The 57,671-nt window shown below is 39.6% G+C and carries 51 protein-coding genes (2 of these 51 cut by a window edge); 33 read left to right on the forward strand and 18 right to left on the reverse strand.

Going from position 1 to position 57,671, the window contains the following annotated elements:
• Together AQ505_RS10665 and AQ505_RS10670 are read right to left on the reverse strand one after the other, a co-directional pair.
• Positions 1 to 5,679, reverse strand: the 5' portion of a protein-coding gene (locus AQ505_RS10665) for an MG2 domain-containing protein (protein ID WP_062548172.1). It extends 447 nt beyond the left edge of the window; the window shows 5,679 of its 6,126 coding nt (coding positions 1–5,679); it begins with the start codon at positions 5,677 to 5,679; its stop codon lies off the left edge, out of view.
• A 50-nt stretch (positions 5,680 to 5,729) separates the two neighbouring features.
• Entirely contained in the window at positions 5,730 to 6,494 is a 765-nt protein-coding gene (locus AQ505_RS10670; protein WP_062548173.1) for a response regulator transcription factor, read from the reverse strand.
• Positions 6,495 to 6,589: 95 nt separating this feature from the next.
• Here AQ505_RS10670 and AQ505_RS10675 point away from each other — a divergent pair, with 95 nt between their 5' ends.
• Entirely contained in the window at positions 6,590 to 7,243 is a 654-nt protein-coding gene (locus tag AQ505_RS10675; protein WP_062550962.1) for a DUF1349 domain-containing protein, read from the forward strand.
• Between the two features lie 90 nt (positions 7,244 to 7,333).
• Here the strand turns inward: AQ505_RS10675 and AQ505_RS10680 are convergent, their stop codons facing one another.
• Entirely contained in the window at positions 7,334 to 8,404 is a 1,071-nt protein-coding gene (locus tag AQ505_RS10680) for a serine hydrolase domain-containing protein (protein WP_062548174.1), read from the reverse strand.
• 402 nt (positions 8,405 to 8,806) lie between these two features.
• On the opposite strand from AQ505_RS10680, the gene AQ505_RS10685 reads away from it, so the two are divergent.
• From AQ505_RS10685 to AQ505_RS10710, 6 genes are all read left to right on the forward strand, one after another.
• A complete protein-coding gene (locus AQ505_RS10685) occupies positions 8,807 to 9,658 on the forward strand; it encodes a GLPGLI family protein (RefSeq protein ID WP_062548175.1) in 852 nt (283 codons plus the stop codon).
• On the forward strand, positions 9,655 to 12,297 hold the full coding sequence (locus AQ505_RS10690) for a hypothetical protein (protein WP_062548176.1): 2,643 nt from the start codon (positions 9,655 to 9,657) through the stop codon (positions 12,295 to 12,297). The genes AQ505_RS10685 and AQ505_RS10690 overlap by 4 nt, the downstream gene beginning before the upstream one ends.
• Before the next feature lie 39 nt (positions 12,298 to 12,336).
• On the forward strand, positions 12,337 to 12,726 hold the full coding sequence (locus AQ505_RS10695) for a BlaI/MecI/CopY family transcriptional regulator (RefSeq protein WP_197286351.1): 390 nt from the start codon (positions 12,337 to 12,339) through the stop codon (positions 12,724 to 12,726).
• 2 nt (positions 12,727 to 12,728) lie between these two features.
• On the forward strand, positions 12,729 to 14,054 hold the full coding sequence (locus AQ505_RS10700; RefSeq protein WP_062548177.1) for a M56 family metallopeptidase: 1,326 nt from the start codon (positions 12,729 to 12,731) through the stop codon (positions 14,052 to 14,054).
• Between the two features lie 29 nt (positions 14,055 to 14,083).
• On the forward strand, positions 14,084 to 14,545 hold the full coding sequence (locus tag AQ505_RS10705) for a GNAT family N-acetyltransferase (protein WP_231635070.1): 462 nt from the start codon (positions 14,084 to 14,086) through the stop codon (positions 14,543 to 14,545).
• A gap of 433 nt (positions 14,546 to 14,978) precedes the next feature.
• Positions 14,979 to 17,168, forward strand: coding sequence for a catalase (locus AQ505_RS10710; RefSeq protein WP_062548178.1), 2,190 nt, complete (start codon positions 14,979 to 14,981; stop codon positions 17,166 to 17,168).
• 64 nt (positions 17,169 to 17,232) lie between these two features.
• Here the strand turns inward: AQ505_RS10710 and AQ505_RS10715 are convergent, their stop codons facing one another.
• Together AQ505_RS10715 and AQ505_RS10720 are read right to left on the reverse strand one after the other, a co-directional pair.
• Complete coding sequence (locus AQ505_RS10715) at positions 17,233 to 17,709, reverse strand: ankyrin repeat domain-containing protein (protein WP_062550965.1); 477 nt, start codon at positions 17,707 to 17,709, stop codon at positions 17,233 to 17,235.
• Positions 17,710 to 17,833: 124 nt separating this feature from the next.
• On the reverse strand, positions 17,834 to 18,298 hold the full coding sequence (locus AQ505_RS10720; RefSeq protein WP_062548179.1) for a ferritin-like domain-containing protein: 465 nt from the start codon (positions 18,296 to 18,298) through the stop codon (positions 17,834 to 17,836).
• A gap of 216 nt (positions 18,299 to 18,514) precedes the next feature.
• Between AQ505_RS10720 and AQ505_RS10725 the strand changes: the two genes are divergently transcribed.
• Both AQ505_RS10725 and AQ505_RS10730 read left to right on the forward strand, forming a co-directional pair.
• The gene (locus AQ505_RS10725) at positions 18,515 to 19,474 is read left to right on the forward strand and encodes a YihY/virulence factor BrkB family protein (protein ID WP_062548180.1); all 960 of its coding nucleotides are present in this window, start codon (positions 18,515 to 18,517) and stop codon (positions 19,472 to 19,474) included.
• 176 nt (positions 19,475 to 19,650) lie between these two features.
• Positions 19,651 to 20,307, forward strand: coding sequence for a response regulator transcription factor (locus AQ505_RS10730; protein WP_062548181.1), 657 nt, complete (start codon positions 19,651 to 19,653; stop codon positions 20,305 to 20,307).
• A gap of 11 nt (positions 20,308 to 20,318) precedes the next feature.
• On the opposite strand, the gene AQ505_RS10735 is transcribed toward AQ505_RS10730, so the two are convergent.
• From AQ505_RS10735 to AQ505_RS10745, 3 genes are all read right to left on the reverse strand, one after another.
• Positions 20,319 to 20,546, reverse strand: a complete 228-nt coding sequence (locus tag AQ505_RS10735; RefSeq protein WP_062548182.1) for a hypothetical protein — start codon at positions 20,544 to 20,546, stop codon at positions 20,319 to 20,321.
• A 199-nt stretch (positions 20,547 to 20,745) separates the two neighbouring features.
• Entirely contained in the window at positions 20,746 to 21,174 is a 429-nt protein-coding gene (locus AQ505_RS10740) for a DUF1810 domain-containing protein (protein ID WP_062548183.1), read from the reverse strand.
• A gap of 95 nt (positions 21,175 to 21,269) precedes the next feature.
• Complete coding sequence (locus AQ505_RS10745) at positions 21,270 to 21,653, reverse strand: winged helix-turn-helix transcriptional regulator (protein WP_062548184.1); 384 nt, start codon at positions 21,651 to 21,653, stop codon at positions 21,270 to 21,272.
• A 94-nt stretch (positions 21,654 to 21,747) separates the two neighbouring features.
• Here AQ505_RS10745 and AQ505_RS10750 point away from each other — a divergent pair, with 94 nt between their 5' ends.
• Positions 21,748 to 22,488 (forward strand): SDR family NAD(P)-dependent oxidoreductase, encoded by a 741-nt coding sequence (locus AQ505_RS10750; protein ID WP_062548185.1) that lies wholly within the window; start codon positions 21,748 to 21,750, stop codon positions 22,486 to 22,488.
• Positions 22,489 to 22,529: 41 nt separating this feature from the next.
• On the opposite strand, the gene AQ505_RS10755 is transcribed toward AQ505_RS10750, so the two are convergent.
• Positions 22,530 to 22,853, reverse strand: a complete 324-nt coding sequence (locus tag AQ505_RS10755) for an isochorismate lyase (RefSeq protein ID WP_082461490.1) — start codon at positions 22,851 to 22,853, stop codon at positions 22,530 to 22,532.
• Between the two features lie 342 nt (positions 22,854 to 23,195).
• Between AQ505_RS10755 and AQ505_RS10760 the strand changes: the two genes are divergently transcribed.
• The 5 genes from AQ505_RS10760 to AQ505_RS10780 all read left to right on the forward strand — a co-directional run bounded on the left by AQ505_RS10760 (position 23,196) and on the right by AQ505_RS10780 (position 31,306).
• A complete protein-coding gene (locus tag AQ505_RS10760; protein WP_197286352.1) occupies positions 23,196 to 26,387 on the forward strand; it encodes a SusC/RagA family TonB-linked outer membrane protein in 3,192 nt (1,063 codons plus the stop codon).
• Between the two features lie 19 nt (positions 26,388 to 26,406).
• Positions 26,407 to 28,302: a RagB/SusD family nutrient uptake outer membrane protein gene (locus tag AQ505_RS10765; RefSeq protein ID WP_062550968.1), complete on the forward strand. Its 1,896-nt coding sequence runs from the start codon at positions 26,407 to 26,409 to the stop codon at positions 28,300 to 28,302.
• Positions 28,303 to 28,334: 32 nt separating this feature from the next.
• Entirely contained in the window at positions 28,335 to 29,519 is a 1,185-nt protein-coding gene (locus AQ505_RS10770) for a DUF5000 domain-containing lipoprotein (RefSeq protein ID WP_062548186.1), read from the forward strand.
• Positions 29,520 to 29,539: 20 nt separating this feature from the next.
• Positions 29,540 to 30,715: a DUF4998 domain-containing protein gene (locus AQ505_RS10775; protein WP_062548187.1), complete on the forward strand. Its 1,176-nt coding sequence runs from the start codon at positions 29,540 to 29,542 to the stop codon at positions 30,713 to 30,715.
• Positions 30,716 to 30,808: 93 nt separating this feature from the next.
• A complete protein-coding gene (locus AQ505_RS10780; RefSeq protein ID WP_062548188.1) occupies positions 30,809 to 31,306 on the forward strand; it encodes an FUSC family protein in 498 nt (165 codons plus the stop codon).
• 42 nt (positions 31,307 to 31,348) lie between these two features.
• On the opposite strand, the gene AQ505_RS10785 is transcribed toward AQ505_RS10780, so the two are convergent.
• Entirely contained in the window at positions 31,349 to 31,930 is a 582-nt protein-coding gene (locus tag AQ505_RS10785; protein ID WP_062548189.1) for a TIGR00730 family Rossman fold protein, read from the reverse strand.
• 232 nt (positions 31,931 to 32,162) lie between these two features.
• Here AQ505_RS10785 and AQ505_RS10790 point away from each other — a divergent pair, with 232 nt between their 5' ends.
• Positions 32,163 to 33,065: a DUF5996 family protein gene (locus AQ505_RS10790; protein ID WP_062548190.1), complete on the forward strand. Its 903-nt coding sequence runs from the start codon at positions 32,163 to 32,165 to the stop codon at positions 33,063 to 33,065.
• Here the strand turns inward: AQ505_RS10790 and AQ505_RS10795 are convergent.
• Positions 33,062 to 33,334: a UBP-type zinc finger domain-containing protein gene (locus AQ505_RS10795; RefSeq protein WP_062548191.1), complete on the reverse strand. Its 273-nt coding sequence runs from the start codon at positions 33,332 to 33,334 to the stop codon at positions 33,062 to 33,064. The two genes, AQ505_RS10790 and AQ505_RS10795, sit on opposite strands and share 4 nt — an antisense overlap.
• A gap of 233 nt (positions 33,335 to 33,567) precedes the next feature.
• Here AQ505_RS10795 and AQ505_RS10800 point away from each other — a divergent pair, with 233 nt between their 5' ends.
• The 3 genes from AQ505_RS10800 (at position 33,568) to AQ505_RS10810 (ending at position 36,354) form a co-directional block, all read left to right on the forward strand.
• The gene (locus AQ505_RS10800) at positions 33,568 to 33,951 is read left to right on the forward strand and encodes an SDR family oxidoreductase (protein WP_157262301.1); all 384 of its coding nucleotides are present in this window, start codon (positions 33,568 to 33,570) and stop codon (positions 33,949 to 33,951) included.
• A 149-nt stretch (positions 33,952 to 34,100) separates the two neighbouring features.
• Positions 34,101 to 35,633: an alpha/beta hydrolase-fold protein gene (locus AQ505_RS10805; RefSeq protein ID WP_062548192.1), complete on the forward strand. Its 1,533-nt coding sequence runs from the start codon at positions 34,101 to 34,103 to the stop codon at positions 35,631 to 35,633.
• 85 nt (positions 35,634 to 35,718) lie between these two features.
• Entirely contained in the window at positions 35,719 to 36,354 is a 636-nt protein-coding gene (locus tag AQ505_RS10810) for a DUF5710 domain-containing protein (protein ID WP_062548193.1), read from the forward strand.
• 32 nt (positions 36,355 to 36,386) lie between these two features.
• Here AQ505_RS10810 and AQ505_RS10815 read toward each other — a convergent pair whose 3' ends face one another.
• Positions 36,387 to 37,148, reverse strand: coding sequence for a DNA-formamidopyrimidine glycosylase family protein (locus AQ505_RS10815; protein ID WP_231635071.1), 762 nt, complete (start codon positions 37,146 to 37,148; stop codon positions 36,387 to 36,389).
• Positions 37,149 to 37,275: 127 nt separating this feature from the next.
• Here AQ505_RS10815 and AQ505_RS10820 point away from each other — a divergent pair, with 127 nt between their 5' ends.
• From AQ505_RS10820 to AQ505_RS10830, 3 genes are all read left to right on the forward strand, one after another.
• Positions 37,276 to 37,950 (forward strand): competence protein CoiA family protein, encoded by a 675-nt coding sequence (locus AQ505_RS10820; RefSeq protein ID WP_231635072.1) that lies wholly within the window; start codon positions 37,276 to 37,278, stop codon positions 37,948 to 37,950.
• Positions 37,951 to 38,023: 73 nt separating this feature from the next.
• The gene (locus tag AQ505_RS10825; protein WP_062548195.1) at positions 38,024 to 38,479 is read left to right on the forward strand and encodes a ferritin-like domain-containing protein; all 456 of its coding nucleotides are present in this window, start codon (positions 38,024 to 38,026) and stop codon (positions 38,477 to 38,479) included.
• Between the two features lie 35 nt (positions 38,480 to 38,514).
• Positions 38,515 to 39,201, forward strand: coding sequence for a type 1 glutamine amidotransferase domain-containing protein (locus AQ505_RS10830; RefSeq protein WP_062548196.1), 687 nt, complete (start codon positions 38,515 to 38,517; stop codon positions 39,199 to 39,201).
• A 138-nt stretch (positions 39,202 to 39,339) separates the two neighbouring features.
• Here the strand turns inward: AQ505_RS10830 and AQ505_RS10835 are convergent, their stop codons facing one another.
• Both AQ505_RS10835 and AQ505_RS10840 read right to left on the reverse strand, forming a co-directional pair.
• A complete protein-coding gene (locus AQ505_RS10835; protein ID WP_062548197.1) occupies positions 39,340 to 40,641 on the reverse strand; it encodes a paraquat-inducible protein A in 1,302 nt (433 codons plus the stop codon).
• A complete protein-coding gene (locus AQ505_RS10840; protein WP_082461492.1) occupies positions 40,628 to 41,947 on the reverse strand; it encodes a paraquat-inducible protein A in 1,320 nt (439 codons plus the stop codon). The genes AQ505_RS10835 and AQ505_RS10840 overlap by 14 nt, the downstream gene beginning before the upstream one ends.
• A gap of 271 nt (positions 41,948 to 42,218) precedes the next feature.
• Between AQ505_RS10840 and AQ505_RS10845 the strand changes: the two genes are divergently transcribed.
• A complete protein-coding gene (locus AQ505_RS10845) occupies positions 42,219 to 43,214 on the forward strand; it encodes a 2-hydroxyacid dehydrogenase (protein ID WP_062548198.1) in 996 nt (331 codons plus the stop codon).
• 54 nt (positions 43,215 to 43,268) lie between these two features.
• On the opposite strand, the gene AQ505_RS10850 is transcribed toward AQ505_RS10845, so the two are convergent.
• Positions 43,269 to 44,084, reverse strand: coding sequence for a siderophore-interacting protein (locus tag AQ505_RS10850; protein WP_062550971.1), 816 nt, complete (start codon positions 44,082 to 44,084; stop codon positions 43,269 to 43,271).
• A gap of 125 nt (positions 44,085 to 44,209) precedes the next feature.
• On the opposite strand from AQ505_RS10850, the gene AQ505_RS10855 reads away from it, so the two are divergent.
• The 4 genes from AQ505_RS10855 (at position 44,210) to AQ505_RS10870 (ending at position 46,896) form a co-directional block, all read left to right on the forward strand.
• Entirely contained in the window at positions 44,210 to 45,046 is an 837-nt protein-coding gene (locus AQ505_RS10855; protein WP_062548199.1) for an AraC family transcriptional regulator, read from the forward strand.
• 106 nt (positions 45,047 to 45,152) lie between these two features.
• Entirely contained in the window at positions 45,153 to 45,845 is a 693-nt protein-coding gene (locus tag AQ505_RS10860; RefSeq protein ID WP_062548200.1) for a helix-turn-helix transcriptional regulator, read from the forward strand.
• 92 nt (positions 45,846 to 45,937) lie between these two features.
• Complete coding sequence (locus AQ505_RS10865) at positions 45,938 to 46,330, forward strand: RidA family protein (protein WP_062548201.1); 393 nt, start codon at positions 45,938 to 45,940, stop codon at positions 46,328 to 46,330.
• A gap of 8 nt (positions 46,331 to 46,338) precedes the next feature.
• Entirely contained in the window at positions 46,339 to 46,896 is a 558-nt protein-coding gene (locus AQ505_RS10870; protein WP_062548202.1) for a YdeI/OmpD-associated family protein, read from the forward strand.
• Between the two features lie 13 nt (positions 46,897 to 46,909).
• Here AQ505_RS10870 and AQ505_RS10875 read toward each other — a convergent pair whose 3' ends face one another.
• Positions 46,910 to 48,022 carry an acyltransferase family protein gene (locus AQ505_RS10875; protein WP_062548203.1) on the reverse strand — a complete coding sequence of 371 codons (1,113 nt, stop codon included), beginning with the start codon at positions 48,020 to 48,022 and terminating at the stop codon, positions 46,910 to 46,912.
• 327 nt (positions 48,023 to 48,349) lie between these two features.
• On the opposite strand from AQ505_RS10875, the gene AQ505_RS10880 reads away from it, so the two are divergent.
• Positions 48,350 to 49,165, forward strand: a complete 816-nt coding sequence (locus tag AQ505_RS10880; RefSeq protein ID WP_062548204.1) for an SDR family NAD(P)-dependent oxidoreductase — start codon at positions 48,350 to 48,352, stop codon at positions 49,163 to 49,165.
• A gap of 77 nt (positions 49,166 to 49,242) precedes the next feature.
• A complete protein-coding gene (locus tag AQ505_RS10885; protein ID WP_062548205.1) occupies positions 49,243 to 50,139 on the forward strand; it encodes a helix-turn-helix domain-containing protein in 897 nt (298 codons plus the stop codon).
• Positions 50,140 to 50,149: 10 nt separating this feature from the next.
• On the opposite strand, the gene AQ505_RS10890 is transcribed toward AQ505_RS10885, so the two are convergent.
• Complete coding sequence (locus AQ505_RS10890; RefSeq protein ID WP_197286353.1) at positions 50,150 to 51,142, reverse strand: helix-turn-helix domain-containing protein; 993 nt, start codon at positions 51,140 to 51,142, stop codon at positions 50,150 to 50,152.
• Between the two features lie 404 nt (positions 51,143 to 51,546).
• On the opposite strand from AQ505_RS10890, the gene AQ505_RS10895 reads away from it, so the two are divergent.
• The 3 genes from AQ505_RS10895 (at position 51,547) to AQ505_RS10905 (ending at position 53,327) form a co-directional block, all read left to right on the forward strand.
• Positions 51,547 to 52,164 (forward strand): hypothetical protein, encoded by a 618-nt coding sequence (locus tag AQ505_RS10895; protein ID WP_062548207.1) that lies wholly within the window; start codon positions 51,547 to 51,549, stop codon positions 52,162 to 52,164.
• A gap of 420 nt (positions 52,165 to 52,584) precedes the next feature.
• Entirely contained in the window at positions 52,585 to 52,851 is a 267-nt protein-coding gene (locus AQ505_RS10900; protein WP_157262303.1) for a hypothetical protein, read from the forward strand.
• The gene (locus AQ505_RS10905; RefSeq protein WP_062548209.1) at positions 52,848 to 53,327 is read left to right on the forward strand and encodes a nucleotidyltransferase; all 480 of its coding nucleotides are present in this window, start codon (positions 52,848 to 52,850) and stop codon (positions 53,325 to 53,327) included. Before AQ505_RS10900 ends, AQ505_RS10905 begins: the two co-directional genes overlap by 4 nt.
• Positions 53,328 to 53,864: 537 nt before the next feature.
• On the opposite strand, the gene AQ505_RS10910 is transcribed toward AQ505_RS10905, so the two are convergent.
• The gene (locus AQ505_RS10910; protein ID WP_062548210.1) at positions 53,865 to 55,457 is read right to left on the reverse strand and encodes a DUF6119 family protein; all 1,593 of its coding nucleotides are present in this window, start codon (positions 55,455 to 55,457) and stop codon (positions 53,865 to 53,867) included.
• A 268-nt stretch (positions 55,458 to 55,725) separates the two neighbouring features.
• On the opposite strand from AQ505_RS10910, the gene AQ505_RS10915 reads away from it, so the two are divergent.
• Positions 55,726 to 57,671 carry the 5' portion of a DEAD/DEAH box helicase gene (locus AQ505_RS10915; protein ID WP_062548211.1) on the forward strand. Its footprint extends 205 nt past the window's final position, so the window shows 1,946 of its 2,151 coding nt (coding positions 1–1,946); the start codon lies at positions 55,726 to 55,728; the stop codon falls past the right edge of the window.

Consider the following 57,671-nt stretch of genomic DNA (forward strand, 5'->3'; position numbering starts at 1 on the left):
AGAAGCGCTAAAATAATACCAGGTTATACCACCTACAGCAGGGTGGTTTGCGGAGATCTGGATTGCTGGTGCATTTTTCGATAAGCTGATGAATTGCTTGCTTTTTCCGCTCATCATGTCGTTGGAAATACTGATGTTTTGATTTTCAACTTTAGCCCTCACCACATCGGCAGCTGCGCTGATGTTCAATTCCGGAGAGGCCTGAATCATATCAATTGCCGCAGCAGTACCAATGGTGCTTGTCCAGTTATAGTCCTGTCTGGCAGTCAGCATCCATTTAACCAGGCCATTGCTGACCGACTTATTCCCGGCAAAAGCTTCATAAAGCATGGCGATGGTTTCTTCTTTGGAATGGTTTAAATCCCCTCCATTTGAAAATTCTTTCCAGCGCAGTCCATGCTTTTCATCGCTGATGGCACGTTCCAGGAGGTATTTTCGCTGGGACTCAATTTTGGCAGAAAGCGGATCTTCTTTAGTGACATATTTTGAGGCGACCGTAATCCATAATGCCTGAGTGTATAGAGAAGCTTTGTCTATGTTTTCCAGCTGACTGCGGATTGATTCCTGAATTTTTTTGTAGACCAATGAATCAATTTTATATTGATCTTTCCAATATGACCTGGCATCAGCAGCATACAGGCGGGAATCCGCAGTGTTTTTTAGGAACTGGAGGTCAGCATAGGCGATCATTTTCTTTAGAAAGGCTTCTTGCTCCTGTGGTTTTGGAGCGATCCAACCTGCTTGCTCCAGCTTCGCAAATCCGCGGATCAGGTAATTGGAAATCCAGTGGTTACTAAGGCCACCCTCAAACCAGGGTACTCCGCCATCTTCGTTCTGCATTTTGTGTAATTTCTCTAAAAGGTCGAACATCTTTGGTTTGCTGGCTAGCGTGTCTAACGTCTGGTAAAGCTGTTTTTGCTGTTTTGAAGTATGGTTTGCCAGGTTCAGCCAAGGCATACTGGCTTCGGTCAGTTCGTCAGGAAGCAGAGAGGTGATACTGCTGTCTGCTGCTAATGCCTGATCTGCTTTAAGGAAAGATGCTGCAATTGCAGCATCAGATCTCATTAGCTTTCCTGCGGTTACATAAGCAAATAACTTGTTGAAAGTCTGTTCAGCGCAGTCGTACGGGTAATTTACCAGATAGGGCAGGGCATTGACGACTGCTGCTTGCGGTTTAGGATCAATGTAGATACCCAAGCCATATAATTCGGCATCAGCAGGAAAAACAGGCGCTTTTATGATGCTGTCTTTGGTAGAAAAGACCGTTGGTAATTGCTGGCGCACAAATATCTTTTTTGGGAGAATGGGCAGGGTATGCTCTTCGGCATCAGCGATTCCGGGGCCCGTGGCAGTGGTTACAATTTTTAAAGGGTTCAATTGACCTTCTGGTATTTTAAAACTGAAACCCTCACTGTCTGTTTGTTTTGCTGGCAGAAGGATTATTTTAGACGATTGTCCTTTTAACAGTAGCAAGGTCAGATCTTCACCTGTTACCGCATCTTCAATTTTGCAGCTCAGCTTCACATTCATGGCGATACTATCTAAATTACTGACCCTGCTTTTCAAAACCAACTCATCACCCTGGTATAATAACCTGGGCATATTAGGCTGTACCATTAAATTTAATCTGGTATTGAGCTTTCGTTCGGCATAAGCAAATAAGCCTTTTTGGGTATGAGCCAGCATTTTCCAGTGCCATTCGGTAGCAGTTTGCGGCATGGTGAAGCTGAAGGTGTACAGGCCGTTTTGATCAGCATATATAGCTGGGAAAAAGAAGGCAGTTTCATTAAAATCCTTACGAATGATGGCCTTTGGTTCTTCTGTGGCATTTGGTAAGATAATTTTCCCATTAGTACTGATGATGATCAGGCCTCCAGCGGCACGGGAGCCATAAAGAGCAGTCGCTTCGGCGCCTTTTAAGACCATCATCTGAATGGTTGCCGGGTCAAATTTATCCATGGATCCAGTGTATTCAACGCCATCTACAATCATGAGGTGTTGATTCTTATCTATTGGACGGCTTAATCCACGAATTTGTATAGAACTAGTCATTTGCTTGCTCCGCATACCATATCCTGCCACCATAACTTCATCAAGTTGATTACTTTCCTGAAGGCCGCCGCTAATACTCAGGCCTGGTACTCTGCCCTGTAAAAGATGGTCGATCCGGTAATAGTCATCGATGATAAAGTCGTCATTTCTGAGCTGGAAAAGGTCTAAATTGTTCCACTGCATGTTCGTCACATTGTAGCTCCAGGATCTGTTAAAATAACCATTGAAATAACTGTTAAAAGGGCTGCCCCAATTGTGGGACTCCAGTTTGTCCAGTGAAGCATCATATAAGACGGTCATGAGTTGTGCCGCAATATTTTCCTTTGCGGTTTTAATAGAAACGCTGAATGTTTCCCTGGCGCCCGGGGTCATGACTTTTCTATATTTTTCAATAATGAGCTCTGGCTGTTCTTTTAAACTGGGTTGTAAATAGATGGATTGCTCATTTTTATACAACTGGTTGTTCAATACATAGGCACTCGTAAAAAGGAGGTTTTCTACCGCATCTTTAGGGATTTTGATCGGGTAGATTTGTAATCCTTTGTTTTGATACTGGCTATAGTAAAGGGTTTTTATGGACAATCCTTTATTTGTTTTTGCATAATATTTCAGGGAATATGTTACATAAGCGTCATCTAGAGCCGCAGTATAGGAAGTTAGCGTATCTCCAGCATTTACGGCATTTGCAGGGAGATATTTGAAGTCTTCGAGGCGGCCGGGAACTGTTCTTTCCTGACTGTCGAAAATGTTAAATGTCCTGGATGATTGCCCGCTGAGCTGGCCGGATTTCTGCGTACTGGCTATGATTTCATAGCTGCCAGTTGGGAACAGGCTTTTATGAAAAACATACTTTGCTGTGCTATCTATATCGATCTCCTGTGTGGATACCAATTGTTTTTCCTGTTTTGTCTGTTCGTAGAAGTTCAGGTTAGGGAACCAATTTTTCAGGTTTTCTTTGGAGTATAACCATTGGTCAACTTTCTTATTGTTTACGGTATCCGGAACTTGTTCCAGCTTGTAAATGCTTAAACTGATCCGATCTGGTTGATAACTGCTGACGGTAGATTTGGCAAGAATAGAGAGCGTTGGAAGCGCCTTTCTATCGTAGTAGTTTTCTAAAGGGATATCTATTTTTACCGGCCATGAAGAAAGGGAGTATTGATCCTGAAGCTGGATACTTTCGCCGGTAGATTCCGTCGCTACCGCGTTCAGCTGATAACTATACAGCTGCTCTTTGTCCGGGGATTTTAAGGCTTCCGGATTAATGACATCTTTTACCCGGATCACCAGTTCACCCTTTGCATCAGTATAACCGATACTGTCTAGTAATCTAGGTTTTTTACGGTTGGAATAACCATATTTATAATCATCTTTCTCCAGCTGATAAGTAATCATTACATTTTTCAAATCTGCTCCACTGAGTGATTTTACCTTGATTTTCAATTCGAATGGTTCTCCCGGCATAGTTCCTTGCTTCGGTTTTTCCATGGTCATTTCGAGGGTAGGACGTTTATATTCCTCTACTTTGAAATTCCCGCTTTCAGCATCCACGTTTTTGCCGCTGATCTCCCATCTTCCGGGTAATGCATCTTTAGCAAGGAGAAAGGAGCCGGAGAAACTACCATAAGCATCTGGACTTATCCTGATGGTATCGATTGTTTTATAAGTTGGGTTTTTTAAGATTAAATGGGGATGATAAAGCGCCAGCCATTTTTTGAAAGCTGGATTGGTTGCATCGCTGAAAACCACAGGTGTTCCGGTAGCTGGGTCTCTGGTGGATAAAATGGCCTTATAGAATACCTGCTGGCCAGGTCTGTAAATACTTCTGTCTGTATAAATATGGAATTTTGCCTCTTCGTCATAAAAGTCTTCCAGGTCTTCATAATCCTCCTGATTGTAAATTCCTTTTGGCAATGGATCTGCATCAGCCGTAAAATGGTGAAGGAGGGTATCTCTGCCTAAAACTAATAAGATCTTATCGGCACTTTTTTTTCCACTGAATACAAATCCCTGCGCATCTGAAATGAAGTCTTGTTTGATGATCTGCTTCGGGATAGCTTTCTTGTTTTTCTCTTTCAGGTAATAGCTGCCGCTTGCCTTAACGCCTTTAATTGCTGCGCCGGTCTTTCGATTGAGCACCATAAAACGATCGCCGGTATTTACTGCGGCCAGACTGGAAACCTGGAAATTCAGGTCTCCTATAGTGGTTTTTGTCTGATTTTCCCTGATCTTTTCTACGGAAAATAAGATGGAATAGGATCCTGCCGGTAAAGCTTCCAGTTTTAAATAGGCACTATGTTTATCATAATCCTCTGGTAAAGCGGGGAGGCTAAAGCTCGAATCCAGGAAAGCCGGCTTTCGGAGCAGCACATTTAACCGATTTATTTTTTCAGTTGGCAGCTGTTCTTTGACGCCGACTTTTACGATCCTATAAAATAGTTTTTGTGCGTTTCTGTATTTTGCAGTAATTAGAATGGGTTCCTCAGGGATTTGTCTATCCTCAGTCTGAAACCTTAATTCCTGTGCATTGATCTTTCTCAGCATGGTTTCCAGACTATTCTTATAGCTGGGGAATTGATTTAAAAGGAGTTTATTTTGCTCGTAAAGATTGACGGCAAGCGCAAGCTGTCCTTTGTATTTATCTTCAAATTGAACGCCATATCTACTTCCATTTCTAAAATGTATCAAAAACAAATGATAGGTTGCTGCAGCATTTAACTTTTGATATTTAGCATTTAAACTCTCCTGAAGATATTTCTTCCAGGCTTTATCGACCATTTCATTCTCCTGATGCTGTGTATACATCAGGTATTTTAAAAGCAACTGAATATATTGTAATTGCTCCGGGTTAGGGATGTGCTGATCCATCCAGCTCAGGTAAGATTCTAATACTTTTGAACCGGATTTATCCATGGTATGGAGTACCATAATTTGACTTCCGAATTCGGCTGAGCTGGTCGTAATTAGGTCTTTAACCTGATCTGCTGTGAAAGGGAGTACGCTGTTCTTACCAAACTCGTAGGCAATTCTTTCGGAATGTGCAATGTCCGCCAAATCAGGTTTGAATAGCAGTTGATCTCCTGTAGAGGACAGCCAGTTGAGGTCTTCCGTAGTTTTCAGATGTGTTCTGCCTGATTTTAAAACTGCATTGAAATGAGATCTGATCAGGCTGTCTCTTTCCTGCTGAGTCAGTGTTCTGTAGTTATAGGGCTGGCTGACTGGCGGGAAGCGAGAAGTCTTGAACTTAAGGTTTTTAAATTGACTCAATTTTAAGCGTCTAACTTGTAAGATGTGCATTACATTTTTAAGGAGAGTAGAACTGCCGGGATTTGTTAAGAGGCTGTCGATGAATGCACTGTTTTTAAAATAAAGACTGTCTTCTGTTTTTAAGTCTTTAATGAGCATCTGATAGTAGGCATATCTTGCAAATGCAATGTCATTTCCATTTAACCTGGCCTCAGATTTTCCTTTAGTGACTTTTGCCAAGGTTTCCTGTAGGTTTTTGCTATTCTTGATGGAGTTTTCAATATCGGTCCAGTTGCTGCTGGGTAAAACTTGAGCTACGGTATTTGAGGCCGTTATTGTCAATACCAATAGTAAAGCTACTAGGGAAGAGAGGTAATTCATGGAATATAGTTGAGCGTAATAAACGTGTTGAATATAGGGATTTATTTTCCTTATATCAGGTTCATTCTTTCTGCAATTCTACAGGCTTCCAGAGAGTTGCTCACCCTTAGTTTTTCTAATATATTCTGACGGTGTCTATTGACCGTATTGATACTTATTGATAATAAATCCGCTATTTCTTTGCTCATTTTACCTTTGCGGATCAACATTAAGATCTCCCTTTCACGACTGGATAGGAGTTGACTGGCGGTCTGCTGATCAGGTTTTATACTGAGGCCGGTCGTAGAATTGAGAATTAGACTGTATGGGACTGATGCGGTAGATGGATCAGTAGAAAGATGATATAGGCAAAGCGCTAACCACAAGCTGCCATTTACCGCACTGGATACATAAAACATGCGGTGTTCCACAAATACATAGCTTCCATTTTTGCCCTGCATGCGGATTTTGCTTTTGACTTGATAGTCAGATCTTTCTTCAAGAGGGAGGTTTTTTATGATATTGAAAAACTGCAGCTCCAGCAGGTGTTTCTCAAAGAGGTCATCTGGATGGATCTTATTAAAAATAGCTTCTTCCCATATCGAGTTGATCTCTTCTGAACTTTCATTTTCATATAGGCCAAGTGCCGCCGCCGCCTTGCCTTTATAGATATAACTTTTATTGGCATTCATATCACTCAATACCGCTATAGCGTTTTCTATCCTGGAATACATCAGGGCCATAAACTGATATTGGCTCAGACGGGTCGGCTGATCCAGCTCTGCGCCAAAGGTCTGGGTCAATAGTTTCTCATTTAGCGTAGTGATAATATTCATTTCAATATGGTTATTATTCAGTATTGGACTGGTGTTTATGGTGTTTTACCTTTGGAAGGTAAATGTAATTTATGGTTATTAACTCAAAACAAAAAATGAAGAAGATTATTTTAGGTCTCATTGGATTAGCTATGGCACAGACAGGATTTGCACAGAGCCTGGAAAAAATGCAGTGGTTTAATGAGCCTCAAAAGTGGGAAATTAAAAACAATGCTTTAACGATGTCTGTGACTCCTCAAAGTGATTACTGGAGGATTTCACATTATGGATTTACCGTTGATGATGCGCCATTTTATTACAGCACCTATGGGGGAGAGTTTGAAACTAAAGTAAAGATCACCGGAAACTATAAAGCACGTTTTGACCAAATGGGCTTAATGCTGCGTATAGACCATGAAAATTACATCAAAGCAGGGATTGAATTTGTAGATGGTAAATACAATTTAAGTACCGTCGTTACGCATAAAACAAGTGATTGGAGTGTCACCACTTTGGATAAAGTTCCTGAATTTGTATGGATAAAGGCAGTAAGAAGACTGGATGCAGTAGAAGTTTTTTATTCTTTTGATGATAAAACCTATATCATGATGCGCAATGCTCATCTGCAGGATAATGTGCCGGTAATGGTTGGATTTATGGCTGCCAGTCCGGATGGAGCTGGATTCCAGGCAAAGTTTGAAAACTTTAGCGTAAAGCAATTGCCTGATCAGCGAAGATTGGAATGGCTGAAGAAAAATGCGAATCCATAATGCGCCTCATTTCTCCCTTAAGCTCCTAGTTGATTAGGGAACTAAGGGAGGAATTGAATCACACTGATGTTTTCCCGGATTCAGGAAACATCAGTGTTTATAGGTGGGCAAGATATATTTGGCCATCATTTCAAAGGCTTGTTTTCCTTTATAAGAACCATAATTAGTTTGCGTAAAAACGACAGTCAGGTTTAATTCCTCAATGATGAAAATGAATTGCCCGCCGTTGCCTGAGGCAAATAGCAGATCCGCTTGCAGTGCATTCGTTTTTATCCTTTCCCTGTACCAGTAATAGCCATAAAAAGTAGGCTGGGGGATGCCCACTTTACTTCTGCTGGATTTCATATTGGAGAAATCAGGGATGGCAATATCACAAAGGGTAGACTCCGCAATCCATTGCTTCGATATCACTTGTTTACGGTTATAAAGTCCTTTATCCTTGACCAATTGTCCTAACTTGATCATATCGACAGAGCGGATGTAAAAAGAGCCGCCAGTCATGGCATTCCCACTCGGATCCAGCGTCCATCTGTACTTGGAAATTCCAAGGGGTTTAAATAAATATTTATCGGCAAAATCCTCCACAGACATTCCGGTTGCTTTGCTGATGACACCGCTTAGAATCACAGGATCCATAGAGGTATAAGACCATTCTGTTCCAGGTTTATTTTTCATAGGCAGCTCTAAAGCATACTTTACCCAGTTTGTGCTCAGTTCCATTCCTTCTTCGCAATCTTTTGTGCCGTTAAATTCTTCACAATCTACACCAGATTTCATTTCCAGCAGGTTTTTTAAGGTCATTATTTTTTTATTCGAATCTGTTTTTAGAAAGGGGTATTCCGGAAAAAACTCATAGACTTTTTGGTTTACATCTCTAATAAAGCCTTTGTCGATAGCGATTCCAACCAGTAAACTGGTGATTGATTTAAAAGAAGAACGGGAATCGTTTAGCGTATCGCGGCTGGAGCCATTAGAATAGTGCTCATATACCAATTGGTTACCTTTTGAAATGACTACACTTCGCAAGCCTTTATAGTGGTTTTTTGCGATAGAATCCGTCATTTGACGCAACAAAGAATCCTGGGTTTTGTACTGACTTTTCGCTGGAATGCTGAGTAAGCTGCTTAAAAGTAAAATACTGGGAATGAGCATAATTTTCATGTTCCAATATAGTGATTTAAAGGGTAAATACAGGTTGAAATTAGGTGAATGGAGGTCATTTGAAAAATAAATAACTAATCTTCGTCCCCCGCCAAAAATAACCATATTTAATAGATGTGACCTCAAACTTCAAATAGGGTAAAGGTGTCTCACCAGTAGCTAAAATTGCTTGCAAATTAGACTTCGAATACCCTCTGTCTTTTAGCAAACTCTTTAAGAATAAAATAGTGGTATCACCTGTTCAATTTAGAAAATCAGTTGAACTCCAAACTTAGTTTATTTTAAGGATCTGATTTGGATAGCCTAATGATTCTTTTGTCTATGTTTTTAGACAAAAATTCTCTAAACACTTGTTTGTCTAAAAACATAGACGTAGTTTAGCCTTCCTAAACCATATTGAATATGAAGCAATTATTAGCCATCTTCTGTATTTGCACACTGAGTATTTGCAGTGCTGCACAGGAAAAACCAGGTAAAAACATCATTGATCAGGCCTCTTTAAGGTGTTATTACGCCTTTAGCAAGAAGAAGCCGACCGACCTTAAACCTTATCGTGTAGATACGATGGTACTGGATATTGGATCCGAGCTTTCCCGGTTTTACGATCCTGCAAGGCTGGGACGCGATTCCCTGATCGCTGCAAAAATGAAAAATACCGACGCTTCAATTATAAAAAGTATCAGCATTTTCAAAGGCGAGAACAGTAAAGATTTATCAGGTATGGTGGGGACGGTCAGTTCTAATTCAGCTGAGGGGGAAAGTGTGCAGGTCTTTAAAAGTAAAAAATCCAATCAGTTGAAAGTCCTGGATTATGTGGGCATGGGCCAACGGTTTTTATACCTGGATTCATTAGATAAAATGAGCTGGAAGGTCTTGCCGGATACGGCCACGATTGCATCTTACCCATGTCAAAAGGCCAGTCTTAACTTTAGAGGGAGAGATTACATCGCCTGGTTTACCACAGAGGTACCAGTAAATGATGGTCCATGGAAGTTTAGCGGCTTACCGGGATTGATTGTTAAAATTGAGGATACTGAAGCTTTGTTTTCTTTTCAACTGGTTGGATTGAAACAGCTGTCAACACCGCAGTTGATTCAGCTGGAGGAGAAGAGCAGTTTGAAATGTACCAGAGCAGAATTTGAAAAACAGAAATTGAAGCAAGGGGCCGGTATGCAGGTGAATTTCAATGCGGGGGATATGATCATTGCTGAAATCCCTGGACAAGTAGATTATACGCCAATTGAAATCGAATGATCAGGGTATTGATGCTGATATTTCTATCCTGGGTTGTTATTGGACTGAAAGGACAGACGGTTATTAAGGGCCAAATCAGCAATGAAAATGACGGGAAGGCTTTGAATGGAATCAGTATAACGGTAAAAGAGAAAAATGCCCTTGGGGTATTTGCGTTTACGTCGACAGATCTCAATGGGAAATATCATTTGAATTTCAGCAGTAAAGCAGATAGTTTGCTGATTGTCGTTTCGGGATTGAACATCCAAAGGCAATCTATGCTGCTGAGCAATACGAGCCAGGTCAGAAATTTTAGTGTGACTACTGAAGCCATCAAGCTGAAGGAGATCAAAGTGACTCCACCTAGAATCCGTCAGTTGAATGATACTTTAAATTACCTTACCGATACCTTCATTGATCAAAATGACCGTACCATAGGCGATGCTCTGAGAAAAATGCCAGGGATCCTGGTCAAAGAAGATGGCTCCATTTTGTACAATAACAAACCGATCAGCAAATTTTACATTGAGGGTAAGGACTTGCTGCAGGGGCGTTATGGAATCGCAACAAATAACGTAGCCGCTAAGGATGTGGTTATGGTACAGGTGCTGGAAAATCATCAACCCATTAAGGTACTCAAGGATAAGGAGTTTAAAGAGGAGGCTGCGATTAATTTGAAGCTGAAAGATAGCGCAAAAGGTGTACTCACGGCAAATGCACAGCTGGGAACAGGTGCTGCGCCGATGCTGTATCATAATGAGCTGTCAGCGATGTATTTTGATAAGAATAAGCAGCACATGGACACTTATAAAGGGAACAATACAGGGAATGAGGTATCAAAAGAACTCCAGTCGTACTATGCCAGCGATAAAACAACAAAGGAGGGGAGTTCTTTAAACCTGCAGTCGCCGGGACAGCCAGAAATCAGTCAGAAACGCTATTTGTTCAACAGGGCTAATATGGCGACTGTGAATCAGTTATGGGCAACAAAAAACGACTTGCAGGTGACCGCTAATTTGAGTTACCTTAATGATCGGCAGGATCGTGAAAGTGCTTCCCGTTCGGTATATTATTTGCCGGCAGATAGCCTGCTTACGGTAGAAGAAACATTGGCAGCAACTGAGCAGATCAACTACCTGGAAGGAACACTGCAGCTGAATGCAAATAAAGACAAGTATTACCTGGACAATACACTGAAATTTACAGGGAAATGGAATCAGGCGGAAGGGAAGGTGTTCAATGATGAACAGCTGTTTCAAAAGTTAAACAAGCCTTCATTTCGTTTGGCCAATACCTTCAATACGCTGAAGAATTATGCCCATGCAACCTGGCGGTTTTATGCCTACCAGGGATATGAAAGTAATCCGCAGGTATTGAAGATTAAACCTTTATTGTACCCTGATTTGTTTGAAAATAGTGCTGCTTATGGTTTCATGAAGCAGTCGCTCGATCAGGAAAGTTTCCGTAGCCTAAACAAGGTAACTTATAGCTTAAATGCGAAAGCCTTCAAACAGAATTATTCAATTGGTTTTAATGCGAATTTACAGCAATTCAGGTCTGCGCTACAGGGCCTCAGTGAAGGAGGAAGCTTAAGTAAAATGGTAGATTCTTTGCGCAATGATTTGAGCTGGAATACTTATGAGTTATTTGTAAGTCCTGATTACACTTATTCAAAAAACAAACTGCGCGCCACACTTCAGCTGCCATTGGTCTATAATTATTTAGATCGCAATGACAGGCTAAACAGATCGAGTACTGCTACAAAAAAGGTATTCTTTAACCCTTCTTTTTTATTGAGGTATGAATTGAGCCTGCTTTGGAATGTGTCATTTCGGGCCAACTTTGGCAATGAATTGGGAGATCTGGCAAATGGATTTACAGGTTATGTACTGCAGTCTTATCGGAATTTGCTGAGGAATGAAAGCGCATTGCCAGAAAGAAAAAGTCAGGTTTATCAGTTAGATCTGGCTTATCGGCAACCCATCCATGAGGTGTTCCTTAATCTGAGCGCCAGCTATTTCAGAAACACCGCGAATTTGATGTATGGCTACGATTATGAAGGGATCAGAAGCTTAAAAAGAACGTATGAACTTCCTAATATAAACGATGGGTATGTATGGTCTGGGATTTTTAGTAAAGGGATAGACGCCATTGCTTCAACCATCAGGCTTGAAATGGAATATAACCATTCTAATGCTTCACAAATTAGCCAAGGACTGGTTTTCGATTTTCAAAATGATCAATATAGTATCAAGCCAGCTATTGTCAGTAAAATACAAAAATGGGCGAGCCTATCTTATGCTTATCAATATTCGAAAAGTGTCAATAAAATAGTTCAAGGTGATGATCATTTCAAGCCCATCAGCAGGATTATTCAAAGGGGACAACTGAGTTTTTTCCCCTTAAAAAGCTGGACCGTTAACCTGGCTATGGAGCATTTTTATAACAACTCGATTTCCGGAGCCAGCAAGTCGATGAAGTTTGCTGACCTGGCCACAAAATATACTTATAAGCGTGTGGAATTTAATCTGGAGTATAACAACGTATTTAATGTAAAGGAATACGCATCTGCGCTCTATAACGAGCTGAGTACCTATTACACGACTTATAACCTAAGACCTGCACAAGTACTGCTAAAGGTTCGGTTCAAGATAAAATAATGATTTGCTGGTCTATAAAAATAGTCGTAAGTTTATTAAATGGAAAAAGGAGTGCAATTGACGAGGGCAGAAGAACAGATCATGCAGGTATTGTGGACCCTCAATGAAGGTACAGTGCAGGAAATCCGTGACCAATTGGAAGATCCAAAACCTGCAAGGACCACTGTATCTACGGTGTTGACTATCTTAGAGAATAAGGGCTTTGTTTCCCATAATAGTTTAGGTAGAACGAATGTATATGCGCCTTTAGTGGCTAAAGAAACCTATTCAAAATCTCAATTGTCTGGTTTACTCATGAATTACTTCAACAACTCATTTGCAGCGATGACTTCTTTCTTTGCGAAGGAAAACAATTATACCATTGAAGAGCTCGATTTGCTCATCAGAGATACAAAAGATCAATTGAAAAAAGAAGAAGAAAATAATTGACGATGGAACAGTTGGCGATATATCTTTTAAAATCTACGATATGCATCAGCGCATTTCTAGGTGTGTATTGGTGTTTTCTAAAAAACGAGACTTTTTACCGTTTTAACCGATATTTCTTGCTGACGGGTTTGGTAACGGCAGTTTTGCTGCCATTGTATACTTATACTTTTGAGGTAAATGCAGTTCCTGCTGCGACTATTTTACCCGCTTCAAGCCAAAATGATATGGTCGAAGCTACTGCTGGATTGCCTTTGACACACATGTTTTTAATCGTCGTTTATGCTTTAGGAATTGTGTTTTTAGGACTTCGTTATTTTATAGGTCTAAACAAGCTGAAAAGCCTGATTCGTAAATATGGATTTACAGAAATGAAAGGTTATAGGTTAGTCAAAACAAACGATTTGAAGTCGTCATTTTCAGTTTTTAATTATATCCTTGTGAATGGTTCTGCTGAAACCTCAGAAATAGAAAAGAAACTGATTTTTGAACATGAGCTGGCACATGTAAAACAATTCCATTGGCTGGATCTGCTGCTATCTCAATTACTTTGCGTTTTTCAATGGTTCAATCCATTGATATGGGTATACACCTATTGCATCAAGCAGAATCACGAATTTCTTGCAGATACTGCGGTATTAGAACAGGGGAATCCTGTAGGATTATACCGTGCTGCACTGCTGAACCATAGTTTGGGGACACCAGTATTCGCTTTGTCGAGTTCTTTTGCCCATTATGATAAATTGAAGCGTGTTAAAATGATGACAAAGGCGGCATCTGCTGCGGCAAGAAAACAGATTGTCCTGGTATTACTTCCGCTACTTGCGGTTTTTCTCTGGGCCTTTGCAAAACCTATATTTGTAATTGCTCCAGGGGAACAAGCTCCAGACTTGAACGTTTCTGGAGTTATAGTTCCAAAGGTGCCAAGTTCAAAGAGAATAGTTCCAGGACTGTCAACACATCATGCCGTGAAAAAAGTTTTGCCCGATATTGTTCAGGTAAAGCTGCAAAAGAAGGGGAGTGCTGTAATAAAAGTTGAGTCAAAGGAAGTCAAAATGAAGCCTAAGGAACAGGCTCCGGTCGTAACTGAGACCGCCTCGTTACCTACACCCATTTCTGAAGCGGTAGTGGTTACTCCAGTAAAAAACACCGCAATTAAACCAAGTGTTCTAGTTTACCTGGATGGTCAGGAAATTCATTATGACATCAACCAGATTAAATCGGAGACGATTGAATCCATACATGTTCTGAAGGGTACTTCAGCCACTGATGCTTATGGCGAACGTGGTAAAGATGGGGTAGTCCTGATTACTTCTAAGAAACAGCTATAGCCTGCGGGTGTTCCTAAAAAATAAGCGAGATGAAAGGTGAAATGAGAATTATTTCAATAAGAGAAAATCCAACGTATAAAGATAAAGCCATCCTATATTTACAGCAGTCATGGCAAGAAATCAATCCAATCATCTATGAAGACTGTATCAGTCACAGCATCACTGCAAAACAGGCATTACCTCAGTGGTATCTATTAGAAAAGAAGGGAGTGATCGTCGGCTGTGCCGGATTAATTACGAATGATTTTATTAGTAGAATGGATTTGTACCCTTGGTTTTGTGCGCTATTTATTGAAGTTGAACATAGAGGAAATGATTATGGTGCCTTGTTGCTTGAAAAAGCGAAAAAGGATAGCAAGGAAGCCGGATTTGAATGGCTAAATCTTTGTACAGATCATATTGGCTATTATGAAAGATATGGTTTCAATTATATCGGACAGGGATACCATCCTTGGGATGAGGTTTCAAGGATTTATCAAATCGCATTATAAATCATTTACTGGGATATTCAAAAACATTAGAATAAAAAACTATCATGAAAACAACAGATTTAAGTGCAATTATAGCGCGGTCTTTAGAGATCCGTAAAAATACCATGAATTGGAATTAACACATCATGATACCCAATGAACTGTAGAAAAAGATGCATTGGATTTTCTAACAGATGCCGTGTGGTGGCTAATTGTTTTGGCGGATAGAATGGATATTAATATGGAAGAAGCGATGGGAGTAATTCTTAATAAAACCGAGCAGATGCTCAGAAAATAATCAGCTGATAAACCCCTTGTATTTAAGAAAAAGGAAAGCCTTGAAAATTAATGATTTTCAAGGCTTTCCTTTTTAGATTCCTGCTGAAACAATTTTTGGCGTCGTCAGTTCTATGGTAAAGCTTAATAAAACACATCTTCATTCAATTAAAAACCTATGGCAAAGCAAAAATCTCAGGTGAAACCGGGAAATCAACCTGAAAACGAAAAGACAAAGGATTTACAACCGCATACGGCGGATGCTTCCGGGGAGTTCATGACAACGGATCATGGCGTCCGAATTAATGACGATCAGAATTCATTGAAAGCAGGGGAGCGTGGAGCGACCTTATTAGAAGATTTTATCTTAAGGGAGAAAATCACTCATTTTGATCATGAGCGCATCCCTGAGCGTATTGTACATGCAAGAGGCTCTGGAGCACATGGAGTGTTTAAACTGTATGAGTCTCAATCTGCTTTCACCAAAGCACATTTTTTAAACGATACGACAACCGAGACACCTGTTTTTGTACGATTCTCCACTGTTGCCGGATCCAGAGGGTCTACAGACTTGGCGAGAGACGTAAGGGGATTTGCGGTTAAATTTTATACGCAGCAAGGTAATTTTGATTTGGTAGGAAATAACATGCCTGTTTTCTTTATTCAGGATGCGATGAAATTTCCGGATCTAATTCATGCAGTAAAACCCGAGCCAGACAATGAAATGCCACAGGCAGCCTCGGCACATGACACTTTCTGGGACTTTATCTCTTTGATGCCTGAATCCGCACACATGATCATGTGGGCGATGAGTGACCGCGCCATTCCAAGAAGCTTAAGAATGATGGAAGGATTTGGCGTGCATACTTTCAGATTCATTAATGAAAAAGGAGAGGGATGTTTTGTTAAGTTTCACTGGAAACCATTATTAGGTGTCCATTCCGTGGCATGGGATGAGGCGCAAAATATCTCCGGCAAAGACTCAGACTTTCATCGAAGAGATTTATGGGAAGCTATTGAAAGTGGTGCTTTTCCGGAATGGGAACTGGGCGTACAAATTGTTCCGGAAGCAGACGAGTTTAAATTTGAATTTGACCTCTTAGATCCAACTAAACTTATCCCTGAGGAATTGGTTCCGGTACAGCGTATCGGGAAAATGACCTTAAATAGAAATCCGGATAACTTCTTTGCGGAAACGGAACAGGTAGCTTTCCACGTAGGTCATATTGTTCCTGGAATTGATTTCACCAATGATCCATTAATGCAGGGCAGGCTATTTTCTTATACAGACACCCAATTGATCAGACTTGGCGGACCTAATTTCCACGAGATCCCAATTAACAGGCCTATCGTTCCTGTACATAACAATCAGCGCGATGGATTTATGCGTCAAACCATTAACAAAGGAAAGACGAGTTACGGACCGAATACTTTGGGGAACAATGATCCGCAGCAGGCTAAAGCCGCCGATGGAGGTTTTACCTCCTATCAGGAACGTATAGATGCTAAAAAAGTCAGAGCAAGGAGTAAAAGCTTCTTTGACCATTTTAGTCAGGCAACCTTATTTTTTAATAGCCAGTCTGATCCGGAAAAGAACCATATCACTGATGCTTTAAGTTTTGAACTTGGAAAAGTAAAAACAGTAGCGATTCGGGAAAGAATGGTGGGTGTTTTGACTAAAATTGATCAGAAACTTGCAGCAGATGTGGCTTTGGCCCTAGGACTGGAAGCACCTAAAGGCCCTCAGCAACCCATCAATCATAGCGTTCCGGCTGATGGCAAGCAAGCTGATTTTGAGCCAATATCTGTTAAAAGTACCCTGGAAAAGTCTGCGGCATTGAGCATGGCCAATACAGTTAAGGATACGATAAAAACTAGAAAGGTAGCTTTCCTAGTCGCTGATGGGGTAGATTCCAAGTCTTTGGACACGGTTAAAAAAGCATTGCTTGCTGCAGGTGGAGTGGTGGAAATTATTGCGCCAAAACTGGGTACAGTCAAAGCTTCGGATGGGACTGAATTTCCTGTTGATCAAAGCTTTTTAACTGCGGCATCCGTACTTTATGATGCCATTTATGTGCCTGGTGGAAAAGACAGCACTGAGACTCTTAAAGTAGAAGCCAATGCCATTCATTTTTTGAATGAAGCTTTCAAACATTGCAAAGCGATTGCAGTGGATCAGCAAGCTGTAAAATTATTAGAGCTGACCTATTTATCAGGAAAACTACCCAAGGATGCGAAAGACCAAACTGTAATTCAGGAAGGACTTGTTCTCGAAGCAGATCCTGCATTACTCGCCAAACAATTTATTTTGGCCATCTCACAGCATCGTTTTTGGGAACGGGAGAAACCAAGAAAAGTTCCTGCATAACTTGATTAAAACGAAAAATGCCCGGCTATTACAACCGGGCATTTCTTTTATAATAGCTGCTTATCTAGGCTTGCTCTATGATTCTGATGGCTTCTTCATTTCCCTGCTGCGCAGCATGATCTAATACCGATAAGCCACGAAAATCGAGGATATCTTTATCAGCACCTTTGCTTAATAACAATTTTAAGACCTCATTTCTGCCAAACATGGCCGCGAACATTAGGGCCGTCCCACCATTGCCATGCTGTAGGTTAAGGTTTGCTCCATTTTGAATAAGCAGCTCAGCAATACTAAGGTATCCTTTAAAGGATACGCCCATTAATGCGGTATTACCCCCAAGATCTTGCGAATTGAGCGCTGCACCATGTTCAATCAATAACTTTACTGCATCATATTGATTGTTATAACAAGAAATAATAAGTGGGGTATATCCTTTCTCATCGCTGGCATTCAGGTCAGCTTTTAGTCGAATTAATTCTTGCAATACTTCAATATTTCCAGTCCGGGAAGCATGAATGGTAGTCTGAGGATTATGAATCATGTGTCTAAGCATTTTTAACAGGATAGTCAGGTATTGAATTGAAGATTAAAACTCTGGGTTTTTATCTTGGATACAAAGCTGGAATTAAGCTTCCCAGCTTTGTAAATTATTCTATTTAATAAAATTAGCTGGTGATTTTTGCAGCGTCTCTTAAAGCTTTAATGGCATCATGCGCAGCTTTAATATCCTGTGCTTGTCTGCTCACTGTTGCTAAAGCTTCGCCAGTCAACTCGCCTTTTTCAAGGGCCAGCGTATAGGCCGCTTTAATCGCATCTTCGCCACGCTCAGCTTCAGAAAGAATGCTCGCTCGGTCGCTGCCGCCAAAAAGAGATTTTACATCTATCCAGGCCCTATGTAAAGTTCCTGCAACACTGTTACCTGTTTCTATATCTTCTCCATTGGCCGCGACAATGGCGGTAAGCTCCTGACTGAATTTTCTGCTCTGGCTGCTATACTGCTGAAAGATTGCTTTTAAATCTACATGCTCGTCTTTAATGTCAGCAATTGCTTTTTCAAATCCCGCTACACGGTCATTGTTGATTTCTGTAAGATCGTTTAATACCGAAATTGATTTTTCTGTTACATTCATAGTAGTAGTTTTTATTGAACCCCTAGAACATTCCGTAAACCAATGTGGTTTTAAAATAAAGAATTTTATTAATTCATGGTACGCTGCGGTGCTGATGGTTGCTTAGAAAGGGCTTGATGGTAATGCCGGAAATAAGATGAGCGAAAACATATTTGCTTTTTGACGAGTTATAGGTTGAATTGATACCACAATTGAAAGGCAGAATTCAAATAAATTATGAAAGCAACGAAAACTGAAAGAGAAAACTTTAAAGGAGTTTGGAATATATTGAAAGCGACCTTTAATGGATTCAACGACCATAAGGTGACAAAGCTAAGTGGTTCATTGGCATATTATACAGTCTTTTCCATGGCTCCGCTGTTAGTCGTAGTGATCTCTCTATGTGGTATATTTCTTGGACAAGAAGCTGCTCAAGGTCAAATTTATGCGCAGCTTGCAGGTTTTATGGGTAAAGAAACAGCATTACAGTTACAGCAAATCGTTGCAAATGCAGCCTTAGGAGAAAAAGATACCCTGGCTTTTATCATAGGATTAATAACACTCTTAATCGGTGCAACTACCGTTTTTGCTGATATACAAGATTCTATAAATACCATTTGGGGCCTAAAAGCTAAACCCAAAAGAGGCTGGTTAAAAATGTTGCAAAATAGGTTTCTTTCCTTTTCTGTCATCATCAGTCTTGGATTTATCTTATTGGTGTCATTAGCCATCACCACTATACTGGATGGATTTAATACGCGTCTTCAAGCCAGGTTTTCTGAGGTTTCTGTCGTCGTTTTTTATATATTAAATCAATTGCTCACCCTGGGTGTAATCTCCCTTATTTTTGGGGTAATTTTTAGAGTACTCCCGGATGCCAGGATCAAATGGAGAGATGTATTGTTTGGCGCTGTGGTAACCGCGATTCTATTTATGCTGGGGAAATTTGGAATCTCCCTTTATATCGGACAGAGCGATGTGGGCAGTACCTATGGCGCGGCAGGTTCACTGGTCATTTTATTATTATGGACCTATTATTCAGCCATCATTTTATTTGTTGGCGCTGAATTTACTAAAGCTTATGCAGTAGCCTACGGCTCAGAAATCCATCCATCGCAATATGCAGTGACCACCAAGGAAATTGAAGTGGAAACGGGTAATAATTCCATTCAGGAAAATGCAGAAGTTCCTAAATAACTTACTTAATAGTAATGAACTGAATAGTTTCTTGTTAAATAAGATAAACTACCTAAGTCTTGCTGAAACAAACAAATTACTGGACTGTTATTTAGATCAGTTGCTATAGGCAATACAGTAACAACTATTCTGTTTGGCGCTTTTAAATAAATATTGAAATTTTATAAGGATAAATCATGATACAGGTCATTCTAGTTGAGGATCATAATGTGGTAAGAAACGGTATAAGGTTACTGCTGGAGACAGATAGTAATATAAATATTGTTACGGAGGCTGCTCATGGGAAACAAGCCTTAGCCTATTTAAATGCAGGGGGAGGAGCTGATATCATTCTGACAGATATTAATATGCCTGAAATGGATGGCATATCTTTATTGAAAGAGGTGAAAAGAACTTATCCAACTGTTAAAATCATCATGCTGTCTATGCACGACAATGAATTGTATATCAAACAGGCTTTTCAGAAGGGAGCATCCGGGTATTTATTAAAGAGTGTCAGCATGAATGAATTAATTTTTGCAATCAAACACATTAATAGTGGAGGCAAATATTTAGGAACGGAGTTAACCATGAACCTTTTAGATCAAAAACCTGTAGGTAGTGTCAATTTGGTAGAAAAGGAGGGGCCGAAGGTTGAATTCTCTACAAGAGAGGCGGAAGTTCTGCAATTCATAGCGGAAGGGATGACGAATCTGGAGATGGCAGATAAATTGTTCGTTAGTAAAAGAACAATAGAGGGCTATAGACAAGCAATGATTGAAAAGAGTGGGGTGAGGAATACAGCCGCTTTAATTAAATATGCAGTTGTACATGGCATCCTAAAAGCAAGCTGATAAGAAGGCCTTTAATGCCATTGATTTTTATGGGTCATTCTCATGTGCTGCAGGAACATACGTTCCCTATGCTTTCTTTTGGCCGCTTTTTTGGAACGCTGTACCATATTCCAGAATAATAACGAAATCATCATCAAGCCTATTCCATAAGCCACCTCAGGATTATTAAGGACTACTCCTATAAAATAGCATGTGCCAAAAATGAAGACAGTAAGCATGATGTAAATCCCAATTTTCATAATGTAAAGGTATTAAGAATTCACCTGCATTGATCAGAATTTATCCACATTTTAGGAGTCAGCGTTAATTTAATGTCTCTCAATACGTTGCATCTTTCATGCTGACTCTTGGAAAACAGAACAATGTTCTCCAGTACTGCTGGAAAGTTAAATGCTTCAAGTAACGGAGAAAATGCAGGAGGGCAGGAGCTCAAAAATTTCAGCCTTGCAGGTTGATGATTTTTATGGTAATGTGATCCTTTAGTCCGTTATAGAATTTCTGAAGTACTTTCTCGAAGATTGGATCCGCACCGGGAACCGCAGAAAATAACGTCATACTTGATTTTAACTTTAAATCATCTGGACTGTCAAAAATCCGATGTGCATCATTAGTCTCTAATTCAAGGAGTGTCTGACACAATAATAGGAGTCTCGGTCCCAAAACCCGATGATTAAGATAATCAGCAGCCTCCGCTAAGTCTGCAATTGCATATTGTTTACTGGTTTCAGTAAAACCTAAACCCTGGATTTGCGGGAAAATGTACCACATCCAATCACTCTGTTTTTTTCCCGCTTTTAATTCATTTAATGCGGTCTGATAAGCTGATTTTTGAACAGTAAGGAATCTTTCAAGGTTGTGTGACTTCATATTGGTAGCGTTAATAAGGCAACTGAAAATGGTTTACCTAATGTAGCAGTTTATTCATAATAAGAGAAGTATAAGTGTGTAAAAATTAACGGAATCTAAAATTCTGATACCACCACATCCGCATCCGGATTCACCTTTGTCCGGTGCATATTCCCCCAATCTGACATCGCTTTGAGCATGGGTTTCATACTTAATCCGAGTTCGGTAAGTTCATATTCTACCCTTGGAGGTACTACTGGGTAAACCGTCCGCCTGACTACCAGGTCAGCTTCCAGTTCCCGCAGCTGAGAAACCAGCATCCGCTCCGAAATCTGGTCTATAGAATTTTTCAGATCACTATATCGCATCGTCTTGTGCATGAGCCTGCAAAGTATAGCGGGCTTCCATCGACCCCCTAATACCGATAAAGAGTAAGCCATGCCGCAGCTGTCATTGATCTGTTTTTCATTAATAGCGTTCGTAGAAGTTTCCTTTCTCATTTCTTACCTTTTTGTTAGTACCTGACAATTTAGTGTTTACCCACAAAAATAAGGATTAGTCTCTACTTTTGAAATGTAATTAATCAAAAACAATATGAGACGTTTAGAAAATAAGTTAGCATTTATCACTGGTGGCGGCCGTGGAATGGGGGCAGATATCAGCAGAAGACTTGCCGAAGAAGGCGCACGCGTAGTCTTAACCTATTCAAAATCTAAGGAAAAAGCGGAAGCGGTAGCGGCAGAAATTAATGCAAAAGGTGGCGATGCAAGCGCTGTTAAAGCAGACAATAGTGATCCAAAAGCGTTAACCAGCGTGATCCAAAACACCATCGCAGCATTAGGGCCGATTGATATCCTGGTAAACAACGCAGGAATCTACATCGGTAAAGAATTTGAATCACATACGCTGGAAGATTATGAAGAAATTATGGGCATTAATGTTCGTGCAGTTTATGTAGCATCACTTGCTGTAGCGGCTCAAATGCCAAACAAGGGTCGGATCATTTCCATTGGCAGCAATATGGCCGAAAATTCACTTAGTCCTCAAACTACTTTATATACGATGAGTAAAGCCGCACTGGCTGGTTTTACCCGGGGATTAGCCAGAGACCTGGGTGCGAAAGGCATTACAGTCAACCTTGTTCAACCAGGTCCAATTCATACCGAAATGAATCCTTCAGATACAGATCTGGCTGATTTCCTGAGGAGCCGTATGGCGCTTTCTGAATACGGAACCGGAGACGATATTGCCGGCCTGGTTGCCTACCTGGCCAGTGAAGAAGGAAAGTACATCACAGGTACTGCCATCACTATTGATGGTGGCCTAAACGCTTAGATTAAAAATGAGGATGTTCCATATAAGAACATCCTCATTTTTTAAGCCTGTTCCTTCCAATGATTGAGTTCTTCATTAATAAAGTAATGAACAAGATCCCTGTACATCTTTTCGATTACATCCGGATTAAGATCCTCCATTTCTGCCCAGCGCCTTCTTTCTAAAAGCATGGAAGCAAATCTTTCCGGTGCTTTAACTACTGCTTCATCTGTCTTGAATTTAGCAGCAGATTTTATATATTGATATCGTTTGCCAATCATGCTGATGATTTGCTGATCTATCAGGTCTATTTCCTGTCGGATATCCAGCAGTTGTTCACATTCTTTAGGCTGTTTTCTATGGCTTTCAATTGCTTTCGTGGACATGGTATTTTAATCAGTAACCTACGAATGTCTGGTTTTTTGTTGATTTTCCCAAAATGGCTAAAAAAGCCCGTGTTATGATCCTGATTATCATTTTCTTGTTAAAATTCTGTTCGAATCTGAGGGAATTCCCCTCTTTAAAATCAGTTCTGATAAAATAAATTTTGGATTGTAAATTATTTTTATAAACTTAGTTATAGTATAGTACAGTGTAGTATAGTTGTGCTTGCTAAACGAACCAACAAACCAACCAAATATAAATTCTTTACGTATGCTCCATCTATGGGATCTAATTGCCGGTACCCGTTTGGTTTGTTGTTCCACGCTGAACCAAACTAAATCAATATGAAATATAACTTTACCAAATTCTTCTCCATGTACAGCTGTTGGCTATTGCTGCTGTTTTGCATTGGAGGCAGCACTTCGCTGAAGGCTCAAACTACAAGTCAGCGGCTAACGGGGATGGTGATAGACAGTGCCGACAAAGCACCTATTCCAAATGCTTCTGTAGTCATCAAGGGGACCAAACAGGGAACTCAGACAGACAATGCCGGAAGATTTACCCTCGATGTTTCGGGAGAAGGAGCAACATTGGTGTTCTCTTATGTGAGTTACAAGCCCAGGGAGATGTACGTTCAGAAAGGCAAGCCCGTAACTGTACGGATGATTTCTGCACAGGATCGCCTGGAAGAAGTGGCTATTGTGGCTTATGGCACGCAAAAGAAAAGCAGTATGGTCGCTTCCATCACCACTGTTGATCCCAAAGAATTAAAAGGACCCACTTCAAATTTAACCACCATGCTGGCAGGGCGTATCGCCGGAATGGTCGCTTATCAAAGAAGTGGCGAGCCAGGAATGGATAATGCCTCTTTCTTTATTAGAGGAGTAGGAAGTTTCGGTGCCGGAAAAAAAGACCCTTTGATCCTGATTGATGGAATGGAATCCACTGGAACAGACCTCGCCAGACTGCAGCCTGATGATATTTCGGGATTTTCTGTACTTAAAGATGCTGCAGCCTCTTCCCTATATGGTGCAAGGGGAGCAAATGGAGTGGTATTGGTCACCACCAAACTCGGTGAAATTGGCGCGGCAAAGTTTAATGTCAGGTTTGAAAATTCAGTTTCTTCCAATACCAGAAACTTCAAATTTGCAGACAATATCACTTATATGAACCTGGCAAATGAAGCGGTTTTAACAAGAGACCCTAAAAAAAGCCTGCCTTACCTGCCTAACAAAATTGACCATACGGCGGCAGGAGACGATCCATTGCTTTACCCAAACAACAATTGGATAGATCAGCTGATTAAAGATTATACGATCAACCAACGTTTCAATATGAACGTAAGCGGGGGAGGAAATACTGCACGTTATTATGTTGCAGGAACTTACAATGTAGACAATGGTATTTTAAGAACGGATAAGACCAATAATATCGACAACAATATTAAAATCAAAAACTACGCGGTGCGCTCTAATGTGAACTTAAAGCTCACACCAACTACAGAAGCAATCATCAGAACCTCCGCCCAGTTTGATGATTATACGGGTCCGATTGGTGGCCGGGATGAATGGGGTAACCTGATCAATGGTGGTGCTGCGGTATTTCAAACCGCACTTTGGTCTAACCCGGTGATGTTCCCCGCCGTATACCCGGCGTCCTATTCGCCTTATGCGAAACACCCGCTCTTCGGAAATAATTTTATAGGTGACTCACAAAACCTCTACATCAATCCTTATGCAAGAATGGTGTCCGGATACCAGCAGTACAATACCTCAACCGTAAATGTTCAGCTGGAGTTAAAACAGGACCTTAAAGACATTACAGAGGGTTTGTCTACCCGCTTAATGGCCTACACGCAGCGTTATTCTTACTTTGATGTAGCCCGTAGCTTTAAGCCTTTTTTCTATAATTTAAGCGTTATTCCCGGAACCACAGAGCGCGTACTGAATCCTTTAAATCCATTGGATGGAACGGAATTCTTAAGCTACAATGCAGGAAACAGAATTCAGAATACTACCACCTATGGGGAACTTGCCTTGAACTATACTAGAACATTCCAGGAAAAACATGCCGTTTCAGGAATGCTCATCGGGATCTTGAGAAATTATCTGACCGCTAATGGAAGCGATCTGCAAGCCTCTCTGCCCTCAAGAAATTTAGGCCTTTCCGGAAGACTGACGTATGCTTATGATAACCGCTATCTTTTCGAAAGTAACTTTGGATACAACGGTTCTGAGCGTTTTGCACCGAACCACCGCTTTGGATTTTTCCCTTCAGTAGGGGTAGGATGGAATGTTTCTGAGGAGAAATTCTTTGCACCACTGAAAAATGTGGTCACAAGGCTTAAACTTAGAGGTACTTATGGATTGGTTGGAAATGACCAGATCGGAAGATCTGAGGACAGGTTTTTTTACCTTTCCAATGTAGATCCTAATAGTCCTTCAAGAGGTTATACCTGGGGTGATAAATGGGATTATTATAAGTATGGTTATTACATCAGCAGATATGAAAATTACGACATCACCTGGGAAAAAGCCACGACTACAGATCTGGGCTTTGACCTGAACTTCAAAAATGGATTCTCCGTGGTATTTGATTATTACAAATCAATCCGCAGTAATATTTTAATGGGCCGGACTAACCTTCCCAACACCATGGGATTTAATACCACGGTGCAGGCCAATTTAGGGAAAGCAAAAAATGAAGGTTTTGACCTTGCTTTAGACTATAGTAAAACATTTGGTTCCAATTGGTGGATCCAGGCACGTGGTAACTTTACTTATGCCAGGAATGAAGTCCTGGTGAACGAAGAACCTGATTATCCTGAGGGCTTAAAACATCTATCCAGAAAAGGTTTCCCTTTTGAACAAAAATATGGCTTGATCGCCGAACGTCTGTTTGTAGATGATATTGAGGCAAGAAACTCACCAACACAGAATTTTGGCGGATTGATTCCTACCATGGGTGGGGACATCAAATACCGCGATATCAATGGAGACGGTCAGATCACAGATAAGGACAAAGTGCCCATCGGATTACCTACTGATCCTGAGATTATCTATGGCTTTGGCTTCTCTTTAGGATATAAAGGGTTTGATGTGAGTACTTTCTTCCAGGGATCAGCACGCTCTTCTTTCTTTATCGACCCAGGAAATATTACCCCCTTTGCACTGAATGGCTCTTTCCAAAATGGATTACTGAAGGCAATTGCCGATGACCACTGGTCGGAAGATAACCGGAATCTACATGCACTATGGCCAAGACTTACCGATGGTTTTAATAACAACAATAGTCAGTTTTCTACCTGGTGGCTGCGTGATGGGAGCTTCCTGCGATTAAAATCCGTTGAAATTGGTTACAACGTGCCGAAAAAGACACTGACTCGTTATGGGTTATCCAATTTTAGAATATATGTAAATGGCTCTAATTTGGCCGTGTTCAGTCCCTTTAAATTATGGGATCCTGAAATGGGCTCCAAAGGTCTGGGATATCCTGTTCAGGCAGTATATAATATAGGACTGAATGTTGGATTTTAATTATAGAAATAGAAAGATCATGAAAACAAAAAGATATATCCTACCGGTTTTAGTGCTTCTGTTTAGCCTGAATGCCTGTAAAAAAAGCTTCCTTGATGTAGTGCCAGATAATGTGCCTACACTGGAAAATGCTTTTACCATGCGTAATGAAGCCATTAAATACCTGGCTACCTGTTATTCTTACCTGCCAAACGATGGCGAACCCACCCAAAATATTGCCTATATGGGCGGAGATGAATTTTGGCTGGAATTCCCTTCCAGAAGTATCAACGCCACCAATTGGGCCATGGCCAGAGGAAATCAAAGTGTAGTCAGCCCCCTGGTAAATTATTGGGATTGGGGAATGTTCAACGCCATCCGCGACTGTAATATTTTTCTTGAAAATGTAAGTGACCTGAGTAAAGTACGCGACATGAGCCCGGATGAGCGGAACCGATGGCTCGGCGAAGTTGAATTTCTGAAGGCCTATTACCACTTCTTACTTTTAAGACACTATGGACCAATTCCTGTAATTGATGTGAACCTTCCCGTAAGTGCTCCGATTGAGCAAACCAAAATTAAACGTCAGCCGGTGGATTCTGCAGTGAATTATATTGTGCAGTTGTTGGATAAGGCCGCCGCGAAATTACCAAACAATGTGATGGTTCCAGCTACCGATCTAGGGCATATTACAAAGCCAATTGCAATGAGTATTAAAGCTAAAGTATTGCTGTATGCTGCAAGTCCGCTGTTTAATGGAAATAAAGATTATGCGAGTTTTAGAAATCATGATGGTCAGCAGCTGTTTAGTCTGACTGCCAGCACTGAGAAATGGAAACGGGCGGCCAATGCAGCTAAAGAGGCGATCGTAGCTGCTGAATCTGCCGGAATTAAACTGTATACCTTTCCTGGTACAACCACGCCGCTATCCAGTACTACGATGAGGGAAATGAGCATTAGAAATGCAGTTACCGAGAAATGGAATTCTGAAATCATTTGGGCAAATCCTAGTTCCAGGACCTGGCAACTGCAATATTCGTCTATGGCACATATTGATCCAGCTTTCTCTGGCAATAACAGTGTAAACGGAACCTTAGCGCCGCCAATGAAAATTGTAGAGCAGTTTTATACTAAAAACGGCGTTCCAATTGATGAAGATAAAACACTTGATTTCTCAAATAAATCGCAATTGCGCAGTGCAACAAATAGCGAACGCTATTACATCGTTGAAAATTATCAGACTGCCAGGATCAACTTCGACAGGGAGCCTAGATTTTATGCAGACTTAGGTTTTGATGGTGGCAAGTGGTTCATGGAAAATAACAGGACGGATGACAACGCTTTCTCTGCCCAGCTTAAACTCGGGCAATATGGCAGCGGGGTAGCGATCACCATCACCACTTATTATCCTAAAAAACTGGTCAACTGGAAATTTGCCTTTAAAGAAGGGAATAGTAACCACATTGAAGAGTATCCTTTTCCAATGATCAGACTGGCAGACCTATATTTAATGTATGCCGAAGCACTGAATGAAGCAGAGGGGCCTTCGTCTGAGGTATACACCTACCTGGATAAAGTAAGGGAACGTGCCGGACTGGAAGGGGTGGTCAATTCCTGGAGCAAATACACGCTGAATCCAAATAAACCAAATACCCAGTTGGGCTTACAGGAGATCATTCGCAGGGAACGTAATATTGAGCTTTCCTTTGAAGGCGCCAGGTTTTGGGACCTTCGCCGATGGAAACTGGCCGCGCAGGAGCTGAATAAAAACATCACCGGCTGGGATAGAGATCAGGATAAAGATCATCCAGAATTATTCTACAGGTTAACGAATATTTATACCCAACGCTTTATAGCACCAAGAGACTATTTATGGCCGATCCAGGAGAACAATTTATTGGTTAATCCGAACCTTGTTCAGAACCCAGGATGGTAATTAATTAGGATAAACATCAAATAGATATTAATATGAAAAGAAATATATATAAGATACTCCCTGTTTTGTGTGCGCTATTTGTGCTGCTTTCCTGTAACAAGGCGGAGATCAATGGGATATTAGGAGACAATCAAAATCCACCAGGGCAAGTGACCAATGTAACAGTAGAAAATCAGAATGGCCAGGCAAGGATCAGTTATAACCTCCCAAATAATAAAGACCTGCTTTATATTAAAGCAGTATACAGCATCAGAAATGGAGAACAGCGAGAAATAAAGGCCTCAGGTTATACCAATAATATGATCGTAGATGGATTTGCAGATACAAATCCACATGAGATTAAATTATACGCAGTCAACAAAAGTGAAAAAGCTTCGGAGCCAGTTTCTGTTACTGTAACCCCTTTAATTGCACCCTTCAGATTGATTTTTAATGCGCTAAAAGCCAGTGCTACCTTTGGTGGAGTAAGGCTAAACAGTATCAACAAGTTTAAAGCCACTGTCGCTATTGTGCCATTGTTAGACTCCCTCGGTAACGGGGATTGGGCCAACCTTGATAATGTGTATACGCAGGATTCTGTGATCAGTGCAAGCATCAGAGGATTGAAGCCAAAGCAGGGTAAATTTGCTTTCTATGTTCGCGACAGGTGGTTAAACCGCTCTGATACCTTGCTGGTAAACCTGACTCCATTGGAAGAGAACCTGCTCAATAAAGATCTTTTTCAGGAAATCAGGTTACCCGGAGATGCCGATTACATGTATGATACTTCTTTAAAGCTGATCTGGGATAAAAGAACGGATTACGGACAATGGCCTTGTATGTATACCCAGGAAAGTGCTGGTGCGCCCACAACGGTGAGCTTTAGCTTAGGCAAGGAAGCAAAATTGAGTAGGATTGTAGTCTATCCGAGAAGAGAAGCGGGTTATTATGACAAAGGCAATCTTAAAGATTTTGAGCTCTGGGGTTCCAACAGTCCAAACCTGGATGGAAGCTGGGCCAGCTGGACTAAACTCATGACCTGTAACGTGACCAAGCCTTCCGGATCACCGATCGGTACCGATACCGGAGCGGATGAAGCCTATGGTAAAGCAGGCTGGTCATTTGACTTTCCTGAAGATGCAGTGAAGTTCAAGTACCTGAGGATAAGAAATCTGAAGAACTGGAGAAGCAGCTACTTTATGGAAATCGCCCAGATATCGGTTTGGGGAGTATATTAATTGACCTTAGTTAAGAAAACATGAAAAATATAAATAAATTCGTCGGAATGCTGGGGCTCGCGTTCATCTGCTCAGCATGCCAGAAACAAGATGACTATAAAAAATTCACAGAGAATGGTGAAATAGTTTATCCCGCTAAAATTGACTCTTTGAGAATATTGTCTGGAAATGGTAGGGTTAAAGTATCTGGAGCTTTAAATCCAGATCCAAGAGTGGTCAGTTTCAAGGTGTTTTGGAACAGTAAGCAGGATTCTGTGGAAGTCCCTGTTAAAAGAACAGGTGGGGTAGACAGCGTGAATTATATCATAGATCACCTGGAAGAAGGTCCCTTAAGTTTTGAAGTACGTACCTACGATTCAGAAGGCCATATTTCTGTTCCTATGAATATAGTCGGGAATGTTTACGGCGAACGTTACCGTTCGGCATTAAACAACAGGGCCATTCTAAGTACCGAATTTAATACTCAGGGAGAAGCAAAACTTAAATTCCAGGATGCCAGCAATGCCAGCGGCACAGTCGGGATGCAGATTCGTTATAAACATTCAGACAATACGACACATGATACCGTGGTGCTGGCTCAGCTGAAAGACCAGATCGTGACCTTACCCAAATTTAAAAGCAATCCTATCGAGTATCGGATCATTAATAGACCTGAGCCTGGGAGCATCGATAAATTCTATTCGAACTATGAAACGTTCTCTTTAAAAGGAGAGGTGAGTAACATCTATTTGAAAAATTATATGATTCCTTTTCAGCGTTCGGCTTACGACAATAACAGGTGGGGAGATTTAGCCAACTGGGTGACCAACAGTGCCATGAAGAACCACAATGGAATGGGTGGATACGCTAGTGACGACAATGGTGTGATTAATATTGAAGCAGGATGGGGATCAAGTGCCATTACCAATGGGAAAATTTATCAGACTGTAACCTTACCTCCAGGCAAGTACTCCTTTACAAGTGAGCTATCTGATAATAATTATGATGGAAATCCACCAGCATACATTGTAGCAGCTTCTGGAACCGGAATTCCAGATGTAGATCAACTGGGATCGGCCATTGGCAGCACTGCGGTTAAAAACTCCCGCTTTGAATTCGAGCTGAAGCAAACCACCCTGGTCTCTTTAGGAATGGTGCTGTCCTTTAATACCGATCATTATATGAAAATCAGAAGCCTAAGGTTATACGCCTTATAATTATAGCCTGATCACCTATCCACAGATAGGTGATCAGTTTTTTGTTTAACTTTATGCTTCAACGCTTTTTGTTCAAACAAGCTGGTTGTGCTTATGAAAAGAATCGAATTCAACAGATCTACCTATTTAACCTATCTTATTTATTTACTAAAATGCCTGATAGGCGTAATTATCTGTTACCTTTTATATAAGTATATTCCACAATACCCATTTTACTGGTCACTGGTTTCTGTAGTCGTAGCACTTTCACCTGATAACAGCAATACCCTTGCTTATGACCGAATGAAGGCCAATTTGTTAGGCTGTACGGTAGGTCTCTGCCTTTATCCAATTCACATTTCCTATTTATTGATTTTATGCCTAGGAGTGACCCTGACCATAGCACTAGGGCTTGCTTTCCGCATCACACAGACTTTGAGAAGTGCATTGGCTGCCCTTGTGATTGTCACGATTCAGGAGCAGCTGGAAAAACACTGGTACATTGCTGTGGAGCGGGTAGGTTGTGTGGTGGCCGGATGCCTCGTGGCACTACTGGTGACCATGTTTTTTAATATGCTTTTAGCACGCCTATCGAAAAAAAAAAGCATTTAGTACTCACCAGCACTAAAGAAAGTGATCTATGATAATCATATTTTAGACTTCCTCTTTTGAGATCCATTTACCAACAGCTGGCGCTTGATAATTTGTCATCTTATGAAGTAAATCTTCGATATTATCACTAATTAATAACATCTGCTGGTTCACCGGTTTTAAAAATCCTTTCTTCACCATAGTGGCTATTAATGCTAAAAGTTCATCATAAAACCCGTTTGTATTTAAGATGGCAATTGGCTTTTTATGAAGCCCAAGCTGTGCCCAGGTCAGCATTTCAAACAACTCTTCTAAAGTGCCGAAGCCGCCAGGTAAAGCAATGACTCCATCACTAAGCTCATTCATTTTGGTTTTTCGCTCATGCATCGTTTCTACCAGAATTAATTCCGTTAGGCCTTCATGCGCAATTTCTTTGTCTTGCAGAAAATGGGGTAGGACACCTATTACTTGTCCTTGATTCTCGATTGCCCCATCAGCAACAGTGCCCATTAATCCAACTCTTGCCCCGCCATAAATTAAGCCAATATTTCTTTCCGCCAAAGCGCGGCCTAATAAATAAGCTTGTGTCTCAAATTCCTGGTCAATCCCAAAACTAGAGCCACAGAATACAGTTATCCTTTTCATTTGATTGAAGTTTATATCCTAAAATGATTTTTAATGAGCACATAAATGCTGGAAAATAAGATCCACAAGTAAATCTAAGAAAAGAAACGATTATAGCGCAGCATTTTTCGATAGGATAATTAAGGCCATTTCATTGCCATCAATGGTTAAACCGTATGATCCGGTAAACCTTTTAAGTGCTAGATTGTTATACACACAGAATTTCAAATAAAATGCCATACACCGCTTGATTATGGAACATCAATGGCCAGCACTTTCTTATGAAAATGGAAAATCTACCTATGAAACGCTGCAGCTTTGGTCGCAGATTGTGGGCAAGATAAAACTTGCAGTTTTACCATGGGTAAACCATTCCTGGCATATTACCTTACATCCTACAGCTACTGGCTTAACCACCCAGTCGATGCGGTATGGTGATCAGGATTTCCAGATAGATTTTGATTTTATCGCGCATCTGTTAAAAATTACGACCAGCAAAGGTGAAAACAGACAGTTTGATCTGCATGGGATTTCTGTCGCGGATTTTTATAGGAAAATATTTGAATTGTTAAGCGAACTGGAAATCAATCTGGTCATAAAACCTATTCCAGTAGAGCTTGCTGATCCTATTCCTTTTGAATCAGATACGATACATGCCACTTATAAAGATGAAGAGGTGACGGCTTTTCATCAGGCTTTATTAAACATTCAAAGTGTTTTCATGAAGTTTAGAGCTGAATTTAAAGGCAAGTGCAGTCCTATCCACTTTTTTTGGGGAAGTTTTGATTTAGCACTATCTCTTTTCTCTGGAGCTGAAGCACCAAAGCACCCGGGAGGAGTACCTGGTATGCCCAATTGGGTGGCAGAGGATGCCTATTGTAAAGAGGTGAGCAGCGCCGGCTTTTGGACTGGTGGAGAGGGTTTGAAGGAAGCTGTGTTTTATTGTTACTTATATCCGGAGCCCGAAGGGTATAAAACAGCAAAAGTTCAACCCAGCGAAGCCTATTATCACCCTGCATTGAGCGAATTTGTTTTGCCGTATTCAGCGGTACAAAAAGCAGCAAATGCTGAGGATAAATTACTCGAATTTTTAAGAAGTACCTATAGCATTGGAGCTGACTTGGCCAAATGGGACAGAAGTAAACTGGAATACTAATATTCGCTGAAAACCTCATCTTTATAACACCATAACCACCTTTCTCCAAGAACAGCGGAGCTGATCACCGGATGGCCAATACTGTGGTAGTGTTTGGTCATGTGGGCATTCGGAGAGTCATCACAGCATAAAGTTACCCCGCAGGTCTGACAGGTGCGTAAATGAACCCAATCACTGCCTATTTTAACGCATGTTTCGCATACCAACTCCTCAGGGGTTTTCAGCGCCTTTAAATTTTTAATATGATCACAAATTTGGTCGTTTTCCATGAGATGAGATTTTGCTCCAGGTCGCCCAAATAATGTGCCATCAGTTAAGCCTGAACTCCCGCCTCATCCATCTTAGAATTTTAACAAGTAATCCTTTATTATCGGTCCTTTTTGAAGCTGTTCTTTACCTAAACTTTCATTTATCAATTAAAGTAAATCATTAAATGAAAGTATCATGAACAGTTTAAAAAACAAGGTCGCATTAATTACAGGATCTGGGCGCTTATTTTACGATGCAGTTCGCAGCAAAGCAGGTCGCAGATCACGGACGAATCCTATACATTGTTTCCAGTACCACTAATTGTCCGGTTCAAGGAATGGCTGTATACGGTGGAAGTAAAATGACACCGAGGTACATGGTCGATGTTTTATCAAAAGAAATTGGCCATAGAGGGGTAACGGTAAATACCATCATTCCATTTTCTGTGGATCATTCCGCTGTTTTCGCTAAGCAGGATAGCTATCTTGAATTGAGGAAGCAATTGCTGGACAGCTTTCTGATGGGAAGATTGGCAGAGGTGGAAGATGTAGCTAATGTTGCGGAATTCTTCGCCAGTGATCTTTCTTCTTTTGTGAATGATCAACATCTGCTGGTAAACGCTGGGGCTACCAATTAATGAAAAAGGTAGGCCAGCATGTATTTAGAAAGGAATTGACTGAGGATTTATGGCAGGTTTCATAGTGATACCAAAATATTAACTGCTAAAGCAGTAACAATCGCTACCATATCTCATCAAATCGTCACCTTTAAATCAATTACTTCTTGATGAAACATAAGCTTTTAATTCCATTCTTCCTTGTCCTGGTATTTATCTTCCGAGATAACTTAGCGCAAGCACAGGACACCGTAAGGAGAACCATAGAAATAGGTAAACTGGACTCTTTAAATTCTACGATCCTTAAAGAAAAAAGACGGATAGAGGTGTTTGTCCCTCCGGGTTATAAACCAGGAAGTACCACTAAATATGATGTACTTTATGTGCTGGATGGGGGCAATTGGAATACGGGTTTAATACTTAAGGTACAGGGATTTTTGGAAGGGGAGAAATACATACCACCAACCATTATCGTCAGCATATTAGGTATTGATCGAAATAAAGACCTGACGCCAACCCATATCGATGGTTGGAATACCTCAGGTGGAGCAGCACAATTTTTAGGCTTTATTAAGGAGGAATTGATTCCTTATATCAATCAAAAATATCCTGCCAATGGAGACAACGCAATATGGGGACATTCATTAGGTGGGTTGTTTGTGGTCAATGCGCTGCTGATGGAGCCAAACACATTCAAGTCTTATATTGCCGTCGACCCTAGTTTGTGGTGGGATAATAATTACATCCAAAAGATTGCTGCTTTTAAATTGCCAGCATTGAAAGACCCGGCAATCACCTTGTTTATGAGTGGCAGGGAAGGAATGGAAGGGGCAACGATGAAGATTGATGCGATGGATGTGATGCTCAAAAAGTGGGCCCCTGCCGGCCTAACCTGGAAAAGTATTCGATATCCCGAGGAAACACACAGTTCAGTAAGGTTCAAAAGCACCTACGATGGTTTAAAGTTCTCCTATGGCTGGCAGAGTAATGGGGTCGATTTTCACCCGCAGAATGGTATTGTACTGAAAAATAAGCCGATTACGCTATGGTATTTTGGCGATACCACCAGGGTTCGATACACCATAGATGGTACTGATCCTTCACTTAGCTCCGCAAGAATACAGGCTGAAGTCAATCTAAACGATGCGGCTAAAGTGAAAGTAAAGCAGTTTACCAATCGTGCACGCTATGATAAAATGAAGACTGGTAATTTTACCCCAGGAAAAATATTAGCTCCTGTATCTAAACAAAAGAACCTGCAGAATGGTGGTTTTCATTACAATTACTATGAAGGAGAATTTAATAATGCTGAGGATCTAAAAAATAAAACACCACAGCAAAGGGGAATCACAAATGCGGAGTTCGATGTCAATAAACTGCCACGTAAAAATAACTTCGCCCTGATCATTGAAGGAGCATTGGAAACAAAAGAAGAAGGATATTATGGCTTTGTTCTTGAAGCAGATAAAGGTTCAAAATTATACCTTAATAACCAGCTATTGATCCAATGCGAAGGGCCTAATGCCGGCGCTCCGAATTCTTATATGATACCTTTGACTAAAGGGTTTTATAAGTTTCGTTTAGAGTTTCTGCATAAAAATGAATACTTGAAGTTAAAACTGGGTTACCTTAGCCCAAGTATCATGAAAACTAAGCAAGCGATTCCGATTCCTTTAGATCTGCAATATGGAGTTCATGAATAAGCGATTTGTGATTGTGATTTTGTAGTTATTTAGCTAGAACTCTTTGCTGAATTTTAATTAATTTAGTGAGAAAGCCAAATTAATTATGTCCTATATTCTTAATGTTCCTTACGCGGATAAAGACGAGGCCAAAGAGCTCGGCGCTTTTTGGGCTGCAGCAATAAAAAAATGGGTGATTCCAGATCATGTTAATGATCTTAACCGCTTTCAAAAATGGATTTCAGTGGAGCCTTATAGCTGTATTGTTAGGAAGCCCTATTTACTGGCGATATCTACGAGAGAATGCTGGAAATGCGCTAAAGAAATTCCAGTAGTCGCACCAGGAGCAGTCAACTACTACTATCTAAACTATGCTGACGAAAATAACCCGGATGACAATGATTTAGTTTGGGTAAAAGGGGAAGAACCGACTTTGTTTTCAGATGTTGAGCACTTGGATCAAGCAGTTATAGACCATTTAATTGAACATTATCCTTTTTATAAATACACCTACTCCAAGTTTATAAATGCTTCATATTGGGCAAACAACTGTAAATATTGCGGAGTATTGCAAGGTGATAATTACCTGCATGAGGAGCCAGGAGGTTCTTTCTGTCCAACAATATATGATCCTGTTGACCTGAAAATTATTTCATTTGATCTGGAATATGATCCTATCATCCGTGGTTCTTATGGCGGTTCACAATCAGAAGATATGGATTTTTCAGCTTTTTTTAGGTAACAGGGGGGAATTTGAAATAATGGGGCATTTGCTTAGGTTAGTTTAATATATAACTTCTGACAAATGGTACAATAAAATGTCCTTCTTCGGGTTTTTCCCAGATGTCCTTTCTCTAGGGGATGATCCAGTGGGCAATGTTTTTTTGTATTAACCAGCCAATGTTTTTTGAGTACATAAGCTTTCTTCCATGCCAGGAAATCAAAACTGTATTGCCTTGCCTCCTTTACAAGCAATTTAAGTTTTGGTAAGGGAATCGCTGCTATTTTACTTAAAGGATGTATGCCTGCACGATAGAGCACTTCATTTTTTATGATATTGCCTACACCTGAGAAGATTTGCTGATCCAGCAGGAGATCACAGATCAGTTCTTCAGGCTTTGCCCTGATAATTTTCAAGGCTTGTTTTGGATCCCATTCCTCAGCCATAACATCTATAGACCAATCATAACTATCGTTAATATCGCCTTCCACATATTTTAAGGAACAGGTATAGAAATTTAGTTCCGCCTCTTCAAAAGACAGCCTAAGCCTGACAGCGGATTCCTTTCGCTCATTAATCCGATAACTGCCAAACATCATGAAATGGATCCTGAGTGTGAAAGTCTCAAAGCAGATTAAAAAATGCTTGCCCCAGCTCCTGAAAGCAAGCAAATGCTGATGAAGCATTCTTTCCTTCTCGATTTTTGTATTGCCATCGATACCAATTACCTGTTGACCTTCTAAATGAAGAGATTCAACGAGTTCCCTTAGAATTACAATTGATGGTCCTTCTGGCATAGCAAATGATCTACTCATAAAACAAGCTATACCTAAGAAAGTTCTGAACCTTATAGGTAATCGATATCAACTAAAGAGCTAAAACTGGATTTGTTTACTAATATTTTTAGTTTAAATTTGTTGTTCTGAAGTTTAAGCTATTTCTATGAGTTTTAATCCATTGCAATGTTCTGAAAAAAGCATGCTCCATCCTGTAGATGTTCAAAATGAGGATCAGCAAATCAGGTGTTATGGAGAAAGCCCATGGCATAAGAACTGGAAAAAGGCTTTTCCCTCTTCCTTTCAGGAAGTTTGCTTTTGGGATGAACTAACCACACAGCATCATCGGGCTGATGTTTACACGACCTGTGGTACTGCCATAGAATTTCAAAACTCACCAATCGATCTCCAGGAGTTGGAAAGCAGAGAATCCTTTTACCCTAAACTAATATGGGTTTTGAATGGTAAAAAATTCAAAGGTTTTCGTATTTTGAAGCATTTGCCAGATGTGGATGATCCCAGCCTTGCTGCCTTTGAATTTTGCCACAGTGACCATCTTTCAATGATCAGAAAATCTGAGCTGCTTAACGGGGCAGCAAAACCTAAAGTATTAAATTTTCATCACCCTGAATTGAAAAAGATCCTACTAACCAGCCACTATTATTCCTTTTGCTGGAAACATCCGCATCGGGTATGGTATCAGGCAAAATGCCCAATAATAGTGGACCTGGGTGGACATTTTCTATATCAGCTTAAACAGCGAACACAGTTGTCTGGAAATTATCCATATCTCCACATGATTCCAAGAAAGGATTTCATTTCAAAATACTGGCAGTCCTAAGTTCTTTAAATCGCTGGTTACTCAAACTTTACCTGGTACGGCTTGTTGTTGAAAGACAAAAAACGATATATCTATGGAAACGAATAAGGAGATCATTAGCGACCTAAAAGGATTGGTCAACATTGTAAATGATGGAAAAGAAGGGTATGAATCTGCAAGTGAAGCTACGGATAGCAAAGAGTTAAAAGCTGTATTTTTAAAATATGCTGCTCAACGGGCTGCTTATGCTATTGAACTGAAAAACCACCTCGCCCAGCATGGAGGGAATTCGGATAATGAAGAAGGTGGGGTTTTAGGAGCTTTGCACCGTACTTGGATCGATATCAAACAAGCATTCAGCAGTAGAGAGGATACCGCTATTCTCGAAGCAATTGAAACTGGAGAGAACGCTGCGCTTGAAAAGTATGATAAAGTGCTGGAAGATGATGATGCTCATGCCGACCATATCGCGCTATTGCAAAGACAGCGAACCGGAATTCTGGAAGCTTTAAAAGAAATCGAGACCTACCACCAGCGCCTGCTGCGATAAGGTCATCTAATTTTTCACTGTCCTAACTTATTTTTATGAAACGAATACTGATGATCTTGACTTCCCATCAACAGATGGAAAATACCGATAGTAAAACAGGCGTATGGCTTGGAGAATTTACTGATCCTTATTATGAGTTTATTGACCAGGGATACCAGGTTACGCTAGCTAGCCCATCCGGTGGGAAACCTCCGGTGGATGGGATGAGTGAACTAACGGAGCACATTACCGGCGCTAACCGCAGGTTCGCAGAGGATAAATCTGCACAGGAATCCTTTGAGCATACCCTGAAACTGGCAGGATTAGCGGCAGCGGACTATGATGCCGTGTTTTTCCCCGGTGGCCATGGCCCGCTATGGGATCTTGCAACTGATGAACTTAGCGGAAAGCTGATTCTGGAGTTTTTTCAAGCAAATAAACCTGTGGCTGCGGTATGCCATGGTCCGGCAGCTTTGATTAAGGCAGCCGAACTGGTGCCAGGCTTATTATCGGGCAAGCGCCTCACTGGTTTTACCAATGCCGAAGAAACTTTAGTAGGCCGATCAGACAATATTCCCTATAAACTGCAGGATAAATTGGTAGCCCTTGGGGCTGATTTTAAAGCTGCCTTGGTTCCATTCTTTTCTCATGTGGAAACAGATGGACTGCTGATTACAGGACAGAATCCTTTATCAGCAGGACCGACAGCAATGGCTTTAATTGATTTTTTACAGAGGGATTGATAACAGAGGAATTGATGACAGACGGATTGATTTCCTAAACGAGGAACTAGTTAATCGAGGTAATTCCTGATAAAAGCCAGGCTTAGATCATCATGCTAAGCCTGGCTTTTTTGCAGCTAAACTACATTGATCTGAGGGTTATTTTTCAATCGGTTTAATGCGCTTTAAAATCAATGACAATACCGATACATACACCACATAGGCGACAAATATATAATAACCTGGCTGCAAAGAGGTGTTGTTTTGCGTAACCGTCGACAGTAATTCTTCCTGTATATTTAAGCTCGACAGCTGACTTTGCAAAATGCCGTTTAAGCCAATATACGTCATCGCAATGCCAACCACCATAACATCCGCCATATCCCATTTGCCTAAATCCAAGGCTAAAAACCTAACCAGTTTATGATCGGCATATTTTTCCCTTCCCCATATCAAGATGCCCTTACCCACCATTCTTAATACCGGTAAAATGATCACGAAAAGCATAATCAGGACGCCAACCAATACTGAATCAGGTTTAGGCTGCTGAACTAAGGACTCAATTATGCCAATGATACTCTTACTTTGAAAAAATAATACCTGGTTGTTAAAAGCCAGCTTTTCACTAAGCAGCGTGAAGTTCAAAGATTGAATGCGCGCGTCAACTTCTATGATGGAAGCTGAGATACCTACCAATAAAAGTACAAATGCAAACAAAAGTGAGAGAATATATAGTGTCGTATGCAGACGCACCTGTTTTTTGAGGAACAACCAAAGACTGAGCGCCAGTAATAAACAGCCAATCATTGCATAGGTGTACTGGTATAGCAAAGTTTGAATAGTATTCAGTTTTGAATTGATGGTTTTCTCAAAGGCAGGGGTGTTATTGACATGGTACTTTTTATAAATATGCCTTTTCACGGTAACGCTGGCAGGCTCCGTATTGTCGAAAGTTTCCTTTTCCAGCTGGTCAACTTTACTGCTGATGATGCTTTTTATCCTTTTCTTACTCGCAGGTTTATTGATTCTCTCTACTATCGTAGCCGCGAATGTGGGTACTTCAGCCTTGATTTCTTCCGGGTCAACGATCGCATTGAAAGCCAGTTTTTTGAGTTTGCCACCAATGCTCTTCTGTGGTTTGTTGACCTCAGCCACCGCCTGATCTACGAGACCGTTTAATTGTTTAGCAACCTTTTTCTGAAGCTCCTTTTTCTGCAAAGAGGTCATGTTAAACTCATTGACTTTTTCATCAACCACCGCAGCCATTTTCTCTCGCCATTGGTCCACAGATAAAATACCAAAGGTGATGTTGTTGGCCACACTGTAATCTGTTTTAATCTGCTGTTGCTGACTAGAAAGCGCAGACACACGGTAACCAAACCAAGCTTCTGCGCAAAGCAGCAGCGTCAGGCCAGCTATAAGCAAAGATTTGGATAGGACTGTTTTTCTAGTGACTTTCATGCGGGGAAATGAATTTTAGTATGGTCGATAACACAAGACCGTATAATACAAAACTGATAAATATGATAAATCCAGGCTGCAGCGCAGTATTGTTGGTAGTGATGACATTTAAATCGTCACTTTTAATATTCAGGCTTTTCAATTGGCTGTCTAATAGTCCGTTTAAACCAATGTAAACCATCAATATTGCGATAACGATCACGTCTGCCATGCTCCATTTACCTGACTGAAAAGCGAAATACCTGATGATGCGGTTCTTAGCAATTTTCTTTTTGCTGAGGAGGTGAATGCCAGTCGCACTCAATTTCATGATCGGGAAGAGGATGCTGAAAATTAAGATTAAAACCCCAACTAATATCGCATCCACAGCTGGCTGTGCGATCAATACACGGACCACATCCAGGATACTTTTGCTCTGAAAAAACAAAACCTGATTCTCAAAGACGACATGTTCCCCCAGTACCACAAAATCTACTGCCTTAATTCGTGCATCCACCTCAATCATAGAGGCTGTTAATCCTATAAATAATAGAATAAATGCGAACAGCAATGACATGATGAAAAGGGTGCCATATAAATCAGCCCGTTTTCTTAAAATCCACCAAAAGGATAACACAATCGCAATGCAGCCCAGCATCGCAAAGGAGTAATTGTAAGTGGCAGTCCTGATCTGTGAAAGTGAGGAAATTAGTTTGCTGTTTAATTCCTCATTAGAAGAAGCCCCGTATTTTTTATAGATCTTTTCAGTCGCAGCCTTTGTCGCGGCTACAGTACTGTCCAGAAACTCCGCTCTCTCTAACGCATCAAACTTCGACATCGCCACTTTGCTGAGCTGTTTTTTATTCTTGGGATTATATACTTTCGCAATGATTTCCTTTGATAAAGAAGGTGCCTTTTTCCTGAAGTTATCTGTGTTTACAAAACTCTTCACTAAAAATTTCTTAATCTTTCCATCAATAGTTTTTTTTGGCTTATTAATGAGCGCTTCCGCCTTATCAATCAGTGCAATGATGATTTGCTCGACTTCCTTCTGCAAGTCTTTCTTTTGCTTTGGACTGAGGGTGAAATCACGGATCTGGTGACTGACAATCCCTGCTACCTTATCCCGCCATTGCTCTACAGAGAACAATCCCGAGCTTATATTATTGATATTGGAGTAGTCTTCCTTAATCTGTTCCTGCTGCTCTGAAAGCTGATGTAACTGGTACCCAAAATATCCTTCAGCACTTAATAAAATTGCAAGGCCGAAAATCAGCAATAGCTTAGAAAAGGCTGGCTTTTTTTTGGAAATAGGAGGTTCATGCATCGGCTTCGAAATGGACTTATTTTAATACTAAATTTAGAGGTGCTATTGCGCTGCCCTGGTTTGGAAATGTACCATACAGCAGCTATTTTATTTCTTCTGATGAACAAAGCCAGATTAGGATTTGTTTTAAATCCATTTAAATGAATTGAAATAATAAAAAGAAATTGAGCAAATATAAAAGGGTTAATAAATAGTGAAATATATAAATATGCCTATCTTCCCCAGATGGCATTATAAATGCTTAAAGTATTATCTATAACCCATTAGATTTATGAAAATTGCAGTTTTTAGTACGAACCAATATGACGAAGATTTTTTAAGCCAATACAATACCGGCCATCAAATCACTTTTTTTAAAGTATCCCTTTCCGAAGAATCTGCAGTCTTAGCGGCTGGATTTGAAGCCATTTGCATTTTCGTTAATGATGTTTTAAATAAACAGATCCTTGATAAATTACAGCAGTCCGGTTTAAAATTAGTGGTATTGCGCTGTGCAGGATTCAACAATGTTGATGTCCAATATGCAGAACAATTACAGATTCCGGTTTTACGCGTTCCGGCCTATTCTCCAGAAGCAGTTGCCGAACATGCCATGGCGCTGATTTTAACACTCAACCGCAAAACACATAAAGCCTATAACCGGGTTAGAGAAGGCAATTTCTCCCTGGAAAAGCTAATGGGTATAAATTTAAACCAGCGTAAAGTAGCCGTTATTGGAACAGGGAATATCGGACAAGCCTTCTGTCGGATATTGAAAGGTTTTGGTTGCCAGATTAAAGCCCATGATCCTTTCCCATCCCTCGAAATGCAGGAGCTCGGAGTAAAATATGGCACCCTGCATGAAACACTGAAAGATGTGGATATCATTACATTGCACTGTCCGCTGACTGCCGATACCCAATATTTAATCAATGAACAGCGCCTCAAATTGGTTAAACCCGGAGCAATGCTGATCAATACCAGTAGAGGTGGACTGATTGATACCAAAGCCGTTATTCTAGCCTTAAAGTCCGGTGGGATCGGTTCGCTTGGTCTGGATGTTTATGAACAGGAATCGGATTTCTTTTTTCATGATTTTTCAGAATCAATCATTCAAGATGAACAACTGAGCCAATTGATTTCTTTCCCAAATGTATTGATCACGGGTCATCAGGGATTCTTGACGCAGGAAGCCCTGACAGAAATCGCTAAAGTGACTTTTGGTAATATTGATGCTTTCCAAACCGGATCACCATTGGTCAATCGTATTGTAAAGGAAGGATCTTGATCCTAACCTTTACAATAGCTGCCCTGTTATGAAATGCCTTAAGCATATACTAATTTATTGCTTTGAAACTAGCCTTCGTGCTTCGGCCGACTGATTTTCAGATTGACCCAGCTTCCAATAGGAGTAGGCCTTCCAGTCATTTCTGCTCAGCTCTGGCTGGGCTCTCAGGAAATGCTGAATTTCAATGATCGCCTGAGACTCGGCAGCAGCAAAAAGAAATTTGGTTCCATGGCTAGGGAACTTTGCCCAACGGAATACCTCCGGAAGGCTGGAGCCCAGACCCGGCGTTGGATTGAATAGCCAAACTACGTTTACGCCTGCTGGGTGTTTCAGCTCCATTACATCTTCCGGTCCCTGAACTTCAATCAGCACTTCGCCAATAGCATCGTCCTGCATAGATTCCAACAGTACGCTGATGACTGGCAGGGCAGTATGATCTCCAGCAAAAAGGTACCAATCGGCACGCTGAAAAATCTTTTTCTCCTTTTTTTTCATCATTACGCCTAGCTGATCGCCTATTTCGGCTGAAATTGCCCAGGCAGAGGCAGGCCCTTCCTCACCATGTGCAACAAATTCAATGGTCATTTCCTGTTTTTCCAGGTTTAGGTTTCGTAAGGTATACGTTCTCATAACCCCTGCTGCAGCTTCATTGTGTGTACTGGCAGCTGCTCCAGGAGCTGGAAAAATAACCGTTTTAGTACCTCTGGCAGGGATCAATAGCTTATTATTGTCGCCAACCTCCGCGTTTTTAAAGTTTTTCAAGTCCTCACCCTCTAAAACCACACTGATGTAGTGTGGGCTGAGAAAAGTTTTTGATTTTATAGTCAGTACGGCCCTCATCAATTCAGGCTTCATTTTTTCTTGCTTCATATGGTCATTCATAATAGCGCAAAGGTAGATCAGGCAAAAGCTATGCATTTGTACATTTCTAATAAAAATTGGTACTTTTCATATATTATTATGGTTTAAAGTGTTGTTATTTATACCTTTAATCTATGAGGTCTTTAAGGCAATTCAGTGCAGTAAATGTGCAGCGTGTTATTTTTAATGAAGGTGCAGAGCAGGATGTAGTCAACGACTTTTACGAGTTCCTCTATATTTGTTCAGGAGCGGGTAAATTGAGAAAGGACGGGCAGGAAGTCAGCTTTAAAAATGGTGATATCTTTTTTATCAACCGTAGGAAGGAATACTATATTTCGGCGGATACTGAGGTAGAACTGATCACGATCCGATTTACCGAGGCTGGAAAAAGGGTGCTCAGGAGCCTGACTGACCAAAATAGTAATGTCATCGTTTCAGTTTCTAAAATTAAGTCTTCAAAAAACTTAAAAGTTCGATTGCAAAATGAGGACCTCGCACTTGCCGAAAAAATAGTTTTCCTGATGCTGGACATGAATCAACATCCTGAAAAAAATGAGAACTTGTTTTATTTTCAACTACTCAGCCTTATTGCTATCATTGAACGCAACCTTTCCTTCGGGGAGATTAAAAATGAGAAAAACTCAGGTCCGCAGTTAATTGATAAAATCCTAAAGCACATCCATAAAAATTTAAAAGATCCGAAAATGCTAAGCCTTTCTTATATGGCTGAAACTTTTCGAATGCCATTGCATCAGTTGCCTATTTATTTTAAACAGGAAATGGGCATTTCGATTAAAGGATATATAGGTCGTGAGAGATTAACTGCCACAGCTTATTTGTTAACCCATACTGCCGATACCATTTCACAAATCTGCCGCTCATTTGGCTATGCCGATGAAAGTCATTTTTATAAGCGCTTTAAAAAGGAGTATGGTTTGAGCCCATCTGACTATCGGTTGAAGGCATGCTGATGAAATAAACGATGTTTATATAAATGGTATGTGTATAATTGCAGCCCCTTAATTAAAGGTGCCAAACTACTGAAAAACTGATGGTCGACTTGAATAAAACGAAATAATGATTGATAACGACACGAAAAGACTCTCCCGTTTAACCGCAATTTTGACTCAATTACAAACACGGCGTACACTGACGGCAACTGAACTGGCCAAAAAGTTTTTAGTAAGTACCAGGACCATATATAGAGATATAAGAGCGCTGGAGCAGGCTGGCGTACCTGTTTTAACGGAAGAAGGGAAAGGCTATAGATTGATGGAAGGCTATCGTGTTCCGCCAGTTATGTTTACCGAAAAACAGGCTAATGCTCTTATTCTCGCCGAACAATTGGTGCTTAAAAACAAAGATACCTCATTTGTAAATGACTATATCGAGGCTGTAGAGAAGGTCAAAGCAGTGTTGGGCTATAATGTTAAAGATAAAGCGATGTTACTTGCTGAACGCACCCGTTTTGAACTAAATGTAAAAAGCGCAAAAAGCAGTAATAACCTGTCCGATCTTCAACTTGCCCTAACCAATTTTCTTGTCATTAAAATTGAATATATAAATGAAGCTGGAAGTATCTCTGATCGATTCATAGAGCCCTTTGCTTTAGTCAGCACAACAGAAAATTGGTTGTTGATTGCATGGTGCCGCCTGCGCACTGAATTTAGATACTTTCGGATAGATAGAATCCGAAAACTGGACATCCTCGATGAGAAATTCAATCCACATCAGATGACTTTACAGCAGTATTTCGATAAATACTATTAATTAGTTTTAACCCCTGACATAGGATTGTCATCCGCCCCGCTGATTTTTGTGGTGTTAATACTTAAATATTACTTAAACAAAAACAATTTAAAATGCAAAAGCGAACAATCGATTCATGGAAATGGGCTGAAGGCACCAACTCAGTACAAGCCGTAGAAATTAAACAATGTGAAGGAACCCTTTATTGCTCTGGTCAGGTGGCTATTGATGCAAATGGAATACCAAGCAGTGGTAATATGAGAGAACAATTTATCCAAACCACACAGAATTTAGAACAATTAATCAAAGAATCTGGTTACGAATGCAATGGAATTGTAAGGTTAAATGTATATACCACTTCAAATAACGAGTTTTTCAGTTCTTGTGTTGACCTTTATCAGGGCTGGATCCAAAAGCACAATATTAAACAAGCGACAACACTGATTGAAGTGGCAGGATTATTTGCGGGTTTAACCATAGAATTGGAAGCTACGGTAGTAAAATAATATAGTTTATGCAAAAAATGGAGATAACGCGTATTTGTCCAGAAAGCAGAAGTGCATGGAGACAGTGGTTAGCCCAAAACTCAATTGATAAACAAGCCGTATGGCTTGTTTATTACAAAAAGAAATCCGAATCAACAACCATTACCTGGAACGATGCTGTGGAGGAAGCCCTTTGTTTTGGCTGGATAGATGGTGTCAGAAAAACTATTGATGCCGATACATTCATGCAATACTTCTGTAAAAGAAAGGCTAAAAGTACCTGGTCAAAGATCAATAAGTTAAAAGTTCAGTCCCTGATTGAACAGGGGATTTTTACTCCTGCAGGTCATAAAAGCGTAGAGATCGCAAAAAGCAATGGATCCTGGTCAATTTTAGACGATGTAGAAGAATTGATCATCCCCTTAGATCTGGAAAAAGAATTTGAATCCAGACCAGGGTCAAAGGAACTCTTCTTAAGTCTTTCTAAATCTAAAAAGAAGGAAATTTTGCAGTCGCTGGTCCTTGCTCGTAGACCAGAAACGAGGCAAGCAAGAATTATTAAGATGGTCGAACTGATCCGTGGTTAGTGCTTAGCCCATCTTATCCCAGCTTTTTTCTCAGCCATTTGCGAACCGGTTCATCATACCATTTCAAACTTGCATACGCCAAAATAATACTGCCAATCAAGATCAATAAGGCATAAGGCCAGGCTTGCAGGATAGTAATGCCTTTATGGTTGCTGATCCAGGCGACGTAAAAATAAACCAGCGGATAATGTACCAGGTAAAGCGGGTAAGAGATGTCTCCTAAGAATTTGCAGATCTTATGCTCATTCTGTGAATGTACCAGGCTACTGGCACCCAGATAAACGATGAGCGGAAAAATGATAATGACACATACTGATTCATAAATTCCATTCATCCAAAGGTGCTCAGTACCACCTATGCGTGGCATATATAATACGATGGCGATCATGAGGCTGCACCATAAAAATGCATGTTTAATCCTGGTGGGTTTCGCCATTCTTGAAAGTAGCAGACCTGCAAAAAAGGGAAACATCATCCGGGTCATACCTATACGAACCTGTTCAGTAGTCAGCGTCCAACCGCCACTGAGATCTCCATTGGGGCTGCTGATCGCCAAATGAGCGAGCGCTATAGCCGCAATCAACACCAAAATCCCCAATGCTGTTTTTGAGAACTTCCTGACGCCGACAGCATAGAGGATATTAGCGATGTATTCAAAGAACAATGACCAGCCAACGCTATTGAGTGGGTGCATTTCTTGCCAGCCTCGTATGTCCATTGATAAGGGAATAGGCAGCACAGTATAACCGATGAGCATCACCAGCAGCATTTTCCAAATGGGAACAGTATGAATGAGCGGCCAGATCGTTGAATCTGTATAATAAAACCCGATTGCACCGAGCGTCATGCCCAATATTACCATCGGCTGAAGCCTTTCGATCCTCCGTTTAAAAAAAGTACCGATGGTCATTTTTTGCCAGCGGTCGTCATAAGCATAACCGATCACAAAGCCAGACAACAGAAAGAAAAAGTCGACAGCCAGATAGCCATGGTTGACCAGGATATCCAGGTGCCCCGTTCCTAATGGCTCGGCCAGGTGAAAGGTGACTACGATGATGGCTGCGACGCCACGTAATCCATCTAATATTGGATAATGCGGTTTTACGGAAAGGGAATTGTGATTCATTGTTTTTTGGATATGGAACCTGGTGTTTATGAATGGTGCAAAAGTCCAGCGTGTCCATCTGTTTGTTAGATTGCCGTTTATAAGTTGTTGTTAATCGACTTGTGAAACTAGTTAAATAAAATAGCTTGATTTGATCAAATAGTCTCAAAATCCCGATAAATAGTCTCATTTCTATTTGTAACTGAGGAGGGAGCTACACAATTCGCGTTATTCAAACATGCAATTCAACTACAAATAAACGGGAATATGTATCATACAATCCTCCTTTTGTATAATGCTTAGGCTGCATGGCTGCGATACCTTTGCTTTATCAAAAAACATATTCTAATGAAAAAGACAATTTTAATAACCGGAGCTTCTCGTGGGTTCGGAAAAATATGGGCAGAGGCCTTCTTAAAACGTGGCGATCAAGTAATTGCTACAGCCAGAAATATTGAATCGTTAAAAGGACTGGTCGAAACTTACGGCAGTTCAATGCTTGCTCTGGAGTTGGATGTCACCAACAGGGCACAAACTTTTGAGGTGATCGGTAAGGCGCATACTCATTTTGGAGGATTGGATGTGGTCATTAACAATGCCGGTTATGGTCTGTTTGGTACGATTGAAGAAGCCTCTGAACAGGAAGCTCGTGAGCAATTTGAAGTGAATGTTTTTGGCACCTTATGGCTAAGTCAGGCAGCAATACCGCTGATGAGAGCGCAGGGGACTGGGCATATTATTCAGGTATCCAGTGTTTTAGGAATTGCCTCAATCCCGAATCTAGGGCTATACAATGCTTCAAAATGGGCAGTTGAAGCATTAAGTGAAGCAATGGCGGCAGAGATAAAGCAATTTGGAATTCATACCACTCTGGTAGAACCTATTGGTTATTCTACGGATTGGTCTGGCGCTTCGGCCGTACATAGCAAAACCATTGATGTTTACGATGGGCTGCGAGCTGCAGTGTATAAAGAAATGGAAAATATGCCATTTGGTCATCCAGATGCCACTGCTGACGCAATCTTAAAAGTTGTAGATGCAGAAGTACCACCGCTTCGTATTTTCTTCGGTAAGACCGCATTACCCTGGATAAATCAGGTTTATGCTGATCGCTTAGCCGGTTGGGAAGAATGGAGTGAAGTATCAGTGGCAGCACACGGATAAAAATACTTAAAGGCACCTTTATAAGAAAAATCTATGTCGTTTGACCTGGGTTTTTCTTATTTTGTAATTACAGAACTATGAAACATTTTAAAACCATCAGTGAATTATATAGTTTAAATGGCTTTCCGCCACCGGAAAACCCTTTGCTTGGCTTAATTTTGTGCTCGCAGTTGAGTACCTGTTCACTTGCATACTCAGAGTTTACAAGCGATTTTTATATGATTGCACTCAAAAAGATGAAGTCAGGTACATTTCTTTATGGCAAAACAAAGTACGACCATGATAACGGCTCTCTATCATTTGTAAAGCCAAGGCAGATCATTAAGCTAGAAAATATTGAATTGGAAGAAGAAGGTTTCATCATTTACATTCATGAAGACTTTTTGCTGAATCAGCCTCTCCATACTGAAATCAAAAAATATGGCTATTTCGATTATGAAGTTAATGAAGCACTGCATTTGTCACCCAAAGAGGAGGAGATCATCTGGGATTTGTTTTACAAAATACAATCAGAATACAACAATAATCAGGATGAATATACCAGGGACATTATGATTACTCATATAGACTCTATCCTGAAGTATGCACAGCGCTTTTATAAAAGACAATTTTTAAATCGTAATGTGTTTTCAGGAACTATTATTTCGAAGTTCAATGATACGTTGAAAGTCTATTTTGAAACTGGGAACCTGGAAAAGAAGGGATTGCCAACTGTGAAATACATGGCCGATCAACTGAGTATCTCAGCCCGTTACTTAAGTGACTTACTTAAACAGGAAACGGGTAAAGCGGCTTTAGACCACATCCATCTTTTCTTAATTAATGAAGCGAAAAATATATTGATGAGTACAAATAATACCGTGGCACAAACTGCTTATCAGCTTGGCTTTGAAAATCCACCTTATTTTTCCAGGATGTTTAAGAAAGAAGTTGGCCTTACTCCAATTCAATACAGAGAACAGTTTTTGAATTAGAAAATTAAACTCATTTTAGGTAGGATTTTTGGTATTCTGCGGGCGTCATACCTGTTGTTTTTTTGAATGCAGTAAAGAAGGTCGATTTTGAGCTAAAGCCACTATCGTATCCTAAACTCTCAATAGTATAGTTGTTTTCGGTTTCCAATAACTTTTTTGCTTTTTCAACTCTGTATTCTCTAATGAGATTGGAGAAAGATTTGCCAAGTATTTCATTTAGATACTGAGACAATAAATGCTTTGATACTTTCAGTTCTTTTGCGGCTTCTTCCAGTGTAAAATTTGGATGGAGAAATAGTTCTTTTTCAACGATGATGGATAGTTTTTGGCCAATGAGTTCCAGCGTTTTTTCGTCAATCTCTTTATTTTTGTATTTCTCTTTTTCTTGAAAGAAATTGATTCCATTACTAGCCCTGAAAATTAAAAGTAACACATTTACATACAAGATAAATGTAAATGACAGCGCTCCAGCGATGTAAGAGGTGTAAGCAGAGGTGGTATAGGCCAGCCAAATCAAGGTAACACCCAGATATATACTCAGTACCCATATATCTATTTTACGCAGGTTTTCTTTGCCTTTAATTTTTTGAATAACAGGATGAATACTTTTGAAGGATAAAACAATGTAAATCATCCATTGCGCAGATATAGCCTTTATGATCCAGGTTGACCAAATTGTACGATGTTCAACATAAGGATAAAAAAAACCTAAAATTGTGAGGATTGTCAGATAAGGGATCACATGTTTGGTCCAACTTGGTTTTTCGTCTTCTGAGTACGTTTTGAGGTATAAAAATAGAAATGGACCAATCAGAACACAGGCCGAAAGTCCAATTTGAATAAAAATATTGGATAAATTAGGATTGAAATAAAAGAACACTGATTTTATAATTCTGATGCTTAGAACTAACAGCAGCAAGGATAAAAAGTAATTTGTGAAAATCTTCTTTTTAGCGTTTATGGCAAAATATATGGAAAGTAAGAGGCCATTAAAAGCACCCAAGGCACTAAAAAAGAAAAGAAACTGACCTGATTCTGTCATTATTTGATAAAGTTAATTGGTGGTATATATATGTCGCAGATAAACACTGCCTAATGCAACAAAAAATGTCCTTGAAGGTAGTTATTTTTACAAAAAAATAGAGGATGTATGATTGCTATAGTATTTGTATGCTAATAAGCCATTATTCAAAAAGATGCAACTGTTTAAAAACGTTATTTTATTGATTAACACTATTATGAACTAATTAAAGTAAATTCTGTAGTTTTGGGAGATGAAATTGTTTTCATGTAAATAATTTTCAATTTTTTTAAAAACATGTCAGTGAAAATAAATGCCGACTATCGCCAATATGTAAAAACTTGTACGTCATTTTAGGGTGACAGTATAACAGCAAACGATAAAATATGACGGTAAAGAAAATACATTACGTTTCGGGCCTGACGATAACAATTTTTATAGGATTACATTTATTCAATCACTTTTGCAGCATTTTTGGTGCAGATAAACACATCGAAATAATGAATGCCTTGCGGCATTTTTATCGTAATATTTTTATCGAAGCAATTCTGCTCATTGCGGTGTTTATTCAAATTGTTTCAGGACTAAAACTTTTCAGGACAAGTAGGGAAGCAGCCATCACCTGGTTTGAAAAGCTTCATATCTGGACGGGCCTTTATTTAGCAATTTTCTTTATAATTCATTTGAGTGCTGTTTTTAGTGGACGATATTTTTTGCACCTCGATACTAATTTTTATTTCGGTGTTGCAGGACTTAATTCATTTCCAACTAACTTGTTTTTTATTCCATATTACGGACTTGCAATTTTTTCTTTTTTTGGACACATTGCTTCCGTTCATAGTAAGAAAATGCAAAAACAAATTTTTGGCTTGACGCCAAATATACAAGCAGCCATCATCTTGACTTTTGGCATTCTTTTGACACTGACAATATTCTTTGGGTTGACAAATCATTTCCATGGAGTTACAATACCTAAAAAATACAATATACTCATCGGAAAATGAAAGCCAAAGCAGGACAACGTATTAGCAAAAGACAGACAGAAGTTTTAAGTTGAGCTTTTTGCAGCCACAGATCCTATTCCTTTTTTTAAACAGAATCAATGCAGTTCTTGGTTAGGACCTAAATGCAATAATCCTCAATTTTCATTGAGACTTTCCTGATCCCGCTGGGATTCTCAGCTAGTGCGAAAATCAGCGTTTATTCATTATCCGTAAGCTTTTGAAATTGGTACTAACCGAATCGCTTACCTCTTATTTTGTACGTTTTAGCTGCAAAGGATATGGGGTTGAAATACGTAATATCTTTCAGGAAATTCATATATTTACATTTGAATCTAATTAAGACTATCGAAGTACTACAGCGTACAAAGTAGAAAAACTTAAGAATCTTCATTCAGAAAAAGAATCATTTTATGAGTGTGATTGAAGGCACAAGAAATCAAATACATAATGATTGCCGCATATATTTTACTAAATGGTATGGTGATGAATAAGACAAAAGACAGGATACGAATTTTCAACTCATTTGAAGAAGCTAAAGCAACTGAAATTCAGAATATCATCAAGCAATCACCTATTGATCGTTTAAGGCATACTGTTGAGCTTATTTTACGTGTATATCAAGTAAGTAGAGAAGACCTAAAGAGTCGAACTGCAACAGGTAAAATTAGAATAATCAAAGCCGGATGAACCTTTTTATTGAAAAACATCAAGGCTTACTAAAGGAGCTTTTATTAAACAAAGTTGATTTTATTGTAATTGGTGGCTATTCTGTAATATTTCATGGCTACGCAAGAAGTACTGGCGACGTGGATTTATGGTTAAGACCAGATAATGTAAATAAGTTGAAATTGTTAGATGTTCTAAAACAAATGAACTTTGATGAAGAAGACATACTACATATTGCCGAACTTGATTTTAAAAAACATATTGTCTTTTCAATGTGGGATGAACCGGAAAAAGTAGATTTCCTGACTAGAATTAGCATGATTGAGTTTGAGCAGGCCGATCAGAGAAAAATTATTGCAGATATTGATGGTGTAAAAATTCCGTTTCTTCACCTTAATGACCTAGTATTGTCGAAATTTAACACTGGTAGATTAAAGGATAAAGCGGATATAGAAGAATTGCAAAAAATACAAAAAGAAAAAGGGAGTATTACATAAGCATTAACCTCATAATCATTCCATGTTCAGCAAATAACTCCTTTGTTATGGATGGGATTTGATTTATAAAATTGCAAGAAACTCATTTACAGGTTGTTTTCTTGGTGATACGCCTCAAAGGACTAAAGCGGTAATCATCGATGAAAAGAATTTCTTGGGAAATCAACCCGTAAAACCTAGGTTCTCTTATTCTTATTGTTTTACAATTAATGGTGAGAAATATGATTTGATCCATTACCTACTCCTAGAACTTTAATTGAAGTAGGTTTAAAACACAAAATCCTCAGATTTCTCTGAGGATTTTCGTGATCCCGCTGGGATCAGAACCTAGCCCTGAAATCAACGGTTAAATAGTATCTAGTGTGGTTTTTAAATTCGACTCACCGAATCACTCACCACTTTTTTTATACGTTTTAACTGCAATTATTATCTAATAAATATACAAATAAAATTTCCTTTTTAAAAATAGGTTTCAATTCTCGTTTACCTTTGTTCTTAGCTATTTAAATGCATGAGGATACTTGGGAATAATGCGTTTTAAGGTAAAGTAACGAAAGTCAATTGACATTCATACCCCATTAGCTCTAGATTGTTTTCAACTACATCCCTGAAAGAAACTTTGCTGAAAAATGGAATATCTTTTTTCTGTGTTTTTCCTAGTACGATTGCAAATGTCACTTTGCAATCTGAAGGTATATATGGCTCAGGAATCACATTCGGATTACAACCGTGGGTATTAAGATGTTTTCTGAACTCTATACGACTACTTATATCCTGTTTTAATAATTGTCCGCTAAAAGACCCCTGTCGAAAGAGATGGCTTAAGGACGGAGAAGTTTTGCCCATCTTTACGTGTATGAATGTTTTTGTTTTACTGTCGAAAACATCACACGCTTCATTTTTATCCTTACCTATACTAAATGGCTTTGATTTTGAATTACCAAGGTCGAATAAATATCTGTCATTATTGGCATCACTAATTTCTTCGTTATATACACTTTCCTTTATTTTGCTCTTTGAAGGAGTTGGAAAATCATGCGGATCTAAAACCCTTTGTTTATAGAATTCGTTAACCACATTAAAAAAGGAAGGAGCTACTGCATACCAGTTACCTTCGGAAAGAATATACTTAATATTATTAAATTCAGTTTCCCAAGATAAACAACGCTGCAATGGCCAATCAAGTTCTTTCGAATGAGCATCACTCACTAGATTGACCTTAAACTTGTCGATATTTTCTAATGACATTTCCTTGATGGAAGTTCCCACGCTTTTCTTCCAATCTGCCATATCAGGCATTTCAAATGCGTTTTTTTTATTCAGCCGAGTTCCATCACCTGTAGAAAAGATAAAACCGTTAAATTCAAAAATGGCTTCATAATATACTGGAGGAGAAAAAAACATATCCTCAAATTTACCAGCTTTGAGTGTTTTAGCTAATAGTTTGGTAAGATGATCAATTAACGATCTATCTCGAACCATGGCTATATTGTCTATCCAAGGGTAATCTAGTTTGTAGTTTTTTGAATTATAATAGGTTAAGACTTTTTTACATAGAGATTTGAGTTTAAGGAATCCCTCTACACTCTTAGTGACTCTTAAGCTATCCTTTCCTTCCAATGCTTCACCAAGTTCATGGCCTTTAGGGAGTTTTCCAACTATTCCACGTAAAATATCTTTCTGCTTATTTATACCGAAATCTTCTGGGCTTGAACCTATTACAGCCTGTTTTTTTGTTTTTTGAGAATTCGTCTCTGGTGTTGTGGTGTCAATTTGTCTTATTTCTGATTTTGGGATGCAGTTAATAGCGGTTTTAAGCCCAAAATTATAATCCGTTTTTGTTAAATCTATCATATGCAGTCCCATGCCTAAGGGGATTGCTAAAAGCCGGTTATCAATCTTCAATACCAATACGGCATACGAAGACGAGTTTTTAAAAGCTTTTGTGCTAATTTCAAAGTTTTCGGCTAGATAATCAGCCCAATCAGGAGTTGTACTCTTACTAGCTTTGTAAAAAAGTGTTATCCCGTCTTTTTCTTCTGAAATTAATCGGTATTCTTTCTTGAAAATCTGTTTTGGTTCTATTACATTTTCCTTGATAAGGTAAATAGTAGGTTTGATCGCTGCCATACTAATACAATTTTTTTTGCAATGTGTTTTTTGATCGGTATATGTAAGGGCAGCTGTTGAGTAACAGGTTGCAATAAAATGAATATCCTTTAAAAGTATTCTTCTGAACCGGATAGGTTTTTGTTTTTTTGTATGTCATATGAGAGCTTTCCTATTTTTAGGATTACTGGAAGGTAATGATAATTACTTTCATACCACAAAAAAATGAACTTCTAAAACGCTAATCGTATATTCACGAACTTTATTGTACCTTTTTTATCACTCCCATATGCTTGAAAGAAATATTAATGAAACATTACTAAATAATGAGCCAAGTTCTAAAGCTTTGGTTCAAATGCTTCTAAATATAGATGAGAAGAAAACCTTAGGTCCAACGGCGTTGTATCATCATTTCCCTTTATATCCTGATAATCTTTCAGACAAATTAATTACTGCGAATATTTTATTTTGTAGTCAGAAATTTGGAATTGTAATTTTTAAAAGTATTGATTATTCAAATAGAACGGAATTAAATATTTCTGAAATTGTTGATGAGTTAGATCAAATTGACAGATTGATATATGCGAAAATTATAAAAGATGCACCTGATCTCAGGAAAGGAAGACGTGAACTAAAGCTAAATATTACAACAATTGTTTATTTAAATAATTTCAACAAAGATGAAGATGAGGTTATTGAATTTGGTGATTTTTTAACTGTAACATCTGAAATTGAATTGGATTCCTTTATTAGATTCTATAAATCTCCTTTAACAGATGCAGAATACAAAGATTTAAAGGCAACAATTGAAGGTTCTAAGGCAATACCGAGACCAGCGGAAAGAAAAACGAGTACAAATTCTAAAAAAGATAGAGGTTATATCCTCACTTTAATTGAAAATGAGATATGTAGTTTTGATCTAGAGCAAAAACGTGCTGCACTATTAACAATTGACGGTGCGCAAAGGATAAGAGGGTTAGCAGGATCAGGAAAAACAATCATCTTGGCGATGAAGGCTGCATTATTACATCTTCAAAACGATCAAGCGGATATTTTATATACATATTACACAAAAACGCTTCATGACATAGTTAAGCGCCTTATAACTAGGTTTTATAGGCAATTTGCGGAAAAAGATCCTAATTGGGATAGAATTCATATTATGCATGCTTGGGGAGGCAAGGGTTTAGAGGGCGTTTATTACAATGCCTGTAATGCTAACTATATATCACCAATAAATTATACTGATGCTAAATCCTCAAGTCAAAAAGATCCTTTTGAGTACGTTTGTGAACAGCTTAATGAAGAAATCTTAATTCCATTTTATGATTATGCATTGCTAGATGAGGCGCAAGATTTTCCAGTCACATTTTATCGTCTTTGTAGGCAGTTAACGAAGAACAATAGAGTCGTCTGGGCATATGACGACTTTCAAAACATCTTGCAAGTTAATCTTCAGAGTGAAAAAGAAACATTTGGAAAAGATGAGAATGGGGACTGGCATATAGACTTTGATAAAAAGGATGACGAGTTACAAGATATAATTCTTCATCAATGTTATAGAAATCCAAGAAAAATACTAGTTACAGCATTCGCATTGGGGCTTGGGATTTATAATCAAGATGAGAATAATAGGGTTCAAATAATTCAAAGACTGGAAAGTAATGCACATTGGAGTAGTTTGGGTTTTGAAATAGAAGAAGGTGATTCTAATGTTGGATCAAAAATGGTAATTAATAGACCATTGGAGAATAGCCCTTTACTGAAGAATGAACTTTTGGATGATGAAGATGAAATAATTAAGATATTATCATTTTCTTCCAGTGATGAAGAATGTAATAAAGTTTGTGAATTAATATTACAGGATATCGAGAGTGGATTAAACCCTGAAGATATCTCGGTGATATGTTTAGATAATCTTTACGCAAAAAGATATTTTTCTGACATTTCACGTTGTTTAACCGAGAATGGCTTAAAAGTTTTTAATCTATTGACCGCTCCAAATGATAATACGATTTATAAAATAAAGGGGCACATTACTCTATCTACAATATTTAGAGCAAAGGGGAATGAAGGCGGTAGTGTTTATGCATTAGGTATAGATACGGTGTTTTCACCAACTAAAAAAAATGATATTACTGAAAGAAATAAGCTTTTTACAGTTATTACAAGAGCACAGGGATGGATAACCCTCACAGGTACGGGTAATCTAGATCAGTGTTTAAAAGAATTTGA

Origin of the sequence: Pedobacter sp. PACM 27299 (genome assembly GCF_001412655.1) — a bacterium.
Classification (GTDB): Bacteria; Bacteroidota; Bacteroidia; order Sphingobacteriales; family Sphingobacteriaceae; genus Pedobacter.

Excerpts from the sequence above, each read along its gene's own strand:
- AQ505_RS10735 (WP_062548182.1), bottom strand. The coding sequence starts at position 20,546 with ATGAAAATTGGGATTTACATCATGCTTACTGTCTTCATTTTTGGCACA.
- AQ505_RS10725 (WP_062548180.1), top strand. The coding sequence starts at position 18,515 with ATGAAAGCAACGAAAACTGAAAGAGAAAACTTTAAAGGAGTTTGGAAT.
- AQ505_RS10870 (WP_062548202.1), top strand. The coding sequence starts at position 46,339 with ATGCAAAAAATGGAGATAACGCGTATTTGTCCAGAAAGCAGAAGTGCA.
- AQ505_RS10860 (WP_062548200.1), top strand. The coding sequence starts at position 45,153 with ATGATTGATAACGACACGAAAAGACTCTCCCGTTTAACCGCAATTTTG.
- AQ505_RS10720 (WP_062548179.1), bottom strand. The coding sequence starts at position 18,298 with ATGAATGTAACAGAAAAATCAATTTCGGTATTAAACGATCTTACAGAA.
- AQ505_RS10730 (WP_062548181.1), top strand. The coding sequence starts at position 19,651 with ATGATACAGGTCATTCTAGTTGAGGATCATAATGTGGTAAGAAACGGT.
- AQ505_RS10815 (WP_231635071.1), bottom strand. The coding sequence starts at position 37,148 with ATGAGTAGATCATTTGCTATGCCAGAAGGACCATCAATTGTAATTCTA.
- AQ505_RS10810 (WP_062548193.1), top strand. The coding sequence starts at position 35,719 with ATGTCCTATATTCTTAATGTTCCTTACGCGGATAAAGACGAGGCCAAA.
- AQ505_RS10835 (WP_062548197.1), bottom strand. The coding sequence starts at position 40,641 with ATGAAAGTCACTAGAAAAACAGTCCTATCCAAATCTTTGCTTATAGCT.
- AQ505_RS10745 (WP_062548184.1), bottom strand. The coding sequence starts at position 21,653 with ATGAGAAAGGAAACTTCTACGAACGCTATTAATGAAAAACAGATCAAT.
- AQ505_RS10910 (WP_062548210.1), bottom strand. The coding sequence starts at position 55,457 with ATGGCAGCGATCAAACCTACTATTTACCTTATCAAGGAAAATGTAATA.
- AQ505_RS10895 (WP_062548207.1), top strand. The coding sequence starts at position 51,547 with ATGACGGTAAAGAAAATACATTACGTTTCGGGCCTGACGATAACAATT.
- AQ505_RS10750 (WP_062548185.1), top strand. The coding sequence starts at position 21,748 with ATGAGACGTTTAGAAAATAAGTTAGCATTTATCACTGGTGGCGGCCGT.
- AQ505_RS10760 (WP_197286352.1), top strand. The coding sequence starts at position 23,196 with ATGAAATATAACTTTACCAAATTCTTCTCCATGTACAGCTGTTGGCTA.
- AQ505_RS10670 (WP_062548173.1), bottom strand. The coding sequence starts at position 6,494 with ATGAATATTATCACTACGCTAAATGAGAAACTATTGACCCAGACCTTT.
- AQ505_RS10790 (WP_062548190.1), top strand. The coding sequence starts at position 32,163 with ATGGAACATCAATGGCCAGCACTTTCTTATGAAAATGGAAAATCTACC.
- AQ505_RS10685 (WP_062548175.1), top strand. The coding sequence starts at position 8,807 with ATGAAGCAATTATTAGCCATCTTCTGTATTTGCACACTGAGTATTTGC.
- AQ505_RS10680 (WP_062548174.1), bottom strand. The coding sequence starts at position 8,404 with ATGAAAATTATGCTCATTCCCAGTATTTTACTTTTAAGCAGCTTACTC.
- AQ505_RS10775 (WP_062548187.1), top strand. The coding sequence starts at position 29,540 with ATGAAAAATATAAATAAATTCGTCGGAATGCTGGGGCTCGCGTTCATC.
- AQ505_RS10825 (WP_062548195.1), top strand. The coding sequence starts at position 38,024 with ATGGAAACGAATAAGGAGATCATTAGCGACCTAAAAGGATTGGTCAAC.
- AQ505_RS10705 (WP_231635070.1), top strand. The coding sequence starts at position 14,084 with ATGAAAGGTGAAATGAGAATTATTTCAATAAGAGAAAATCCAACGTAT.
- AQ505_RS10830 (WP_062548196.1), top strand. The coding sequence starts at position 38,515 with ATGAAACGAATACTGATGATCTTGACTTCCCATCAACAGATGGAAAAT.
- AQ505_RS10905 (WP_062548209.1), top strand. The coding sequence starts at position 52,848 with ATGAACCTTTTTATTGAAAAACATCAAGGCTTACTAAAGGAGCTTTTA.
- AQ505_RS10805 (WP_062548192.1), top strand. The coding sequence starts at position 34,101 with ATGAAACATAAGCTTTTAATTCCATTCTTCCTTGTCCTGGTATTTATC.
- AQ505_RS10885 (WP_062548205.1), top strand. The coding sequence starts at position 49,243 with ATGAAACATTTTAAAACCATCAGTGAATTATATAGTTTAAATGGCTTT.
- AQ505_RS10845 (WP_062548198.1), top strand. The coding sequence starts at position 42,219 with ATGAAAATTGCAGTTTTTAGTACGAACCAATATGACGAAGATTTTTTA.
- AQ505_RS10820 (WP_231635072.1), top strand. The coding sequence starts at position 37,276 with ATGAGTTTTAATCCATTGCAATGTTCTGAAAAAAGCATGCTCCATCCT.
- AQ505_RS10695 (WP_197286351.1), top strand. The coding sequence starts at position 12,337 with ATGGAAAAAGGAGTGCAATTGACGAGGGCAGAAGAACAGATCATGCAG.
- AQ505_RS10755 (WP_082461490.1), bottom strand. The coding sequence starts at position 22,853 with ATGTCCACGAAAGCAATTGAAAGCCATAGAAAACAGCCTAAAGAATGT.
- AQ505_RS10765 (WP_062550968.1), top strand. The coding sequence starts at position 26,407 with ATGAAAACAAAAAGATATATCCTACCGGTTTTAGTGCTTCTGTTTAGC.
- AQ505_RS10780 (WP_062548188.1), top strand. The coding sequence starts at position 30,809 with ATGAAAAGAATCGAATTCAACAGATCTACCTATTTAACCTATCTTATT.
- AQ505_RS10850 (WP_062550971.1), bottom strand. The coding sequence starts at position 44,084 with ATGAAGCAAGAAAAAATGAAGCCTGAATTGATGAGGGCCGTACTGACT.
- AQ505_RS10675 (WP_062550962.1), top strand. The coding sequence starts at position 6,590 with ATGAAGAAGATTATTTTAGGTCTCATTGGATTAGCTATGGCACAGACA.
- AQ505_RS10865 (WP_062548201.1), top strand. The coding sequence starts at position 45,938 with ATGCAAAAGCGAACAATCGATTCATGGAAATGGGCTGAAGGCACCAAC.
- AQ505_RS10880 (WP_062548204.1), top strand. The coding sequence starts at position 48,350 with ATGAAAAAGACAATTTTAATAACCGGAGCTTCTCGTGGGTTCGGAAAA.
- AQ505_RS10875 (WP_062548203.1), bottom strand. The coding sequence starts at position 48,022 with ATGAATCACAATTCCCTTTCCGTAAAACCGCATTATCCAATATTAGAT.
- AQ505_RS10715 (WP_062550965.1), bottom strand. The coding sequence starts at position 17,709 with ATGATTCATAATCCTCAGACTACCATTCATGCTTCCCGGACTGGAAAT.
- AQ505_RS10855 (WP_062548199.1), top strand. The coding sequence starts at position 44,210 with ATGAGGTCTTTAAGGCAATTCAGTGCAGTAAATGTGCAGCGTGTTATT.
- AQ505_RS10785 (WP_062548189.1), bottom strand. The coding sequence starts at position 31,930 with ATGAAAAGGATAACTGTATTCTGTGGCTCTAGTTTTGGGATTGACCAG.
- AQ505_RS10740 (WP_062548183.1), bottom strand. The coding sequence starts at position 21,174 with ATGAAGTCACACAACCTTGAAAGATTCCTTACTGTTCAAAAATCAGCT.
- AQ505_RS10690 (WP_062548176.1), top strand. The coding sequence starts at position 9,655 with ATGATCAGGGTATTGATGCTGATATTTCTATCCTGGGTTGTTATTGGA.
- AQ505_RS10800 (WP_157262301.1), top strand. The coding sequence starts at position 33,568 with ATGCAGTTCGCAGCAAAGCAGGTCGCAGATCACGGACGAATCCTATAC.
- AQ505_RS10700 (WP_062548177.1), top strand. The coding sequence starts at position 12,729 with ATGGAACAGTTGGCGATATATCTTTTAAAATCTACGATATGCATCAGC.
- AQ505_RS10795 (WP_062548191.1), bottom strand. The coding sequence starts at position 33,334 with ATGGAAAACGACCAAATTTGTGATCATATTAAAAATTTAAAGGCGCTG.
- AQ505_RS10840 (WP_082461492.1), bottom strand. The coding sequence starts at position 41,947 with ATGCATGAACCTCCTATTTCCAAAAAAAAGCCAGCCTTTTCTAAGCTA.
- AQ505_RS10770 (WP_062548186.1), top strand. The coding sequence starts at position 28,335 with ATGAAAAGAAATATATATAAGATACTCCCTGTTTTGTGTGCGCTATTT.
- AQ505_RS10710 (WP_062548178.1), top strand. The coding sequence starts at position 14,979 with ATGGCAAAGCAAAAATCTCAGGTGAAACCGGGAAATCAACCTGAAAAC.